This is a genomic window from Spongiivirga sp. MCCC 1A20706 (assembly GCF_046524175.1).
Lineage (GTDB): Bacteria > Bacteroidota > Bacteroidia > Flavobacteriales > Flavobacteriaceae > Spongiivirga.
This window is the reverse complement of sequence record NZ_JBEFZF010000008.1, coordinates 115,344-172,072: the sequence shown is the minus strand read 5'-3', so window position 1 is coordinate 172,072 and position 56,729 is coordinate 115,344. Positions and strand designations below refer to the sequence as shown.

The 56,729-nt window shown below is 35.9% G+C and carries 57 protein-coding genes and 1 other RNA gene (1 of these 58 only partly in view); 33 read left to right on the top strand and 25 right to left on the bottom strand.

Annotated elements, in window-relative coordinates; all coding sequences use genetic code 11:
* The first annotated feature begins 325 nt into the window (after positions 1-325).
* Positions 326-640: RNase P RNA component class A (gene rnpB / locus ABN763_RS17235), an RNA gene on the top strand.
* A 131-nt stretch (positions 641-771) separates the two neighbouring features.
* Here rnpB and rsmD read toward each other — a convergent pair.
* From rsmD to ABN763_RS17220, 3 genes are read right to left on the bottom strand one after another with little or no spacing between them, the layout of a single operon-like run.
* A complete protein-coding gene (rsmD, locus tag ABN763_RS17230; protein ID WP_410486744.1) occupies positions 772-1,308 on the bottom strand; it encodes a 16S rRNA (guanine(966)-N(2))-methyltransferase RsmD in 537 nt (178 codons plus the stop codon).
* A complete protein-coding gene (locus tag ABN763_RS17225) occupies positions 1,309-2,145 on the bottom strand; it encodes a DUF3822 family protein (RefSeq protein ID WP_410486743.1) in 837 nt (278 codons plus the stop codon).
* Positions 2,123-2,779: a hypothetical protein gene (locus ABN763_RS17220; protein ID WP_410486742.1), complete on the bottom strand. Its 657-nt coding sequence runs from the start codon at positions 2,777-2,779 to the stop codon at positions 2,123-2,125. Before ABN763_RS17220 ends, ABN763_RS17225 begins: the two co-directional genes overlap by 23 nt.
* A gap of 109 nt (positions 2,780-2,888) precedes the next feature.
* Here ABN763_RS17220 and ABN763_RS17215 point away from each other — a divergent pair, with 109 nt between their 5' ends.
* From ABN763_RS17215 to ABN763_RS17185, 7 genes are all read left to right on the top strand, one after another.
* Positions 2,889-4,316, top strand: a complete 1,428-nt coding sequence (locus tag ABN763_RS17215; protein ID WP_410486741.1) for an ATP-dependent RecD-like DNA helicase — start codon at positions 2,889-2,891, stop codon at positions 4,314-4,316.
* 61 nt (positions 4,317-4,377) lie between these two features.
* A complete protein-coding gene (locus ABN763_RS17210; protein ID WP_410486740.1) occupies positions 4,378-4,938 on the top strand; it encodes a DUF4126 domain-containing protein in 561 nt (186 codons plus the stop codon).
* Between the two features lie 45 nt (positions 4,939-4,983).
* Positions 4,984-5,709, top strand: a complete 726-nt coding sequence (kdsB, locus tag ABN763_RS17205) for a 3-deoxy-manno-octulosonate cytidylyltransferase (protein ID WP_410486739.1) — start codon at positions 4,984-4,986, stop codon at positions 5,707-5,709.
* A complete protein-coding gene (locus tag ABN763_RS17200; RefSeq protein WP_410486738.1) occupies positions 5,706-6,401 on the top strand; it encodes an HAD family hydrolase in 696 nt (231 codons plus the stop codon). The genes kdsB and ABN763_RS17200 overlap by 4 nt, the downstream gene beginning before the upstream one ends.
* Positions 6,394-7,035: a CatA-like O-acetyltransferase gene (locus tag ABN763_RS17195; RefSeq protein ID WP_410486737.1), complete on the top strand. Its 642-nt coding sequence runs from the start codon at positions 6,394-6,396 to the stop codon at positions 7,033-7,035. Before ABN763_RS17200 ends, ABN763_RS17195 begins: the two co-directional genes overlap by 8 nt.
* A 75-nt stretch (positions 7,036-7,110) precedes the next feature.
* Positions 7,111-8,169: an iron-containing alcohol dehydrogenase family protein gene (locus ABN763_RS17190; RefSeq protein ID WP_410486736.1), complete on the top strand. Its 1,059-nt coding sequence runs from the start codon at positions 7,111-7,113 to the stop codon at positions 8,167-8,169.
* 5 nt (positions 8,170-8,174) lie between these two features.
* Positions 8,175-8,711, top strand: coding sequence for a lysophospholipid acyltransferase family protein (locus ABN763_RS17185; protein ID WP_410486735.1), 537 nt, complete (start codon positions 8,175-8,177; stop codon positions 8,709-8,711).
* A gap of 1 nt (position 8,712) precedes the next feature.
* On the opposite strand, the gene ABN763_RS17180 is transcribed toward ABN763_RS17185, so the two are convergent.
* Both ABN763_RS17180 and rlmH read right to left on the bottom strand, forming a co-directional pair.
* Positions 8,713-9,303 (bottom strand): non-canonical purine NTP diphosphatase, encoded by a 591-nt coding sequence (locus ABN763_RS17180; protein WP_410486734.1) that lies wholly within the window; start codon positions 9,301-9,303, stop codon positions 8,713-8,715.
* A 2-nt stretch (positions 9,304-9,305) separates the two neighbouring features.
* Positions 9,306-9,779, bottom strand: a complete 474-nt coding sequence (rlmH, locus tag ABN763_RS17175) for a 23S rRNA (pseudouridine(1915)-N(3))-methyltransferase RlmH (RefSeq protein ID WP_410486733.1) — start codon at positions 9,777-9,779, stop codon at positions 9,306-9,308.
* Positions 9,780-9,847: 68 nt separating this feature from the next.
* Here rlmH and nadC point away from each other — a divergent pair, with 68 nt between their 5' ends.
* The 6 genes from nadC to ligA all read left to right on the top strand — a co-directional run bounded on the left by nadC (position 9,848) and on the right by ligA (position 15,677).
* Positions 9,848-10,705, top strand: a complete 858-nt coding sequence (gene nadC, locus ABN763_RS17170) for a carboxylating nicotinate-nucleotide diphosphorylase (protein WP_410486732.1) — start codon at positions 9,848-9,850, stop codon at positions 10,703-10,705.
* Positions 10,706-10,708: 3 nt separating this feature from the next.
* The gene (locus ABN763_RS17165; protein WP_410486731.1) at positions 10,709-11,716 is read left to right on the top strand and encodes a YihY/virulence factor BrkB family protein; all 1,008 of its coding nucleotides are present in this window, start codon (positions 10,709-10,711) and stop codon (positions 11,714-11,716) included.
* A 28-nt stretch (positions 11,717-11,744) separates the two neighbouring features.
* Positions 11,745-12,170, top strand: coding sequence for a DUF2147 domain-containing protein (locus ABN763_RS17160; RefSeq protein ID WP_410486730.1), 426 nt, complete (start codon positions 11,745-11,747; stop codon positions 12,168-12,170).
* Between the two features lie 9 nt (positions 12,171-12,179).
* Positions 12,180-13,025 carry a peptide chain release factor N(5)-glutamine methyltransferase gene (gene prmC, locus ABN763_RS17155; RefSeq protein WP_410486729.1) on the top strand — a complete coding sequence of 282 codons (846 nt, stop codon included), beginning with the start codon at positions 12,180-12,182 and terminating at the stop codon, positions 13,023-13,025.
* A complete protein-coding gene (locus ABN763_RS17150; protein ID WP_410486728.1) occupies positions 13,025-13,606 on the top strand; it encodes a TIGR00730 family Rossman fold protein in 582 nt (193 codons plus the stop codon). Before prmC ends, ABN763_RS17150 begins: the two co-directional genes overlap by 1 nt.
* A 79-nt stretch (positions 13,607-13,685) precedes the next feature.
* Positions 13,686-15,677: an NAD-dependent DNA ligase LigA gene (ligA, locus tag ABN763_RS17145; RefSeq protein WP_410486727.1), complete on the top strand. Its 1,992-nt coding sequence runs from the start codon at positions 13,686-13,688 to the stop codon at positions 15,675-15,677.
* 50 nt (positions 15,678-15,727) lie between these two features.
* On the opposite strand, the gene ABN763_RS17140 is transcribed toward ligA, so the two are convergent.
* The 3 genes from ABN763_RS17140 to ABN763_RS17130 form a co-directional block, all read right to left on the bottom strand.
* Positions 15,728-16,114 carry a DoxX family membrane protein gene (locus ABN763_RS17140; protein WP_410486726.1) on the bottom strand — a complete coding sequence of 129 codons (387 nt, stop codon included), beginning with the start codon at positions 16,112-16,114 and terminating at the stop codon, positions 15,728-15,730.
* Between the two features lie 145 nt (positions 16,115-16,259).
* Positions 16,260-17,174: a bifunctional metallophosphatase/5'-nucleotidase gene (locus ABN763_RS17135; RefSeq protein ID WP_410486725.1), complete on the bottom strand. Its 915-nt coding sequence runs from the start codon at positions 17,172-17,174 to the stop codon at positions 16,260-16,262.
* Positions 17,171-17,929, bottom strand: a complete 759-nt coding sequence (locus ABN763_RS17130) for a 5'-nucleotidase C-terminal domain-containing protein (RefSeq protein WP_410486724.1) — start codon at positions 17,927-17,929, stop codon at positions 17,171-17,173. Before ABN763_RS17130 ends, ABN763_RS17135 begins: the two co-directional genes overlap by 4 nt.
* A 60-nt stretch (positions 17,930-17,989) precedes the next feature.
* Between ABN763_RS17130 and ABN763_RS17125 the strand changes: the two genes are divergently transcribed.
* The gene (locus ABN763_RS17125) at positions 17,990-18,517 is read left to right on the top strand and encodes a DUF6913 domain-containing protein (RefSeq protein ID WP_410486723.1); all 528 of its coding nucleotides are present in this window, start codon (positions 17,990-17,992) and stop codon (positions 18,515-18,517) included.
* 4 nt (positions 18,518-18,521) lie between these two features.
* Positions 18,522-19,397, top strand: coding sequence for a 4-hydroxy-tetrahydrodipicolinate synthase (gene dapA / locus ABN763_RS17120; RefSeq protein ID WP_410486722.1), 876 nt, complete (start codon positions 18,522-18,524; stop codon positions 19,395-19,397).
* An 84-nt stretch (positions 19,398-19,481) separates the two neighbouring features.
* On the opposite strand, the gene ABN763_RS17115 is transcribed toward dapA, so the two are convergent.
* Together ABN763_RS17115 and ABN763_RS17110 are read right to left on the bottom strand one after the other, a co-directional pair.
* Positions 19,482-21,599 (bottom strand): serine hydrolase, encoded by a 2,118-nt coding sequence (locus tag ABN763_RS17115; RefSeq protein WP_410486721.1) that lies wholly within the window; start codon positions 21,597-21,599, stop codon positions 19,482-19,484.
* Positions 21,600-21,676: 77 nt separating this feature from the next.
* Positions 21,677-22,561, bottom strand: coding sequence for a helix-turn-helix domain-containing protein (locus ABN763_RS17110; protein ID WP_410486720.1), 885 nt, complete (start codon positions 22,559-22,561; stop codon positions 21,677-21,679).
* Between the two features lie 644 nt (positions 22,562-23,205).
* Between ABN763_RS17110 and ABN763_RS17105 the strand changes: the two genes are divergently transcribed.
* The 11 genes from ABN763_RS17105 to ABN763_RS17055 all read left to right on the top strand — a co-directional run bounded on the left by ABN763_RS17105 (position 23,206) and on the right by ABN763_RS17055 (position 34,195).
* On the top strand, positions 23,206-24,018 hold the full coding sequence (locus tag ABN763_RS17105) for an outer membrane protein assembly factor BamD (protein ID WP_410486719.1): 813 nt from the start codon (positions 23,206-23,208) through the stop codon (positions 24,016-24,018).
* Between the two features lie 21 nt (positions 24,019-24,039).
* Positions 24,040-24,363 carry a DNA-directed RNA polymerase subunit omega gene (locus ABN763_RS17100; RefSeq protein ID WP_410486718.1) on the top strand — a complete coding sequence of 108 codons (324 nt, stop codon included), beginning with the start codon at positions 24,040-24,042 and terminating at the stop codon, positions 24,361-24,363.
* A gap of 4 nt (positions 24,364-24,367) precedes the next feature.
* Positions 24,368-25,579, top strand: coding sequence for a bifunctional phosphopantothenoylcysteine decarboxylase/phosphopantothenate--cysteine ligase CoaBC (gene coaBC, locus ABN763_RS17095; protein WP_410486717.1), 1,212 nt, complete (start codon positions 24,368-24,370; stop codon positions 25,577-25,579).
* On the top strand, positions 25,572-26,462 hold the full coding sequence (locus ABN763_RS17090; RefSeq protein WP_410486716.1) for a DUF4835 family protein: 891 nt from the start codon (positions 25,572-25,574) through the stop codon (positions 26,460-26,462). The genes coaBC and ABN763_RS17090 overlap by 8 nt, the downstream gene beginning before the upstream one ends.
* Positions 26,463-26,595: 133 nt before the next feature.
* Positions 26,596-28,248, top strand: a complete 1,653-nt coding sequence (gene recN, locus ABN763_RS17085; protein WP_410486715.1) for a DNA repair protein RecN — start codon at positions 26,596-26,598, stop codon at positions 28,246-28,248.
* A gap of 15 nt (positions 28,249-28,263) precedes the next feature.
* Positions 28,264-29,082 carry an enoyl-ACP reductase gene (locus tag ABN763_RS17080; protein WP_410486714.1) on the top strand — a complete coding sequence of 273 codons (819 nt, stop codon included), beginning with the start codon at positions 28,264-28,266 and terminating at the stop codon, positions 29,080-29,082.
* Between the two features lie 16 nt (positions 29,083-29,098).
* Entirely contained in the window at positions 29,099-30,106 is a 1,008-nt protein-coding gene (locus ABN763_RS17075) for a glycosyltransferase (RefSeq protein WP_410486713.1), read from the top strand.
* Between the two features lie 5 nt (positions 30,107-30,111).
* On the top strand, positions 30,112-31,074 hold the full coding sequence (locus tag ABN763_RS17070) for a YbbR-like domain-containing protein (protein ID WP_410486712.1): 963 nt from the start codon (positions 30,112-30,114) through the stop codon (positions 31,072-31,074).
* A gap of 148 nt (positions 31,075-31,222) precedes the next feature.
* On the top strand, positions 31,223-31,807 hold the full coding sequence (gene coaE, locus ABN763_RS17065; protein WP_410486711.1) for a dephospho-CoA kinase: 585 nt from the start codon (positions 31,223-31,225) through the stop codon (positions 31,805-31,807).
* An 81-nt stretch (positions 31,808-31,888) separates the two neighbouring features.
* On the top strand, positions 31,889-33,460 hold the full coding sequence (locus ABN763_RS17060; RefSeq protein WP_410486710.1) for a sensor histidine kinase: 1,572 nt from the start codon (positions 31,889-31,891) through the stop codon (positions 33,458-33,460).
* A gap of 18 nt (positions 33,461-33,478) precedes the next feature.
* Positions 33,479-34,195: a response regulator transcription factor gene (locus tag ABN763_RS17055; protein WP_410486709.1), complete on the top strand. Its 717-nt coding sequence runs from the start codon at positions 33,479-33,481 to the stop codon at positions 34,193-34,195.
* Between the two features lie 93 nt (positions 34,196-34,288).
* Here ABN763_RS17055 and miaA read toward each other — a convergent pair whose 3' ends face one another.
* The 7 genes from miaA to ABN763_RS17020 are packed head-to-tail and all read right to left on the bottom strand — an operon-like array spanning position 34,289 to position 41,233.
* Complete coding sequence (miaA, locus tag ABN763_RS17050; protein WP_410486708.1) at positions 34,289-35,197, bottom strand: tRNA (adenosine(37)-N6)-dimethylallyltransferase MiaA; 909 nt, start codon at positions 35,195-35,197, stop codon at positions 34,289-34,291.
* Positions 35,190-36,014: an ion transporter gene (locus ABN763_RS17045; RefSeq protein ID WP_410486707.1), complete on the bottom strand. Its 825-nt coding sequence runs from the start codon at positions 36,012-36,014 to the stop codon at positions 35,190-35,192. Before ABN763_RS17045 ends, miaA begins: the two co-directional genes overlap by 8 nt.
* A gap of 42 nt (positions 36,015-36,056) precedes the next feature.
* Positions 36,057-37,442: an exonuclease domain-containing protein gene (locus ABN763_RS17040; protein ID WP_410486706.1), complete on the bottom strand. Its 1,386-nt coding sequence runs from the start codon at positions 37,440-37,442 to the stop codon at positions 36,057-36,059.
* Between the two features lie 6 nt (positions 37,443-37,448).
* Complete coding sequence (locus tag ABN763_RS17035; RefSeq protein ID WP_410486705.1) at positions 37,449-38,132, bottom strand: YggS family pyridoxal phosphate-dependent enzyme; 684 nt, start codon at positions 38,130-38,132, stop codon at positions 37,449-37,451.
* Entirely contained in the window at positions 38,122-39,357 is a 1,236-nt protein-coding gene (locus tag ABN763_RS17030) for a DUF1015 domain-containing protein (protein WP_410486704.1), read from the bottom strand. Before ABN763_RS17030 ends, ABN763_RS17035 begins: the two co-directional genes overlap by 11 nt.
* On the bottom strand, positions 39,357-40,244 hold the full coding sequence (locus ABN763_RS17025; protein ID WP_410486703.1) for a 3-hydroxyacyl-CoA dehydrogenase family protein: 888 nt from the start codon (positions 40,242-40,244) through the stop codon (positions 39,357-39,359). The genes ABN763_RS17030 and ABN763_RS17025 overlap by 1 nt, the downstream gene beginning before the upstream one ends.
* Before the next feature lie 29 nt (positions 40,245-40,273).
* Positions 40,274-41,233, bottom strand: coding sequence for a Gfo/Idh/MocA family oxidoreductase (locus ABN763_RS17020; protein WP_410486702.1), 960 nt, complete (start codon positions 41,231-41,233; stop codon positions 40,274-40,276).
* A 629-nt stretch (positions 41,234-41,862) separates the two neighbouring features.
* On the opposite strand from ABN763_RS17020, the gene ABN763_RS17015 reads away from it, so the two are divergent.
* Positions 41,863-42,504, top strand: coding sequence for a protein-L-isoaspartate(D-aspartate) O-methyltransferase (locus ABN763_RS17015; RefSeq protein WP_410486701.1), 642 nt, complete (start codon positions 41,863-41,865; stop codon positions 42,502-42,504).
* Here ABN763_RS17015 and smpB read toward each other — a convergent pair whose 3' ends face one another.
* Entirely contained in the window at positions 42,505-42,963 is a 459-nt protein-coding gene (gene smpB / locus ABN763_RS17010) for an SsrA-binding protein SmpB (protein WP_410486700.1), read from the bottom strand.
* 127 nt (positions 42,964-43,090) lie between these two features.
* Here smpB and ABN763_RS17005 point away from each other — a divergent pair, with 127 nt between their 5' ends.
* Positions 43,091-43,852, top strand: coding sequence for a DUF6503 family protein (locus ABN763_RS17005; RefSeq protein WP_410486699.1), 762 nt, complete (start codon positions 43,091-43,093; stop codon positions 43,850-43,852).
* Positions 43,853-43,861: 9 nt separating this feature from the next.
* Here ABN763_RS17005 and ABN763_RS17000 read toward each other — a convergent pair whose 3' ends face one another.
* Positions 43,862-44,455: a TetR/AcrR family transcriptional regulator gene (locus ABN763_RS17000; protein ID WP_410486698.1), complete on the bottom strand. Its 594-nt coding sequence runs from the start codon at positions 44,453-44,455 to the stop codon at positions 43,862-43,864.
* 327 nt (positions 44,456-44,782) lie between these two features.
* On the opposite strand from ABN763_RS17000, the gene ABN763_RS16995 reads away from it, so the two are divergent.
* Entirely contained in the window at positions 44,783-46,006 is a 1,224-nt protein-coding gene (locus ABN763_RS16995) for a gliding motility-associated C-terminal domain-containing protein (protein ID WP_410486697.1), read from the top strand.
* A 114-nt stretch (positions 46,007-46,120) separates the two neighbouring features.
* On the top strand, positions 46,121-47,542 hold the full coding sequence (locus ABN763_RS16990) for a PorP/SprF family type IX secretion system membrane protein (protein WP_410486696.1): 1,422 nt from the start codon (positions 46,121-46,123) through the stop codon (positions 47,540-47,542).
* 129 nt (positions 47,543-47,671) lie between these two features.
* On the opposite strand, the gene ABN763_RS16985 is transcribed toward ABN763_RS16990, so the two are convergent.
* The 4 genes from ABN763_RS16985 to clpB all read right to left on the bottom strand — a co-directional run bounded on the left by ABN763_RS16985 (position 47,672) and on the right by clpB (position 51,918).
* A complete protein-coding gene (locus ABN763_RS16985) occupies positions 47,672-47,908 on the bottom strand; it encodes a DUF1059 domain-containing protein (RefSeq protein ID WP_410486695.1) in 237 nt (78 codons plus the stop codon).
* A 68-nt stretch (positions 47,909-47,976) separates the two neighbouring features.
* Positions 47,977-48,486, bottom strand: coding sequence for a hypothetical protein (locus tag ABN763_RS16980; protein WP_410486694.1), 510 nt, complete (start codon positions 48,484-48,486; stop codon positions 47,977-47,979).
* A gap of 18 nt (positions 48,487-48,504) precedes the next feature.
* Complete coding sequence (locus tag ABN763_RS16975) at positions 48,505-49,197, bottom strand: cyclase family protein (RefSeq protein WP_410486693.1); 693 nt, start codon at positions 49,195-49,197, stop codon at positions 48,505-48,507.
* A gap of 123 nt (positions 49,198-49,320) precedes the next feature.
* The gene (gene clpB, locus ABN763_RS16970) at positions 49,321-51,918 is read right to left on the bottom strand and encodes an ATP-dependent chaperone ClpB (protein WP_410486692.1); all 2,598 of its coding nucleotides are present in this window, start codon (positions 51,916-51,918) and stop codon (positions 49,321-49,323) included.
* A gap of 237 nt (positions 51,919-52,155) precedes the next feature.
* Here clpB and ytxJ point away from each other — a divergent pair, with 237 nt between their 5' ends.
* Positions 52,156-52,548 (top strand): bacillithiol system redox-active protein YtxJ, encoded by a 393-nt coding sequence (gene ytxJ, locus ABN763_RS16965; protein ID WP_410486691.1) that lies wholly within the window; start codon positions 52,156-52,158, stop codon positions 52,546-52,548.
* Positions 52,549-52,637: 89 nt separating this feature from the next.
* Here ytxJ and ABN763_RS16960 read toward each other — a convergent pair whose 3' ends face one another.
* Both ABN763_RS16960 and fahA read right to left on the bottom strand, forming a co-directional pair.
* Positions 52,638-53,801 (bottom strand): hypothetical protein, encoded by a 1,164-nt coding sequence (locus ABN763_RS16960; protein ID WP_410486690.1) that lies wholly within the window; start codon positions 53,799-53,801, stop codon positions 52,638-52,640.
* A gap of 94 nt (positions 53,802-53,895) precedes the next feature.
* The gene (fahA, locus tag ABN763_RS16955) at positions 53,896-55,173 is read right to left on the bottom strand and encodes a fumarylacetoacetase (protein WP_410486689.1); all 1,278 of its coding nucleotides are present in this window, start codon (positions 55,171-55,173) and stop codon (positions 53,896-53,898) included.
* Positions 55,174-55,458: 285 nt separating this feature from the next.
* Between fahA and glyA the strand changes: the two genes are divergently transcribed.
* On the top strand, positions 55,459-56,729 hold the 5' portion of the coding sequence (glyA, locus tag ABN763_RS16950) for a serine hydroxymethyltransferase (protein ID WP_410486688.1). The gene runs 19 nt beyond the window's last position; the window shows 1,271 of its 1,290 coding nt (coding positions 1-1,271); its start codon is at positions 55,459-55,461; its stop codon lies beyond the right edge, outside the window.

Here is a 56,729-nt window from a genome sequence, read left to right as displayed (position 1 = left end):
AATATATCGATGAAAAGAACATTAAATACTTAAAATAATGTTAAATAATAGATTATATAAATAATTAATCGATTAAATACATAAAAAGTAAGAAAAATCGATCAAAAATTAATAATATTCCTATTCAAAAGATCGATAAACGGTGTGTAACCAATTACAATCGTGGAAATAATTGGTAATTTGATGGATTGTGAAATAGGAATATGCTATTGGCAGCTGCTCGTGGCAAATAATTCCTAGTTTTATTTGTTAAGATTCTTTGAAAATGAATGATTCGAAGTGAAAAACGGTAAACTAAAATAAAGGGAACAATCGTATATTTGCTAAAGCAGGTCTCCTTATCGCGCTGACTTTTACCGTCAGTGAGGAAAGTCCGGACACCATAGCGCAGTATAGCGGGTAACACCCGTCATCCTGAGGGATCGGGATAGGACCAGTGCAGCAGAAAGAATGTACAGGTAAGGCTGTAGTGAAATCAGGTAAACTCTATACGGTGCAACGCCATGTAAACCGACACTTGAGAGCTGCGCGTTCGAGTCGGAGGGTAGGCGGTTAGATCATTATGGTAACGTAATGACTAGATAAATGATAAGGCTTAGTTTGACTAAGAACAGAATCCGGCTTATGACCTGCTTTTTTGATAAAAAGCAAATCTTTGATTTATTTGCGTAGTTTTATTCAGTCCGATCGTAGTATTAGCACCTTTTGAATATTAGTGTGGCGGTTAAACTAATTTCAATAACTGTTGGGATATATCTTCCTTAAGTATTATTACTTTTCAAAAAAACTAAAAACACTACCACCGTATTTACGGGTTTCCTGTAAATACTTATTTTCAGATAAGTCAGTATGCTTTGAGTGCTCAATAATTAGCACACCTTCTTCATTCAACAATTCATTATCAAATACCAAGGCGATAATTTTGTCAAACTGTTCTGTGCTAAAATCATAAGGCGGATCAGCAAAAACAAGATCATGTTTGGTATTTACTTTTTCTAGATAGGAAAAAACATCACTTTTAATTGCATTTATTGGGAGGTCTAACTCCCTGGCTACTTTATCAATATACTTCACACAACCATAGTAACGATCTACTGCAATTATATGTTCTGTACCTCGGCTAGCGAATTCGAAACTGATGTTGCCGGTTCCCGCAAATAAGTCTAAAACGCTAATTTCATTTAAATAAAACCGATTATTTATAATGTTAAATAAGGCTTCTTTGGCCATATCCGTAGTAGGTCTAACCGGTAGTTTAGATGGTGCGATCAGCCTTTTTCCTTTGTATTTTCCTGAAATAATTCGCATTCAAAACGAATTTAGTAAAACATAATCTTCGTGATCAGTGGGTGGGACCAGCTCTTCTTTAAAGCCAAAAGTTTCATTACGCTTTCCGAAATCAATATTTCTAATGTAGGTGTAGACCATTTTATAAAGTGGGCTTTCTTTATTAATTGCGCCTAATAAATAGAGTTGAAATTTATCTGGGTTTAGTTGTAACTGCTCAACCGTAAATAGAATGTAGTAAATAAAGTCTTCTTTATTAGTATAAGAAAACGAGTTGAACAATTGAAGTTTTCGTTGTTTTAATACCACAATATCAAACTGGTTTTCATGTACATGTACATACATTATGGATTGGTCGTCTGATGAAGCAGTGCTCAAAATACTATTGACAAGTAATGAGGCATAATGCTTATATTCAAAAGTACCATATTGTTCAAAAATATAATTATTGATGTTTACGTAAGGTATGTAAACGTTTACCATTTCGGTATTGCTTAATACATCGAACGTTATATAATCATTTTCAAGAACTTTTGTATTAAATTTAAGGTAGTCTCCTAGGTTTTTGTCACTAAATAGGGCTGTAGGAACAAAACTATTTAGTTCATTAACATAAACAATCTTTACCTTATTGAAAGGTTGTTGCAATGCCAGAGCACTTGCAAAAACACGCTTTACCTTTTCCAATAACTGATGTGGCGAAATGACATCATGAAAAGGGAACGATGTATAATGCGTTATGGTATTAATGGACTTGTCTAGTATACAAAAAGAAAGTCCACCCAAGCTAAGCTGAATGGACAAGTCTAGAAGCGTTTTATCTTCTATGTTTCTATTAATTATTTTGGGGGGTGTCATAAATGGTTGGCCAGTTACCATTGGTACTTACCTCTCCCAAAGAACCAACGACGATGTCGGGTCCGTTTACTTCTTCCACAGATATATGTTCTCTTTCCTGTTGTAATAAATAATCAGGTTGGTCGTGTAAAATTAGGTTTTTATCAATTCTCGCTTCAAAAACCGCAATTTTAAAACCATTTTTATCAATCATATCAGATTTCATAGTAAACTTTGAACCTGGTTTACCCGAACCCTCAGGAATTGTCTCTAGGCTTTTATAGCGATCAGAATTTTTAAATAAAGAGTCTTTTACCGGTACGAAGCCCAGAGTATCTATCACTTTAACTTCGCGAAGCATGTCAATGCGGAAATTCTCATCATATTCCATATAACTTGAATCTCTCGTTTCAGTTAGTGTGAACTGTGCTGTATCAATAAATTTGATAAGGCCGTTAAAATCACTAGCGAATTTTCCAGTTACAGTTCTATGCGCAATTTGTGCATCTCTAATATCTTTCAAACGCTCAATCACTTGAGTATAGCGCTCCTTTTTTACTTTGCCAAAACGTATTGGTGCATTAATAGAGTCATAGATAAGATATACTAGGCCAATACTTATTAACCAAAGAGCGATCTGAATGATGCGTTTCATTTGTTTGCTAAAATTTAATTAGTGTTACACGCAAATCTACAATTTTTTTTTAATCGCAAAAGTTTTTAACCAAAAAAGCATTCCTATCTTTACTAGCTAAATACACTTAATGGATAGTCGTTCTTTCAACGCCTTGCTTCAGAAAAAATTTCCACATGAACCCACCTTAAAACAGCAGGTGGTTTTAAATCAGCTATCTGAGTTTTTGCTATCGACGGAAAAAGACGCATTATTCTTACTTAAAGGATATGCCGGTACAGGAAAAACAACCATGATATCGACCATTGTTTCAAGTTTATGGAATGTTAAGTTAAAATCGGTGTTACTGGCGCCTACGGGGCGAGCGGCCAAGGTGATTACCAACTACAGTAATTCTAAAGCATTTACCATCCATAAAAAGATTTATTTTCCAAAAAAGGAAACAAATGGTGGGGTGAGCTTTCAGTTACAGCAAAACAAGCATCGAAACACTATTTTTATAGTTGATGAGGCCTCTATGATTCCTGATATTCCTGCTGATTCAAAGCTTTTTGAAAATGGGAGTTTACTTGACGATTTGATGATGTATGTGTACTCCGGACATAATTGTAAATTGTTATTGATAGGCGATACTGCACAACTTCCACCTGTCAGGCTAGAATTAAGCCCTGCTTTAGATGCCGATAAAATGTCACTTAACTTCAATAAGGAAGTCACCCAAATTGAAATGGATGAAGTAGTAAGGCAGCAACAAGATTCAGGCATTCTATATAATGCAACGTTACTTAGAGAGCAGTTGGCAAGTTCGTTTTACGATGATTTTAAGTTCAATGTTTCTTCTTTTGCTGATATTGTTCGTCTGATAGATGGTCATGAAATATTAGAAGCTATAACAGGGGCTTATGATACTAATGGAAAAGAAGATACGGCAATCATCGTGCGATCGAATAAACGTGCAAATTTGTACAATCAGCAAATACGAAGTCGCATTTTATTTAATGAACATGAAATTTCTGCAGGTGATTATTTGATGGTAGTAAAAAACAATTACTTCTGGCTAAAAGAAAGTACTGAAGCTGGATTTATTGCGAATGGGGATATCATCGAAATTCTAGAGATATTCAATATCAAAGAGTTGTATGGTTTTGAGTTTGCTGAGGTCAAGGTGCGTATGGTTGATTACCCCAATCAAAAACCCTTCGAAACGGTACTACTACTAGATACCATTAAAGCGGAATCGGCTTCATTATCTTACGAAGATTCAAACAAGTTATATCAAGCTGTGGTGGAGGATTATGCAAACGAACGATCTAAGTACCGACAATTTTTGAAAGTGAAAAAAAACAAATATTTTAACGCACTACAGGTAAAATTCTCATACGCAATTACGTGTCATAAATCGCAAGGGGGGCAATGGAGTACCGTTTTTGTAGAACAACCCTATTTACCAAATGGGGTAGATCGAGAGTACTTAAGATGGCTTTACACAGCGGTTACGCGAGCAAAAGATAAACTCTTCCTCATCGGATTTAAAAGTGAATTTTTCGAAGAGGAGTAATGAAAATGCCAAACAAAATCTAAAAACCGTATTTTTAATTTCAATCTAAATAAACAATTCAATGGATACCGTACTTAGTATCTTTTTAGGGGTTGGTCTGGCAGCCTCAGTCGGTTTTAGGGTCTTTGTTCCTTTATTTGCACTTAGTTTAGCTGCCTATTTAGGTCACATTCCATTAAACGAAAGCTGGATGTGGGTCGGTAGTCTGACAGCATTAATCGTTTTGGGAGTTGCTACTGTTGTCGAAATCTTTGCTTATTACATTCCTTGGGTAGATAATTTACTTGATACCATCGCCGTGCCTCTTGCTGCTGTTGCCGGAACTGCTGTCATGGTGGCCACAATGGCCGATCTTGATCCTGTAGTTACTTGGTCACTGGCTATTATAGCTGGTGGGGGTACTGCTACCGTAATCGCAAGTACGTCGGCTGCCACAAGATTAGCAAGTACAGCAACAACCGGTGGTTTGGGAAACTCTGGCGTATCGACTGTTGAAACAGCAACCGCTGGTATTTTGTCTATAACTTCAGTTTTCGTGCCCATAGTGGCTTTTGTTTTAACCGTAGTAATTATTCTAATCGTACGATTTTTTTACAAAAAGGTGCGTGGCAGGACGACCTGATGTTTTAATTATAACTAATTTTATGGCTTAGCATATACCCATATAATGAAAGTTATTTCAATGATTCCCGCCAGATATGCGGCATCTCGATTTCCAGGTAAACTCATGCAAGACCTCGGAGGCAAATCTGTTATTTTAACTACCTATCAAGCCACAGTAAATACGGGGCTATTTGACGATGTTTTTGTAGTTACTGATAGTGACATTATTTACAACGAGATTGTCAATAATGGAGGAAAAGCCATAATGAGCATCGCTGAGCATGATTGTGGCTCTGACAGGATTGCAGAAGCCGTTGCTGATATGGATATTGATATCGTTGTAAATGTTCAGGGTGACGAACCATTTACGGAACGCACTGCTTTAGCTAAGGTGCTTCACGTATTCCAAACTGATACCGAAAAAGAGATTGACTTGGCTTCAATAATGTCTCCGATAACCGATATTGATGAGATCAACAATCCGAATACGGTCAAGGTAATTGTTGATAAGAACGATTTCGCATTGTATTTTTCGCGTTCTCCAATACCGTATCCTCGGGATACAAATGTTGGTGCTACGTATTACAAGCATAAAGGAGTATATGCGTTCCGTAAACAAGCAATAATCGATTTTCATCGATCACCTATGTTGACGCTAGAAGCATCTGAAAAAATTGAAGCAATACGTTATTTGGAATATGGCAAGAGAATAAAAATGGTTGAAAGTGATGTTGTTGGAGTCGAGATAGATACACCAGAAGATTTAGAAAGAGCAAGAAAGTTATTATGAATTTTGATCAAGTTGAAGTAATTGGCTTTGATGCTGATGATACTTTATGGGTAAACGAAACCTATTTTCGCGAAGCAGAAGAGGCCTTTGCTACCCTTCTTTCTCAGTATGAAACCCCAAATAAGATAGATCAGGAGCTTTTTAAAATGGAAATGAAAAACCTACCATTATACGGTTATGGTGTAAAAGGTTTTATGCTTTCAATGGTCGAAATGGCCTTAGAATTATCAAACGACACCGTTTCGAATGAAACCATCGGTGCTATATTGAACATTGGTAAGGAAATGATCGAAAAACCAGTTGAATTGCTTGAAGGCGTTGAAGAAGTACTGAAAGCACTTTCTCCCAAATACAAGCTAATAGTTGCCACGAAAGGTGATTTGTTAGATCAAGAACGTAAATTGGAACGATCGGGACTACTCCAGTATTTTCATCATATAGAAGTCCTAAGCGAGAAAAAGGAAGACAACTATGCTAGCCTTCTTAATCATTTAGATATCGAACCTTCACGATTTTTGATGATAGGTAATTCGCTTAAATCAGATATTTTACCCCTGCTGAACATAGGGGCTAAAGCAGTACATGTTCCATTTCATACCACCTGGGTTCATGAACAAGTGAGCACAAATGCGAAGCAAGAAGAAAAATTTTTGACACTTAATTCAATAAAAGAACTTTTATCTCATGTCTAACAACTTTAAGCCGTTAGATATTGACTCATGGGTGCGTAAAGATCATTTTAATTTTTACAAAAATTTTGATGACCCTTTTTATGGGGTTACCACAAATGTTGACGTTACCATAGCAAAAGATTTTTGTGTTAAAAATGATATTTCTTTTTTTAGTTGGTATTTGCATAAATGCTTATGTGCCGTAAACGAGGTAGAATCCTTACGATATAGAATAAATGAAAATGGAGAAGTGTTGGTTCATAATACTATTGACGCCTCATCGACTATTAATAGGCCGGACGGTACCTTTGGGTTTTCATATATAGAATTTAACAGCAGTTTTGATGTTTTCAAAGAAAACGTACAAAAGGAAATAGATCAGGTTCAAAATAGTAAAGGTCTTATTCCTACAAATGGTAACGTAAACACTATTCATTTTTCTGCCTTACCATGGATTCACTTTACCAGTTTATCACATGCAATGCATAGTGAATTTAAAGATTCGATTCCTAAAATATCTGTGGGAAAAGTTCTGCAGCAAAACGATCAGCTAGTAATGCCAGTATCAATACATGTGCATCATGCCTTAGTTGATGGATCTGATCTGGGTAAATTTTACGATTATTTTCAAAATCATTTAAACAAAACAAATTAGTATCTGTAATTCTTTTGGTAGTTTTGCACATACCTAAATAGACCGCGAACCGATATGATGTATAAAAATTTTCCTATGGTACCTAGGGTAGTATTTGGCCGAGGAAGTTTTGATCAACTTGATCAAATACTGGCTGAAAAAAGAAGCTCTCCTAAAAGCCCTATGATATTTCTTGTTGATGATGTATTCTCTACCAATGATGTTTTTGTAAAACGTATACCTAAAAGAGATCGCGACCATATTATCTTTATAAATGCCGATAATGAACCTAAAACAATTCAGGTAGATTCACTACGTGAAACTATTTTTAGCCGGACTGCAGAGGTGCCTGAAGGGATCATTGGAATTGGTGGTGGCACAGTAATGGACCTAGCAAAGGCCGTGGCTATTATGATGACCAATCCGGGAAGTTCAGCAGACTATCAAGGTTGGGATTTAGTAAAATATCCAGCAGTATATCATGTAGGTATTCCGACAATATCAGGTACAGGGGCAGAAGTATCTCGGACCACCGTACTGACTGGACCTAAAAAGAAGCTGGGCATTAACTCTGATTATACTCCTTTTGATCAAGTAGTGCTAGACCCTGAATTAACAAAAGGTGTTGACATAAAGCAGTGGTTTTATACAGGAATGGATTGTTATATTCATTGTATAGAGTCCCTTAATGGTACTTATTTAAACGCCTTTAGTAAAAGCTATGGTGAGAAAGCCTTAGATCTTTGCCGTGAGGTTTTTAATAAGAAAGTGGTAGATGAACAAAGTCAGGATGAACTTATGATGGCTAGCTGGCATGGAGGCATGAGTATTGCCTATTCACAGGTCGGTGTTGCACACGCTATGAGCTATGGATTATCGTATTTGCTAGGGACACGTCATGGGGTTGGAAATTGCATTGTATTTGATCATCTTGAAGAATTTTATCCAGAGGGAGTAGCTGAGTTTAAGCAAATGGTTAAAAAACATGATATTTCCATACCAAAAGGTATCTGTGCAAACCTAAGCGATGAGCAGTTTGACACCATGATAGAAGTTGCAATGGGATTAGGTCCGCTTTGGGAGAATGCCGTTGGAGCTGATTGGCGTAAGAAGGTAACGCCTGAAAAACTAAGAGGCCTTTACGAAAAAATGTAAACACTATGCAGGCGATCGCCCGATTTATCTATTTTAAACTACTCGGGTGGAAACTTGAAGGGGAAGTTCCGAATATTTCTAAATGTGTTATGGTTGTTGCACCGCATACGCATTGGCTTGATTTTTTGCTGGGTCTTCTGATACGTGCTGCTCTAAAAGAAGAAATTAATTTTATCGGAAAAGAATCCTTATTCAAACCTCCTTTTGGTTGGTTCTTTAGATGGATGGGTGGTGCGCCTATTGCACGTTCTAAAAAGAAAAACCAAGTACAACAGATCGTTGAAATTTTTGAAAGCAAGTCAAAATTTAGACTGGCTTTAGCGCCCGAAGGCACCCGCAAAAAAGTAGACGAATGGAAAACAGGTTTTTACTACATAGCGAAAGCGGCTAAGGTACCTGTAATCAAAATTGCGTTTGATTTTGGAAAGAAAACCATTAAAATTGCTGATCCCGTTAAAATGACTGATAATATGGAAGCTGATATTGCTGAAATCATGAAATTTTATGAGGGGGTAAAGGGCAAAATCCCCAAGTATAGTTAGACTATTTCAGATAGTCAATTAACTGGCGCATTGCCTTACCGCGATGCCCAATATCACTTTTCTGAGTCAGAGTCATTTCGGCAAAGGTCTCTTCAAATCCATCAGGATTAAAAACGGGGTCATAGCCAAAACCTTTTTCACCACGCCGCTCGTGGGTAATTTGTCCATTCGCCTCGCCAATAAATAAAGTTTTTTCGCTGCCAATAGCTAAGGCAATTACTGTTTTAAAGCACGCATTCCTATCGCCTACGTCTTTCATTGCAAGTAATAGTTTGTCGATATTTTCGTCTGCGGTAGCTGCTTCGCCCGCGTATCTTTTTGAGTGTACTCCAGGAGCCCCTTCTAAAGCGACCACTTCTAGTCCGGTATCGTCTGCAAAACAATCTTTTTTATAGTGCTCTTTTACATAATCAGCTTTTAAAATGGCATTTTCCTCAATAGTATCACCTGTTTCAGGTATATCTTCAATACATCCAATATCTTCTAGACTTAATAGTTTTATATAGTTTGGTAACTGTGCCGAAACTTCAATAAACTTATTTTCGTTGTGTGTAGCAAATACAAGTTCTAATTCTTCGATGGGTTCTTCCATAACTATCGGTGATGATAAGGTTCGTTTTTGATGATGGTAAATGCTCGATAAAGCTGTTCGACCATAAATAGTCGTATCATTTGATGCGAAAATGTCATTTTTGACAATGATAGTTTTTCATTCGCCCTAGCATATACGGAAGGTGAAAATCCATATGGCCCTCCAATTACAAAGATAATCTGTTTTAATCCAATATTCATTTTTTTTTGTAGCTGTTCAGAGAACTCTACAGAGTTGAACATTTTCCCTTTCTCATCTAATAAAATTAAATGATCACTGTTTTTTATTCTTTTTAAAATAAGCTCTCCCTCTTTTTCTTTTTGTTGCGCTTCATTGAGGTTTTTTGTATTCTTTAAATCAGGGATCACATCAAAAGTAAAATTGACATAATGCCCTAATCGCTTGGTGTAATCATCAGTTAAGGAAGAAAGAGTGGCTTTATCTGTTTTTCCAATAGCAAGCAGCGAAATATTCATAGTATAAAATTAGCATTATTCTTACGGTTGTGCTACATTAGAACTCAATTAAATCAATCATTCTAACCATGATCAGTAAAAGACATCTCAATCAAGAAATCGATTTAATAATTCATAATGCAATTCGCGAGGATGTAGGACCTGGTGATTATAGCAGTCTGGCTTGTATTCCTTTGGAACAAGAAGGTAAAGCAAAATTACTGGTTAAAGATGAGGGTATTATTGCTGGAGTTAAATTGGCAAGAATGATTTTTGCTCATGTTGACCCACATTTAAAGGTAGAGGTATTGATTGAAGATGGACAAGCAGTAAAGCATGGAGATATTGCTTTCTATGTAGAAGGTAGTTCGCAATCAATTTTACAAGCTGAGCGTTTGGTGCTAAACTCAATGCAACGTATGAGTGCCATTGCAACTAAAACGCACCAATATGTTGTGTTATTAAAAGGAACAAAAACTAAAATATTAGATACTAGAAAAACCACTCCTGGCTTTAGAGCATTAGAAAAATGGGCCGTTACTATTGGAGGAGGTGTAAATCACCGTTTTGGGTTATATGATATGATCATGTTAAAAGATAACCATGTTGATTATGCAGGTGGAATCGCTAATGCTATTTCCAAAACAAAATCTTATTTGGCGGATAATAAATTAGATTTACAAATAATAGTGGAGGCTCGAAATTTGAGCGAAGTACAACAGATTCTTGATGCCGGACCGGTATATAGAATTTTATTGGACAATTTCGGTTATGATGATACCAGAGCTGCAGTAGAATTAATAGGAGATCGTTGTTTGACCGAGTCATCAGGCGGAATTACCGAGGATACTATTCGTAATTATGCTGAATGTGGTGTTGATTTTATTTCTTCAGGTGCCTTAACACATTCGGTAAACAATATGGATTTAAGTTTAAAGGCAGTATAAACAATGTCGGAAAAGGTAGAAGAAAGACTGGAACGTATTCCGATCATTAATTGGATCGTTCGTTTTTTTAAAAAGATCAAAATACCGGGTTTCGAAGGACTTTCATTGTATTATTTATTAGAGATGTATGTGCTAGGCGTGGTGAAAGGAGCTTTTTCAGCACGCGCCAGTGCAATTGCCTTTAGCCTATTTATGGCTTTATTTCCCTTGGTCATTTTCTTAGTGAATTTAGTGCCTTTTGCCGCACCTTATGTCAATTTACCAGGCACTCATACAGAATTCGACATCGAGTTCTTAGCATTTTTAGAGTCCATTCTCCCAAAAGCAACAAGTGACTATTTTAGTGAGATATACTATCAGATAAAAGAACAAAAACATGGAGGTTTACTTTCATCAGCTTTTGTACTTTCCATCTTTTTAATTGCAAACGGCATAAATGCTATTTTTAGCAGTTTTGAAAACTCATATCATGTTGAGCTAACCAGAAATTTCATCAAACAATATGCATATGCGCTAGTGGTTGGTTTGATCATTTCTATCCTATTAGTAATAGGGGTCATTGGCTTGATTTACTTTGAGTTTTATGTAGTAGAATATTTAAGTGAATATGCAGGTAGAGAATATGGTACCAATGTGGCTAAAAGCGACGACATTGGTGTTAAGGTAGCCCAAATTAGCTTTTTTATTATGCTGGCATACCTTATAACAGCTACCTTATTTTATTTTGGTACATCAGAAGGACGATCGATCAAGTTCTTTTCGGTGGGAGCCTTACTAACCACCTTGTTATTTATTCTTACATCATACCTTTTTGGCATATATGTTGATAAATTTGCTAGGTATAATGAGCTGTATGGTGCCTTGGGAGGTCTTTTGATACTTATGGTCTATATTTGGCTCAATTGTAATATTTTATTGCTTGGGTTCGAGTTAAATGCCACACTTAGTCGACTTAAAAGAAGTCATAGACAAGAAGAAGAAAAACCTGAAGCATATGCAAGTATTGATTAAAACGTACAAATCTTAAAAATTAAAACCTATGAAAAAGTTATTGGTATTACTGTTATTAATTGCTTCATCAGCTACCGTATCTGCTCAAAGCGTCACGGGAAAATGGAAAAGTATTGATGATGAAACAGGAGAAGCAAAGTCTGTAGTTGAAATCTATGATGATAATGGTAAGATATACGGAAAAATTGTTGAGATTTTAAATCCTGATAGAAAAGATGCGCTTTGTGAAAAATGCGAGGGAGCTGATAAGAATAAGCCTATCTTAGGGTTAACGATTATTAAGGATCTTGAAAAAAAGGGTAATGAGTACAAGGGCGGCACGATTTTCGACCCTCAAAAAGGAAAGGAATACAAATGCAAAATATGGGTGGACGAAGATGATGAAAACAAGCTGAATGTTCGTGGGTATATTGCATTTTTATATAGAACACAAAATTGGTTTAGAGTACAATAGCATAATTAATTGGAGTTAAAAGAAATACAAGGAATTTTTCATAAAGAACTCGACAACCAATTCGGAAAAGAAGAGGTGTCGAGTTTCTTTTTTATGCTTACTGAACACTTTTTTGGAGTCTCTAGGTTAACATTAGCGCTAAAGACCAGTATACAGCTTACTAAAAGCGAGCAATCAATTATTTATGACGCGCTATCTCGTTTGAAAGCAAATAAGCCCATTCAATATATCATAGGTAAAACCCATTTTTACGGTTTAGACTTTAAGGTAAATGAACATACGTTAATTCCTCGACCCGAAACAGAGGAACTTGTGCAATGGATATTAGACGATTATAGCAAGGTTGATGATAAACTTTCGGTATTAGATATTGGTACTGGTACAGGCTGCATTGCTATTTCGCTAGCTAAAAATTTAGCTAGTGCAATGGTAGATGCTATTGATGTTGATGAAAACACATTGAAGGTTGCCCATCAAAATGCCATCAGTAATGAAGTAAAGGTGAACTTTATACTTCAGGACATTCTAGCAGTTACGGACTTAAAAAACTATAATATCATCGTGTCTAATCCGCCTTATGTACGCGATCTTGAAAAAGAACAGATGCAGCAAAATGTGCTTGACCATGAGCCGGAAAAAGCGTTGTTCGTTTCTGATGATAACCCACTAATTTTTTACGAAAAGATCGCCAAATTAGCATTTACCTGCCTTTCAGACAACAGTGCACTTTATTTTGAAATCAATGAATACCTGTCAGATGAAACAAAAGAACTTTGTGAGGCCTGTGGTTTTAAAAAAGTAACTGTTAAAAACGATATCTTTGGGAAACCAAGAATGATAAAAGCCAAAATGTAATGAAAAGTTGTGTTGTTTTTTGCGGAAGTAGTGAAGGGAATGATGTCGATGTAATCGATCAAGGATATCAATTAGGTTCTTATTTAGCAACCAATGGTATCGATCTTATTTATGGCGCAGGTAAGATTGGTATTATGGGAAAAGTAGCGCAAGGCGCTCTTGAAAATAAAGGGACGGTGATAGGTGTAATTCCGGAATTTTTAAAACTGAAAGAGGTTGTACATTTAGGCCTGACAGAACTGCATGTCACTAAGAATATGCACGAAAGGAAGTTGTTAATGCATGACTTATCAGACGCTATCATTACCTTACCAGGGGGCTATGGCACTTTAGAAGAGCTATTTGAAATGGTAACTTGGGGTCAGCTAGGCTTACATCAAAAGCCAATAGGTATTTTAAACACGAATGGGTTTTATGATGACTTGCTGGCACTACTAGAAAATATGGTAAGAAAAGGATTTCTGAAAATGGATAATTATGAAATGCTCATTGTTGATAATCACATTGAACGATTAATTGAAAAAATGAAAAATTACAAGCCCGTTCCCGTACCAAAATGGATCAAAAAAGAACTAACCTAAATCAATTTATTCTAATCAAAAGCATAGTTAAAAGCTTTTTTTAGCCATTTTTCAAAGTTTTATTTAGTGACATTAATATATGAATACCGAACAACAAATTAACCAACTGCGGGAAGATTTAAGGCAGCATAACCACAATTATTACGTACTAGATAAACCAACCATAAGTGATTACGAGTTTGATTTGCTTTTAAAAAAACTTCAAGAGCTTGAAGCAAAACATCCTGAGTATTACGATCCGAATTCACCAACCTTAAGAGTGGGTGGGGCGGTAACCAAGAATTTTGAAACGATCAAGCACGAACATCGAATGTACTCACTTGATAATTCATATTCTAAAGAAGATCTTGAAGATTGGGAAAAGCGCATCAAAAAGCTGGTTGACGGAGAAGTACAATATACTTGTGAGTTAAAATATGACGGTGCTTCAATAAGTCTAACCTATGAAAATGGAGTTTTAGTGAAAGCAGTTACAAGAGGTGATGGATTTCAAGGAGATAATGTAACCACAAATATCAGAACCATTAAGTCAGTGCCTTTAAAATTAAAAGGTAATTTTCCACAGAAATTTGATATAAGAGGGGAGATCATTTTGCCCTTAGACGGATTTGCAAAAATGAATGAAGAGCGCATTGAAAACGGAGAAGATCCTTATATGAATCCTCGTAATACGGCTTCTGGAAGTTTGAAATTGCAAGATAGTAGCGAGGTCGCTAAACGCCCTTTAGAATGTTTGTTATATAATTTAACCGGTAATAACTTAGGTGTAGAAACCCAGTTTGAAAGCCTGGATAAGGCGCGTCAATGGGGTTTTAAAGTGCCTGAAGTAGCCAAACTGGCGAATAGTATTGATGAGGTTTTAGAATTTGTAGCCTATTGGGATGTGCATCGTCATGATTTACCTTACGAAATAGACGGAGTAGTAATTAAAGTTAATGGTTTGTACCAACAAGAAGAGCTAGGTTATACGGCCAAAGCACCGCGTTGGGCAATGGCATATAAGTTCAAGGCAGAGCGTGTAAGTACGGTGTTAAATGAGATAAGTTACCAGGTAGGAAGAACAGGAGCTATTACTCCAGTAGCTAATTTACAGCCGGTTTTATTGGGAGGTACCACAGTGAAGCGTGCAAGTTTACACAATGCTGATCAGATTGCGAAGTTGGATATTCGAGAAGGTGATACCGTTTTTGTTGAAAAAGGAGGAGAAATCATTCCTAAGGTGATTGAAGTCGATTTAAGTAAACGACCTGAAAATTCTACTGCAACCGTGTACAGAAGTACCTGTCCAGAGTGTGAAACCATTCTAATTAGAAAAGAAGGGGAGGCACAGCATTATTGCCCGAATGAGATGGGGTGCCCTCCTCAAATAATTGGTCGTATTCAACACTTTATTTCACGTAAAGCAATGGACATAGAAGGTTTAGGAGGAGAAACCGTAGCCCTTCTGGTAAAAGAAAACTTAATTGGCAACTATGCTGATTTATATACGCTCACTAAAGAACAGGTGATGCCACTAGAGCGTATGGCGGAAAAATCCGCCGAGAATTTGGTGTCAGGTGTCGAAAAATCAAAAGAAATCCCTTTTGAGCGAGTGCTTTTTGCTTTGGGAATTCGATATGTTGGCGAGACTGTTGCCAAAAAATTAGCCAAGCACTATAAAAGTATTGAAAACTTAGCTGCAGCGCCGGAAGAAGATCTTATTAGTGTTGACGAAATAGGGGGTAGAATTGCCGAAAGTGTAGTCGACTTCTTTTCTAATGAAAAAAATCAAATGTTGGTTCAACGTTTAGAGGAATATGGTGTCCAACTAAAAATTTCAGATGAGGTCCTGCAGAATCAATCCGATATTTTGGTAGGAAAGACTTTTGTAGTATCAGGAGTTTTTGAAAAAGTATCCCGCAATGAACTCAAAAAATTGATTGAGGATAATGGGGGTAAAGTGGGTTCGTCGATTTCTTCAAAGACAACTTATGTAGTTGCCGGAGACAAAATGGGACCAAGTAAGAAAACAAAGGCAGAAAACTTAGGAGTACCCTTAATTTCTGAAGATGATTTTTTAGCAATGATTTAAGTTTATCGAGCTCACTGACTTATTCTATCAGCATGCCAGCTAACCATTAGCTAGCTTATTTTACTTCCCAGAATCGGAATTTGTTTCCTATACATCCATAATATCGTTAAGGCAAGCAGAAACGTTGCGATCGCTGTATAAAACAATACCCCACTGTCACCATTAATTTCAACCCCCAGTTTCGTTAAATGCATAAAAATGGCACCTGCAATAACACCAACGGTAAGTGAGGCACCCATCCAAACTGTTTTTGGGATTAGCAATAAAATACCCGCAATTAATTCGACAACTCCAATACCTATTCTACCAATTGGTTCGAGTCCAACCTTTGTAAAAATGTATACGCTATCTGGATGAGCAGTAAATTTAAATCGAAGAGTTTGTATTAAAATGATCGCAACAATGATGCGCAAAGCTAAAGGAAGAATTTTTTTCATTATGGTTGTATTAGTTGAGTTATGTTGATTAACAAATGCTTAGACTAATAATAATGAATTTCCTTACTAATTAATCTCAATTTTAATCAGAGCAAAGTTGAAGCTAATTGCACATTGTTCTTTAAAATACCAATTAAGGTAGGTTTTATACAATTATCGAAGTCCCTTCTGCAGAGCTATTCTTATGGGAGTCGAAATAAAAATCAACTCGACCTAAATTAATTCCCCAGCAACCAACTTGATTGACAAGTACTTTTTTACCTTCTAGATTGTCGACTATGGTTGGTTTTTCTAGAAAAGTGTGGGTGTGGCCACCAATAATCAAATCGATGTTTTTTGTCGCAGCCGCTACGGTTAGATCTGAAGGCATATTAGGATTGTTTCGATATTCATACCCCAAATGTGACAAGCAAATTATAAGATCACAGTGCTCCTCTTCTTTTAGAATACGTGACATATCGGTAGCAACTTCAATAGGGTCAAGAAATTTTGTTTCCTTATACATTTTTTGCGTTACGAGTCCGTTTAATTCTATGCCTAATCCGAATATGCCTATTCGTATTCCATCTTTAATGTATACTTTATAGGGTTTGGTGTGCGAATTCATTACAGTGTTGGTAAAATCATAGTTCGCAATTAAAAAATCGAATTTGGCATGTGGTAACTGCGCGTATAAACCGTCAATCCCATTATCAAAATCGTGATTGCCAAGAGTGGCTGCATCATATTTAAGATGGCTCATTAACTTGAATTCTAATTCACCTCCATAAAAATTAAAATACGCAGTGCCTTGAAAAATGTCACCGGCATCTAACAGTAAGGTATTGACATTTTCTTGTCGTATTTTTTCAACCAATTGTGCTCTTCTTGCAACTCCACCGGCATTGGCATGTCTAGGGTGTGAAGCCTCAATCGCATCAATATGACTATGGGTATCATTCGTGTGTAGAATGGTAATGTGTTTTTTAGAAGCAAGATTACAAGATTGCAATAATCCGCTTCCAACTGCTAAATATGCGGCTCCTCCGGCCGTATTGGCTATGAATTGTCTTCTTTTCATCGTATTTGAATAAAGCGATTATCCAATGAAACATCAATGGTGTCTATCTTTTTTAAATAATCAATCATTGCATTTCTTATTTTATAATCAAGCTCATAATAATTTACCGGATTAGCCAAAAAATGCATATTGTCACCGCCTTGGTATAGAAAGTTTGAAGTGGCAATTAGGTAATTTTTATTTTTGTTGATCGTCTTTCCACCTATAGTAGTCTCAACGATATTCTCATTCTTATCAATTTTAAGTGTCATACCCGCAATGGGGTGGGCGCGCTTAGCTTTGCTTAAATAATTGAGCATTTGCTGTAATTTTTGAGTAGTGAGTTCAACCACAACAATGGTGTTGTCAAAGGGCATTACATCATACATCGCTTTAAGAGGGATAGTACCTTCTCCCAGAGCAGAGCGTATACCTCCGTGATTCATTAAAAAAACATCGACTTTCTTTCCTTCCCTCTTTTCAAATACAGCATTCGATCTTTCTAACAACAAATCAGCCATAAAATTACCAATGGTACTTTCATAAACACCATCGTTCTTATGCATATCTCGAACATTATAGCTTAGCACACTATTGAGTTCTTTTTTTACATGGATTCGGTAAGGTTGAATAATACTGTCAACGATTAGATCGTTTTTAATACTATTATTAATGGGAATTTGTTTGGCTTGGATGGTTGTGAGTTCAGTTGATGTGTTTTTACATCCAGACAGAAAACAAAAAGTTACAAATAAAACAATTTGTTGTATTTTCATAATTTGATTTTGTAAATAAACGGGCTTTTTATATACATTTGCAGCACACCTTAAAGATACATGTTTTTACAGGCACTAAAGAAAAAGACTAGTCAAAATTTTTTGAATAGAGCATTATCTAAGTACGATGCGAAACCTTCTTATGAATCAAATGGAATTCATAAGGTAGGATGTATTGTTGATGCTGAATCGTTCACAGATTTTGACGCTTTTTCAAATCTCGCAAACTCGATTGATCTTCCTAACTTCAATTTAAACCTTATCTGTTATCACTCAGATCCTAAATCTCATGGCAATTTTAATAAGACTATGTTTTCTGATTCCGATATTGGTTGGGGAGGTCGTTTAAAACATTTTGCTTTACAGCATTTCACTGAAACACCTATGGATTTGTTAATCAATTACTTTGATAATGCAGATCATTTGGCACCGCAAATAGTGGCGGCTCAAAGCAAAGCAGCATTTCGAGTTGGTTTTGAAGGAATTGATAAGCGCTTAAATGATTTGGTAATTGCAACCGACATTAAGAATTACGATTCATTTGAGTCAGAGCTGCTCAAGTATCTTACCATATTAAAGATTATATAAAACAATGAACAAATTTAAAGGAACAGGAGTAGCTTTAGTTACCCCGTTTAATAACGATTTTTCTGTAGACACCGCCGCACTGATTGATTTAGTTAATTTTGTGATCAAAGGAGGCGTTAATTATCTAGTTGTATTAGGAACCACAGGCGAAGGTGCTACTTTAACAAAGGTTGAACAACAATTAGTAATAGACACCATAACCACTGCTAACAATAAACGCCTACCAATGGTTTTGGGTATTGGAGGGAACAATACCGCCCAGGTGTGTGATACCATTAAGAATACTGATTTAACTAATTTTGATGCAGTTTTGTCAGTCTCGCCTTATTATAATAAACCCAATCAGGAGGGATTGTATCGTCATTTTGAACAAATCGCTTTAGCATCTCCTAAGCCAATTATTTTATATAATGTACCTGGACGCACCTCAATGAATATGCTACCGGAAACTGTAGTTCGTTTAGCGAATGATTTTTCAAATATTATTGGGGTAAAAGAAGCTGGGAACAATATTATGCAGGGTATGCAATTGGTTAAAGACGCTCCGAAAGACTTTTTGGTAATATCTGGGGACGATGATTTGGCGTTGAGTCTTACCCTCTCTGGAGGTGATGGTGTGATCTCGGTCATGGGTCAAGGTACACCTGTTGAGTTCTCCAAAATGATTCAGCTTGGTCTTGAAGGAAAGAGCAAAGAAGCGTTTGAACTTTACTATCGTCAAATGGAAGGAATCAAGATGATCTTTGAAGATGGAAATCCCGCTGGTATTAAATCTATTTTAGCACATAGAGGGATCATTAAAAATGTGGTGCGTTTGCCCTTAGTGAAAGCAAATCAAGATTTAATAAGAAGACTGGAAGCTTTTGTAGACAACTTGTAGTATCAATCTTAACGGAAAACACTTCTCAAGTGTTTTCTTTTGGAAAAAATAGCGGTTTGATATTTTTCAAACCGCTACTTATTTCTATTCTGGTGTGATTTCTTCTAAAATAGTATTTGATAATTCTTCACCATTGTTATCAATAGCCACATACCAAACATTTGTAGTACAATCTCTATTTACAATATCAGAGTTTGAAGAGCATTTTTGAATAGTTCCTTTAATCAAATATCCAGCAGTAGTTTTCTCTGCAGAGTATCCATATTCGTTATAAAAATCACCATAAGTACGTTGCCATACTTTATTTCCTTTTTTATCAGTTTTCACTACAAACATGTCGTAATTACCTTTTCCATAAGAACTTGTTGAACCTATGATCAAATATCCGTCTTCAGTAGCTATAATAGAATTTGCTTTGTCATAGCTTTTCCCGCCAAATTGTTTAGACCAAATCTCATTGCCATTGGCATAATTCTTAGTTAATAAAATCTGGGAAGACTCTCCATTTCTTGAACCAATTGTAGTGACATTGATCGAACCTTGGTCGACTTGAATTTTTGGTTGAAATTTCAATTCAGTTTTCTTTAAAAATTTATTGTTTAATACTCGATTAGTAGTTAAAAGTATCGCGACTACCCGGTCAAACCGGTCTCTTTTGACTTTTAGAATATAATCAAAAACCAACAACTCGTTTCGGTTTAAAACCTCAAGTTCATGTTCATTATCCCAGCCGCTTAGTGAAATACTTAGCTTGTTTTTATCGTATTTTATTGTAAAATCAACATTGAGTTCTTCACTATAATATTGTCCCGCATAACTCTCCAAATCAGAAAGGGTGATACTCTCCTGTAACATCTTTTTATAGACTCTGGTCTTACCATTCTGATAAAACAATATCATTTTATCTTTAAAGAATCCTACTTTTAGTTTTTGATTTTGTGCTATTTCATAAAGGTTTTTTTGCTTTTCTTGAAGCTCAATTGGATTATTGTTGCCGTTTCTCCAGACTAATTTGCCACCCTTTTCTTCTATTCGAATTAAATAGTCTCCAGGAGAAAGATATTGACCTATAAGTTGTGATTTTGGAATATTATTAGAAATAGACCGAATGCGATTATCATAGTTGTCTTTAATTTCTTTTACCGGAAGAAGTATTTTGGCAATCTCATCTGCAATAGCGCCACTCCAAAGTCTGCTATTGTTACTCATGACAAATACACTTAATTTTTCATTTGGAAACCTAACGGTCTGAGAGTGGTAGGAACCTGTACCACCTGAATGATGAATAGCTTTACGACCTAGTCGGTTTTCGAGCTCCAGGCCAAAACCGTATGTAGTAATCTCACTATTTGGTATTGGTTCTTGACTTTTTATTAGCAGCACATTATTGTTGTGAAAGGCATTTTGCAGAGACTTTTCAAACCTAAGTTGATCTTTTAGTGTTGTAAATAAAAACCCATCTCCATAAAGATTTGTAACCATAGGGTATTGCTGCCAAATTCCGTCACCCCAATCAGAATAAGGTAAAGCTTGATTAGGAATTACATACATGTAGTTCTTAAGAAAAGAAGTATTTTTCAAACCAATATTTTTAAAAAAGCGCTCAGAGTATTTATGAAAATCTTGTTCTGAAACGACGCTAATAATTTTGGTAAGTAGGGTATAGCCAGAATTACTATACATGTATCTCGAGCCAGGAGTAAAAGCTAAATCCTGTTGTTTTTGAAGAAGCTCAATGACATCGTTATTATCCAAACCTTCTTTTCTCCACCAAGGATCTTGTTGTATACTCATCAAGTCATAAAAATCTCGTATGCCACTCGTATGATTTAACAGATGCCTGATTTTAATCTTAGTTTGCACTTTTGGATAAAGCTTTGGAAGATACTTTCTTATATCATCTTCTAAATTTAATTTTTCTTCCAATGCTAAATTCAAAATCATCAAAGCGGTAAACTGTTTTGCTGTAGAAGCGATGTTTGATCTGGAGTTTTCAGAAATTTTAACCTTATGTTGCAAACTGGCCAATCCTTGGTAACTTTCGTATAGAATTTCACCGTCTTTAACGATGCCAACAAATAAACCGGGTTCGTTTGATGATACTTTTGATTTTACAATAGAATCTATTTTAGCGATCGCTGGTTTTTGTGCCGATAGATTGGCTGCAATGCTCAGCATTAAAATAGGGAATAGTTTTTTCATGATGATTGTTATTTTGAAGCAAAAATGAATCAGATAGTTAAATGAAACGCTTCAAATCAAGATTTGAGTCCTATTTTTCACGAGATTTTTTTAAGATAGTCTTTGGGTGAAAGCGAAGTACTTTTTTTAAATGCCCGGTTGAAGGTAGCTTTACTATTAAAGCCACAATCAAATGCTATTCCTAACAGTGTAGTAGTATTTTGCTCGCCGGTATCTAACTTCTTCTTTATAGCCTCAATTCTGTAGTGGTTTATGAAGTCATTAAAATTCATTTTGAAGCCATAGTTAATAACTGTAGAAATAGTTTTCGTATTTGTATCAAGTAATTGGGCAACATCAGAAAGTTTTAATTTAGGGTTTTGGTAAATCCTTTTTCCGTGTATCAATTGAAGTGTTTTTTCTTTCCAAAGTTCAATATCTTTTTCAACGGAAGATCCTGAACCTTGTTTTTCTTCCTCTTCTTCTAATGAATCAAACGTAATAGAATCAGCACTAACATCATTCATGAAATCCATTTTTACAGCATTCGCATATCCATTTAAAGAAATATAGAATATCACTAAGGAGAAAGCGATATAATGCCAGAATTGACTGCCAAATTCGCCCCATTCAGGATTTAATATGAAAAATAAAACTCTCAAAACCAGTATTCCTAAAAAGGCAATCATAAAGGTTCTTATCCATTTAAATAGAATAGTTTCAGCATAACTGACATTGTTGAAAACAAATGCCTTATAATTCTGGTAGTTTATTAAACTGCCAATTAAATATATGGTCATTGATATTAACCCTAATACCTGGTACCAAGTAGCAAGGTCTTTATCGCGACCATCTGCATAGAAGTAGAACTTTTCTAAAATAACTTTATCAGTAATAAAAATGATCAAGCTATATATCATATATAAGCCAGAAGGAATAAAGTGAAACCAATCAGTTTTAGATAATTCAAACCTATTGTTCAATAGACTTTTGGTGTAAAAAAACACAACAGGCCCTATCAGTAAAACCTGCATAAAAGGCACAAAAAATAATATCTCTCGTGTGGTTTTAGTTGCGTACCAATTTGCATATCCCAGCATATACGGAGTTATGTACATGGCACATAAGAATAGCAAAAGACTGAGCCATTTACTCGAGTTTTGGTTGTAAATAAGGCCTCTTCTTAATAAAAGAAACGAAAAAACCATCCCATGAAAAAAAAAGATGAGAAGTAGAGAGCTTTTTTGCCCAAAACTAAAGGGGAAATCTGTTAAAAAATTAATGAGTAAAAGTTTTTCAAGTTAAAAATAAGAATAATTTCAGTCCGCTTGGTGCTCGAATTGTTTGTTACTAACATATAAAGAATACTTGACAATTTTACTCCTAATAACTGGACTTAATCAAGATATGATTGGTCAAGATTATCGTATAACGTGATATGGAGTTTGAATTTTCCTATTCAAATAAAACATGGGTCGACAATGTTTAGTATAACGTTAAACTATTTCTAAATATAGTTTCTATTTTGATTTTGCGATTAATTTAGGCCCTGGAAACGGAATAATGTATGTGCTAACTTCATGCATTAAATCCTTTTAAATACCGTATAATTTTCTAATTTTGCACGATGTTTCAAAAAGTAGTACATTTTCTTTTAATAATTGTTGGTTTAGCGGCTCTTGGTTCGTGTAGTGAGTATCAAAAAGCATTAAAATCTGAAGATACAAAGGTAAAGTATGATTTAGCTCAACAATATTATGACGCTGGTGATTTTAAAAGAGCTAATAGATTGTATGAGCAGATTATTCCTAAATTTCGCGGGAAACCTCAGGCTGAACGTATTGTATTCTTTTATGCTAATAGCTACTACCAAACAAAAGATTACTACCTAGCGAGCTACCAGTTTGATCGCTTTATCAAATCGTTTCCAAAAAGCGAAAAAGTACAAGAAGCAGCTTTTTTAGGTGCTAAAAGTTACTACATGCAATCACCAAAGTTTAGTATAGATCAAACAGAAACCTATAAGGCAATTGAAAAGCTTCAAGCTTTTATCAATATTTATCCGGGTGCGAAAGAGATTCCGGAAGCCAATGAAATGGTAAAGAATCTTAGGTTAAAGTTAGATAAGAAAGCATTTGAGATCGCAAGACAATATAATACAATACGAGACTATCGCTCATCAATTACTGCGATTGACAATTTCATAATCGATCATCCGGGTACGCCATATAAAGAAGAGGCATTATATGTGAAGTTTGATTCAGCATATCGTCGTGCAATGAATACGTTTGAATATCTTAAGAAAACAAGGCTTACCGAGGCAAAAGAAGCATATAACGATCTGAAGAAATTTCGACCTGAAGGGGAGTTTATTAAAAAGGCTGATGAGTTGATAACCGATATAGACGAAGAGTTAGTTAACTATCAGGAAACAGAATAAGAAAAGTTAGTAATAGCAGATATGGATTTAAAGAAAACAGATGCACCAGTAAATACGGTTACCGTAAATCGTAACGAGTTCGATCAACCTACGGACAACATTTATGAAGCCATTTCAATTGTTGCAAAAAGAGCAATTCAAATAAACTCTGAAATCAAAAAAGAGTTAATCGAAAAGCTAGAAGAGTTTGCTACATATAATGATAGTTTAGAAGAGGTCTTTGAAAACAAAGAGCAGATTGAAGTTTCTAAGTTTTACGAAAAGCTTCCAAAACCACATGCTTTGGCATTACAGGAGTGGTTAGAAACTAAGATTTATCACCGCAATACGGAAAAAGACGCTTAATTACATGTCTGTCTTACGAGCTAAAAAGGTATTGCTTGGCGTTACAGCAGGCATAGCCGCATACAAGACAGCTTCGTTAGTAAGGCTTTTTATAAAATCGGGTGCTGAGGTAAGAGTTGTTATGACTCCCACAGCATCCGATTTTGTTACACCGCTTACACTCTCCACACTTTCTAAAAATCCCGTTATTTCCTCATTTACAGATGAGGAAAACGAAGGTGCAGTATGGAATAATCATGTTGAACTTGGGTTGTGGGCCGACCTTTTTATTATCGCACCTGCAACGGCGAATACACTTGCCAAAATGGCGTCTGGTGCAAGTGATAATATTTTATTGGCTACCTATTTATCAGCAAAATGCCCCATTTATTTTGCTCCGGCGATGGATCTTGATATGTACAAGCACCCTAGTACCGCTGAATCGTTTGACAAATTACAATCTTTTGGAAATGTGATGATTCCCGCAACAAGCGGCGAATTAGCTAGCGGTCTATCCGGTCAAGGTAGAATGGCTGAACCTGAAGATATTGTGGCTTTCATTGAAGCTGACATATTGAGTAAACTACCACTTCGCGGTAAAAAAATACTAATGACGGCTGGCCCAACATACGAAGCTATAGACCCTGTACGTTTTATAGGTAATCATAGTAGTGGTAAAATGGGATTTGAGCTCGCAAAAGTGGCTGCAAATCTTGGTGCGGAGGTTCATTTAGTAACCGGACCAACAAACCAAAGTGTGGTGCATTCTTTGATTAATGTTATTAAGGTAGCAAGTGCCGAAGAGATGTATCAGGCTTGCCACGAACTGTATGATGAAGTTGATATCGCTATTTGTGCGGCAGCTGTAGCTGATTATAGGCCAAAAAATGTTGCAACACAAAAATTAAAAAAGAAAGATGTTCAACTTAATATCGAGTTAGAACCAACAAAAGACATATTAGCATCGTTGGGGGAAATTAAAGGGAATCAGTTTTTAGTGGGTTTTGCACTTGAAACTGAAAATGAAGAAAGCAACGCCAAAGGAAAGCTAGAACGTAAGAATTTAGATATGATTGTTCTAAATTCATTAAATGATAAGGGTGCTGGATTTAAACAACCTACTAATAAAATCACTATTATTGATAAAGAATTGAATAGCTATCGTTACGAATTGAAATCGAAAAGTGAAGTAGCGGCTGATATTTTTAATGTCATTTTAAAGAAAACCAATGCGTAAATTTTTGTTTGTATTGTTTTGCGTTTCGGTGCTGTTTTCAACAGCACAAGAACTTAATTGCAAGATAACTGTGAATTCTGATAAGATAGGACAGACCAATCAACAAATATTTAAAACACTAGAACGCTCATTAAATGACTTTGTTAATAAAACGAAATGGACGAATAAGCAGTTTGCCAGACAGGAGAAAATTAATGCAAACATGCTAATCAATCTTTCGCAGTTTGACGGTAGTAGCAATTTTCAGGCAAGCATTCAGCTTCAGGTATCACGACCTGTATACAATTCAACTTATTTGACCCCCATATTCTTTCACAAGGATAATGATTTTGCATTTCAGTATATCGAATTTCAACCTTTAGTATTTAATCCCAACAATTTTGAGTCTAACCTTGTTTCAGTAATAAGCTACTACGTTTATATTGTTTTAGGCATGGATGCTGATACTTTTGCACCAAATGGCGGTAGGCAATACTATGCCCTTGCTCAAAATATCCTAAATCAAGCACAGCAAAGCGGTTTTAAAGGATGGAACCAGGCTGACGGACGTCGCAATAGGTTTTGGTTAAGTGATAATTTGCAGTCCAATACATTTAAAGAATTTCATCAAGTAATGTACCAATATCACCGACAAGGTTTAGATATTATGCATGAAGATCCGAAAAAGGCGAAAGTGAAGATATCAAATACTTTTAATATTCTTAGTTTGATGAATAAGCGGCGCCCTAATTCATTCTTAATGCAATTGTTTTTTGACACCAAGAGCGATGAAATATTAGGGATTTTTTCTGATGGTCCTCAGGTGAGTATTACCCGAACTGTTGAAACCTTAAATAAGATTGCCCCATTTTATGCTTCTAAATGGGAAGATATTAAGTTTTAGTGTTAAGATTTGATACAAGACTTTAAACTAAAAAATCATCAATTGTATTTCGAAAAACGTAAGTTGTAATTCCCAGCTAAACGGTATATTTGCTATTTAAATAAGGCGAAATCATGCCTAAAACTTAACGTACTTGCTTTCATCACTTTCCATAAAAAATTATGCTTTAATCGATTCATTAGAAGTGCAATTCTCTGATGGGTTGATTATTATAACAGGAGAGACTGGTGCTGGGAAATCAATATTATTGGGTGGTTTGGCATTGGTTTTAGGCAAGCGAGCGGACCTATCTTCCCTAAAGAATCAAGACAAAAAGTGTATTATTGAGGCTTCCTTTTTAATTGAAGGGTATCAGTTACGTGATTTTTTTGAGGATCATGATCTTGATTATGAAGTAGAAACAATTATTCGTCGGGAAATTTTACCTTCAGGAAAGTCGAGGGCATTCGTAAACGATTCCCCCGTTAACTTACACGTACTATCAAGTTTAGGCAGTTATCTAATTGATGTACATTCACAACATCAAACGCTGCAATTAACGGAAAACGCATTCCAGTTTAAGGTAATTGATGCGTTGGCTGATACTGCTGAAGACCTTATTCGGTACGAAGAAGGTTACAAGAAATATAATGCCGCCCAAAAGGACTTAGAAGCACTTATCGAATTCGAGCAAAACGCATCTAAAGAACAAGATTATAACGAGTTCTTATTAAACGAATTGAACGAAGCCAATTTGGTTAGCGGCGAGTTGGAAAGCTTGGAAGCAACCTATGAAACACTCAATAATGTAGAGGAAATTAAGCTAAATTTAGCTACGGCTAATCAGGTTCTAAATGATGATCAAATAGGAATTCTAAATAGTATTGCTCAATTGAGAAATAGTCTTGAGCACGCTAGTCAGCTTTCTTCAGAATATCAATCGATAAAAGAACGGGTGCATAGTATCATGATCGAGCTTGATGATGTTTCTTCTGCTATTGAAGATGCGCATGATAATTTAGAAGCTGATCCGCAAAAATTAAATCAAATAAATGATAAGCTGCAAGCAATTTACGATCTTCAAAAAAAGCATGGCGTGTTGGCTATAGAAGATCTTATTGAAATTCAAGAAGCGCTTGAAAAAAAGGTCAGCGCTGTTCAAAATATTGAAGCAGAAATTGAAGCTAAAAGAAATGCTGTTGCTGAAGCGGAAAACTCATTGAATCAAATTGCAAATACCATTCATCATAAACGTAAACAAGCCATTCCTTCATTAAATGATCAATTAACAGGAATTCTAGCTGATTTGGGTATGGTCAATGCTCGTTTTGATATTACAACTAGTTTAACAGACGCGTTTTTCACCAACGGAAAGGAACGTTTGCAGTTTCATTTTGCAGCCAATAAAGGTACTAATTTCGGAGAGCTTAAAAAGGTAGCAAGTGGTGGTGAATTATCCAGGATTATGCTAGCTATAAAAGCAATTTTGTCTAAATATATGCGCTTACCTACTATTATGTTTGATGAGATAGATACTGGAGTTTCGGGTGAAGTTTCGAATAAAATAGGGTCTATCATGCAGCAAATGAGTCGAAGTATGCAGGTATTCACCATTACGCATTTGCCTCAAATTGCTGCAAAAGGGAATAGTCATTACAAAGTATTTAAAGAAGATATTAATGAGGTAACCACAACGAGCCTTAAAAAATTAAATAACGATGATCGTATTATCGAGATCGCTAAGATGCTGGGCGGTAAAGATATATCTTCGTCAGCGATGGCACATGCCAAACAATTATTAAATTAGAAAAACCAAAAACCAATGTCTTATAATTTATTAAAAGGAAAAAGAGGAATCATTTTTGGAGCGTTAGATGAAAATTCTATTGCCTGGAAAACGGCTGAACGCGTTCATGAAGAAGGAGGGAAGTTTGTTCTTACCAACGCTCCTGTTGCCATGCGTATGGGTGCAATTAATGAACTGGCTGAAAAAACAGGCTCCGAAATTATTCCTGCCGATGCTACTTCTTTTGAAGATTTACAAAATTTGGTCGATAAATCGGTTGAGATTCTAGGCGGTAAACTTGATTTCGTTTTGCATTCAATAGGGATGTCAGTAAACGTTAGAAAAGGAAGACACTATACCGATCTTAAACCGGAATGGACGGCTAAAGGGTGGGATGTATCTGCGGTTTCTTTTCATAAAGTAATGCAAACCCTCTACAAGAGTGATGCAATGAATGAATGGGGAAGCATCGTAGCACTAACGTACATGGCTGCACAACGTGTTTTTCCAGATTATAATGATATGGCTGATAATAAGGCATATTTAGAGTCAATTGCAAGAAGTTTTGGTTATTTTTTTGGTCGTGATAAGAATGTGCGCGTAAATACCATTTCGCAGTCGCCAACTCCGACCACTGCGGGTCAAGGAGTAAAGGGCTTTAGCGGATTCATAAAATATGCTGAAGAAATGTCACCTTTAGGTAATGCAACTGCTGACGATTGCGCGAATTATACCGTAACCTTATTTTCTGATTTGACTAAGCGTGTTACACTACAAAACTTATACAATGACGGTGGTTTCTCTAATATGGGAGTAAGCGAGGCGGTCATGAGCCGGTTCGAAGACGAAGAATAGCTGCTTTTGTTGCTAGATGAAAAGATTATTCTCTTTTATTATTCCAGTTTACAATCGGCCTGAAGAGGTTGATGAGTTGTTGGGCAGCATGAAAAGCTTGGATTTTGAGGATGATTTTGAAATAGTCATTGTAGAAGATGGCTCGCAGCATACTGCCAAGGAAGTTGTTGAATCGTATAGAAATGTACTTCGGATAACTTATTTTCAGAAAGAAAATACCGGACCAGGAGATAGTCGAAATTTTGGTATGCAAAAAGCCAAAGGCAACTATTTCCTGATACTTGATTCGGACTGTCTTTTGCCAAAACAGTATTTAAAAGAAGTAACGATAGAACTTAATAATCAGTTTGTGCATTGTTTTGGAGGTCCTGATGCTGCACACAATTCATTTTCTTCTTTACAAAAAGCCATTAATTATACAATGACCTCTTTTTTTACCACTGGTGGTATACGCGGTAAAGGCAAAGCCGTTACTAAATTCGAACCACGTAGTTTTAATATGGGATTATCAAAAGAAGCCTTTGAAAAAACAGGTGGTTTTGGAAGAATACACCCGGGAGAGGATCCTGACTTAGCCATACGTATTTGGAAAGTTGGTTACGAAACAAGATTGTTTGAGAAGGCATTTGTCTTTCATAAAAGGCGCATTTCCTTTTCTAAATTTTACCAACAGGTTCGTAAATTTGGTTTAGTAAGACCTATTTTAAATAAATGGCACCCGGAAACAGCCAAACTTGTTTTTTGGTTTCCTTTTCTTTTCTGTGTGTCGCTAATTGTAGCTTTACTAGCTTCATTATTCGGATATTATTTTGGGTTAATCCCTTTCGGCTTTTATTTTTTAATCTTAATTTTAGATAGCGCTGTTAAAAACAGGAGTTTGTTGGTTGGCCTTATGAGTTTTCCGGCTGTGATTATTCAGTTTTTCGGCTATGGGTTGGGTTTTATTCGTACCTCAATGCAGGTTAGTGTATTGGGTAAAGACCCAGAAAACGCCTATCCAGAATTGTTCTTCAAAAAAGAATAGATCAAATGGACTTAATAAAAGCCTTTGTAAATCAATTTAAAAAACAGGGAAAACTCAATATCTTTTCCTTGTTTTTGCTTATCTCTTTTTTGTTATGGTCGTTAATTAAATTATCTCAGCAGTATGAGACAAATATTGAGTTTAATTTACGGTATCAAAATGTACCTGAGAAGAATACTTTAATTGGAGACATACCCGAAAAAGTAAACGTACAATTGAAAAGTAATGGTTTTCGCTTGCTTAAATATGGTTTTTTTAAACCCTATTTAAGTGTTGATCTTGCTGATGCAAATGCACTAAGAGGAAATCGATATTTTTTAAGACTCAATGAAAATGTGCCGAAACTACAAAGGCAATTCCCCAATGAAATTAAGATTGAGGAGTTAAGACCGGATTCCGTAATTGTACAATACGGTACTAATAAATCGAAAACTATCAATTTAAATCCTAAGGTTAACCTTGAATTTAAAGCAGGATATAATTTGACTGATAAATTACAAATTGAGCCAAAAAATATAGAGATTAGTGGAAGAGAAGATCTTGTTGACAGCATCACTTCCTTAGAAACTGAAGCACTTACGTTAAAGAACTTAGATAGTGATTTTGAAGAGGAGTTAAAGATTATAATTCCCGACCGCATAAGATCATTAAGCTATTCTGCGACGAAAATCACCGTTAGTGGTAAAATTGAAAAGTTCACTGAAGGCCAGATCGAAGTGCCTATAACAGTATTGAATGTTCCCGACGGAATTAATGTCAAGTTATTTCCTGAAGGTTTAAAGGTTTCTTATAATGTTAGTCTCAAAAACTATAAAGATATTACCGCTGATAGTTTTGTAATTAGTTGTGACTATAATGATATCAAAGAAGAAGGAGCTGTGCTAATCCCAAAACTTAAAGCAACTACGGAGAAAGTTACTAACTATAGGTTGCTAAATAGTACTGTTGATTATTTAATTAAAAAATAAACTCATTTCATGAAACGAACATTAAGAAATTTAAAAATTATTTAATTAAAGGGAATGTTTAAAATTCTTAATGTGAGAACGCAGTGGTTACACATGTTCTCAATTTTATATTTAGTTTATTACATGGTAATTAATAAAATTTAAACGTGTGAAAATAGGCGGATTAACCGGAGGAATGGGAAGTGGAAAGACCACGGTCGCAAAAATGTTTAATGCCTTAGGAGTTCCCGTTTATATAGCTGATGTAGAGGCAAAACGGTTAATGCATGAATCAGATGAAGTGGTTAAAAGTGTAAAGGAACTTTTTGGTGAAGACGCATATGAGAACGGCAAATTGAATAGGACATTGATTGCAAATGCAGTTTTTGGAAATAAGGAAAAATTAGAAGCATTAAATACCATTGTACATCCGGCTGTTTACAGTGATTTTAAAAAGTGGGTGTCCCAACAGAAGACACCATACGTGTTAAAAGAAGCAGCCATCATCTTTGAAAACGGCGGAGAAAAACAGTTAGATTTCACCATCTTGGTTACGGCACCTAAAGAGGTTCGAATTCAAAGAGTGTTGAACCGTGATAACATGGATAGAGCAGCCGTAATTAGCCGTATGAATCATCAATGGAGTGATGAACGAAAGAAAGCGTTGGCCACCTTTTGTATTGAAAATACTGATCTTGCAGACACTGAAGCTCATGTGAAATACCTTCATAATCAGCTGATAAAGTCAATATAGTAAAGCTGTAATTTTAACATTTTTGTTAATTATAGGTTAAACACAATTCGCTCTACTACCCAAAACGTTAATTTTGAATGAATGAATAAAAGACTATTCGTTGTATTAGTGATCTTGATGAGCCTTTCGCTAATTGGGATTATTTTCGTTCAGGGCTATTGGATATGGACTTCGGTTGATGATAAGGAAGAGCAATTTTCGATGAATGTCAACCAAACACTGGTCAATGTCAGCAGGCAAATTGAAGAAAATGACTTTGAACGTTTTATGGACCGTGTTTTTGCAGGCGTTGATACGGTGAATCCCGTTGGGGTAAACGAACGTTTTCGCCTCATTTATCAAAGCGAAAATCCGCGAACCAACGAAACTTTTATTTATGAACACGGAATTTTAGAGGAGAACTACGGTTTTTCTTCATCGATCTTTGAAACAGGCATGGATAGCATGCAGCTGAAAAGTTATATAAGCAGGGAATATGGAATATTGTTGAAAGATGATCCTGATAACTTTAAAAAGTTAAGTCAAGAAGAGTGGATTAATAAAGTTAATAAGCTAGATAGAGCTTCGAGGGCTTTGTACTCTAAAACTTATAACAATGTTAGTTGGCAACAACCAGTTCATAAGCGCGTTTCTAAAAAAGAACTAGAACTTGCTTTAAATAACGAGTTGTTAAAAAACGATATTGATATCGACTTTGAATACGCCATTTATGGTGGAGGCTTACCTACAAAAGTACGATCTGATGGTTTTAAGTTAGAGCAGGAGAATATCAGGCATTATTTTACGGAGTTTTTTCCAAATAGTAAGGGTAAAAGTAGCTTTCAACTATTAGTCAATTTTCCAAAAAAGAAAGGTTATATATTGAGTTCTATTTTGGGAATGGCAACCTTATCGATTGTTTTTACGGTAATCATTATTGTTGCTTATTCTAGTGCTTTATATCAACTAATTAAGCAGAAGCAGATATCAGAAATCAAAACAGATTTCATCAATAATATGACGCACGAGTTTAAAACACCAATAGCAACAATAAACTTAGCGTTAGATGCGATTAAAAATCCGAAAACGATGGAGGATCAAGATCGGGTGAAGATGTATTTGAAAATGATAAAGGACGAGAACAAGAGAATGCATGCTCAGGTTGAAAATGTGTTACGTATTTCTCGACTTGAGAAAAATCAGTTAGACATCAGTAAGGATAGGGTGAGTTTGCACGACCTAGTGGAGGAAGCCGTTACTCATGTGTCGCTGATTGTGGAGGATAGAGGAGGATTTATCAATACGCATCTAGATGCTGCTAGAGATGATGTTCTAGCAAGCCAAATGCATTTTACCAATGTACTGGTCAATATGTTAGATAATGCCATAAAGTATTCTCCTGAAGCACCTAAAATTGATGTTTTTACTGAAAATGCTGGTAACAATGTTATAGTAAAAATTCAAGATCAAGGAATGGGAATGAGTAAGGCGGTGTTAAAAAGGATATTTGAAAAGTTTTACCGCGAAACAAGTGGTAACATACACAATGTAAAAGGGCATGGCTTGGGTCTTGCCTACGTTAAAAAAATAGTAGATGACCATCAAGGCGAAGTATACGCTGAGAGTGAAAAAGATAAAGGGAGTACGTTTTATATCAAACTTCCGTTAATTTAAAAAGATCAACAGATCCTTATGGAAACAGTAGAAAAGAAAATATTATTGGTAGAGGACGATCCGAATTTCGGAATTGTCTTAAAAGATTATTTAACCTTAAATGATTTTGATGTAACCCTTGCCAAAAATGGAATGGAAGGGTTTGAAAAGTTCAAAAGAGATGATTTTGATCTTTGTATTCTTGATGTAATGATGCCTTATAAAGATGGCTTTACATTAGCAAAAGAGATCAGAGAGAAAAATGCAGACGTGCCTATAATCTTCTTAACAGCAAAAACGATGAAAGAAGATGTTTTAAAGGGTTACAAGGCTGGTGCTGACGACTATTTGAACAAACCTTTTGATTCTGAGGTACTGTTGTACAAGATTCGCGCAATTATGCAGCGAAAAGCTACAGAGTCTGTTGCTGATAGCAAGCAATTTGAGTTTACCATAGGTAATTTCCATTTAAACTCTAAGCTGCGTTTTCTTACCTACAAAGACGAAGAGCCCATTAAGCTTTCGCCTAAAGAAAATGAATTACTTCGTTTGCTAGCATTACATGAAAACGATCTGATGCCACGTGAATTGGCGCTAACTAAAATATGGCGTGACGACAATTACTTTACTTCCCGTAGTATGGATGTATATATTGCTAAGTTGCGTAAGTATTTAAGAAGAGATGATGAAGTGGAAATTTTAAATATCCACGGAGAAGGGTTCCGTTTGGTTATAAAAACTGATGTAGAGCGCTAACGTTCTTTAAATAATATGTCGAAAATGCCTCAAGATTCTTGAGGCATTTTTTTTGAACTTTGGTTAGGCGCTTTTTTGAAACCTAAGTCTCACTTAATCTAAAACACTTTCAATTTTTTCTAAAATCGTATCGATGTGTTGCTCATAATCGAACCATAAAATCGCCTCATCTTTCTTGAACCAGGTAAATTGACGTTTGGCGAAACGTCTGGTATTTTTTTTAATCTCAGAAATGGCAAAGTCCTTATCCCATTTTCCTTCAAAAAAATTGAATAGCTCTTTGTAACCTACTGTTTGTAATGCGTTAAGCTCTTTATGTTTATGAAGTGTTTCTGCTTCTTCTATTAATCCTTCCCCAATCATAATATCGACACGCTGGTTAATCCGATCGTAAACGATTTCCCTATCAGCGGTCAAACCAACTTTAATAGTTTTGAAGGGTCTTTTTTTCTTTGGATTATCTAAAAATGAAGAGTACGGAATGCCACTACCTATACAAATTTCTAGAGCTCTGATTAACCTATGAGGATTCTCTAAATCGACCTTGCTGGCGTAATCGGGATCCAATTCCTTTAATTTATCTTGAAGGGCGGAGATACCTTCTTTCTCTAATGTTTGGTTGAGTTGAAGACGAATCGTAGCATCTATTTTCGGAAACTCATCGAGGCCTTTTACAACAGCATCAACGTATAGACCAGATCCACCTACCATAATGACGACATCGTTTTTTTCGAATAATTCTTCTAGTTTTTTGAGTGCATCTTTTTCAAAATTCCCCACACTATAATTTTCAAATATCGATTTATGTTGAATAAAGTGATGTGGCGCTGCAGCTAATTCTTCTTTCGATGGGACAGCGGTGCCAATTGACATTTCTTTATAAAACTGTCTGGAATCTGCCGAAATGATTTCAGTTTTAAAGTAAGAAGCAAGTTTGATGGACAAGGTGGTTTTGCCAATTGCTGTAGGTCCAATAATAGTAATCAGGTAGTTGCTATTCATTTAAACGATCACCACAATTATGGCAAAAAATTGCATTATTTACATGATTTCCTTCCATGCAGTTTGGACACATTTGGGTATTCATTTTTTCCTCTCTACTTATCGCTGTCAATTCTGATGTTACAATACCAGTTGGAACTGCAATAATACCGTAACCCATAATCATTACCAATGTGGCAATAAATTGCCCTTGTGCTGTTTGCGGGGCTATATCACCATAACCTACCGTAGTTAAAGTCACAATAGTCCAATAAACACTACGTGGAATGCTAGTAAAGCCATTTTCAGGGCCTTCAACTAAGTACATAATTGTACCCAGAATTACAGAAAGTATGACTACTGAAAAAATAAAAACGAAGATCTTATGTTTACTTGCCTTTAGCGCTTTACTTAGCATAGCAGCTTCCCCAATATATCTCACAAGCTTTAAGATTCTAAAAACCCGAAGCAGGCGCAATGCGCGAACCGCAACCAAAAACTGAGACCCGCCCAGTATTAAAGACAAGTATTTTGGTATGGTCGATAGCAGGTCTACAATACCGAAAAAGCTAAAAATGTATTTTGTAGGCTTTTTAACAACTACAATTCGGGCGATATATTCGAGGCTGAAAAGAATCGTTATGATCCATTCTGCAATATCTAATTGGTCATGATATTTAGCGTCAAAGCTGGGAACACTTTCAAGCATTACCAAAATAATACTTAAAATGATAACCCATAGTAGTATAATATCGAAAGTCTTACCTACTTTGGTATCAGCTTCATATATTATTTCGTGAAGTCTATGTCGCCAAGATGCTTTGGATTTTTCGCTCAACTGTTAAGGAAGATTTTAGTAAAAATAAGAAATCTTGAAAATCTATTGATCATGCAAATTCTCTTGTACCCCATAAGGAGTGAACTTTAACCCCTTTTTCTTGCGAATATAAGACCGAATTAAATGTCTTTTTTCTAAACTATCTTTTGTAGGGGTTATTATAGTTTTAAGTACTTCGAGTTTGTTTAGTTGAAAGTTAAGGTTGTAATATCCGTAACCTGCATATTTCCCATTTTCGATAAGAATAACCGATCGTTCATCAACTTCTCGACCACGGTCAATTATAGCCATAGTGGGATGCTCAAACTGCTGATGCTTTATTAATGCTGAAACCCTGTTGTTGTAACTATCAGGAGCTTCTTTATGTTCACATGTGCCCTGGCAGTATTCAACATTGAGCTCGATACACACCTTATCTCTGGGTATTAGTCGATTAATGCTGGCGCATAATTCAAATTTCTCTGACAACTTTATGAGTACTGCTCTGGCTTGGGCATAATTAGTGAAGGTACAAACCGGAATTTTACGTTTGTCTGGCTTATCTATCGATAGTTGAATATAGCCTTGATCGTTTGTTTTTTGATATAACCCCACTTTAAAAACAGGTTTGTTCTTTTTATTAAGTGCAGGTTTGTTAATTGTTATTTCTTCATGTGCTTTTAGTTGTGCTATGAGTTCATTACCAGTAAGAGAAAATGTAACACTTGCCACATGCTTTTGTATTCGTTTTGACACCTCTTTTTGGCCGGTAAAGTGCTGATTCACTTTCCGTTTTAAATTTCTACTATGTTCTATATAGATAATATCACCTTTGGTATTATGAATATATAGAATACCGGTTTCCGAAGGAATATCTTCAACAATATCGAGCAGTTTACTTGGTAAAACCGTGGTGATTCCAGACTGAATGGATTGTTGAATGATATTTTTTTCAACATCTTTTTCAAGTAGTAACTTAAATAGTTTAACGGTGGCCAAAGCATCTCCCGATGCCCTGTGCCGATCACTCATGGGAATGCCTAAGGTGCGAACCAGCTTACCCAAACTATATGATGGTTGATCTGGAATCAGATGTTGCGACAATTCGACGGTGCAAAGTGTTTTTCTACTAAATTCAAAACCAAGTTGGTTAAACTCGTTACGTAGCACTCGATAATCAAACTCTGCATTATGGGCTACAAGAACACAGTTTTCTGTTATCTCGACAATGCGCTTGGCAACTTCGTAGAATTTAGGTGCTGATCTCAACATATTGTTGTTAATGCCAGTAAGATTTACTACGAAGGGTTGTATTTCTTTTTCAGGATTAACCAAACTAATAAATTGATCGACTACTTTATGACCATCATAGCGATAAATAGCCACTTCGGTTATCCCTTCCTCATTAAACTTACCACCTGTGGTTTCTATATCAAGTATTGCGTACAATGTATTTTATGAATAGTTGCGAGCACCAAATATACTACTTCCTATTCGCACCATATTGCTACCGCAGTCTATGGCTAATTGGTAGTCACCACTCATACCCATAGACAGGATATGAGGTTTAAAGTTTGGTGTTTCCGGTGTATCCTTTAGTGCTGTAAATAAGTTGTTTAGTGATTCAAACTCAGCTCTTACTTGTTCCTGGTCATGGGTAAAAGTGGCCATACCCATCAAGCCCTGTATTACAATATTGCTTAGTCCTGAGAGTTCGTCAGACTCCATTAAGGCGCGTATTTCGCTATGATCGAAGCCAAATTTGGTGCTTTCTTGTGCTATATGTACTTGCAGTAAGCAGTTGATGATTCGATTATTTTTATTGGCTTGTTTGTCTATTTCTTTCAGTAGCTTTAAACTATCGACGCCGTGAATTAAACTAACAAAAGGCGCCATGTACTTTACCTTATTCCGTTGAACATGTCCTATCATATGCCATTCAATATCCTTTGGTAAAACTTCCCATTTGGCCACCATATCCTGAATTTTATTCTCGCCAAAAACCCGCTGTCCTGCATTATAGGCTTCCATGATTGCTTCGTTTGGTTTGGTCTTTGAAACCGCAACCAAGGTTACCTTTCTGGGTAGTTCTTCTTTATACTTAAGAATGGCTGTTGATATGGTAGTCTCAGAATTCATAAATGGTTAGTCCGCTTCTTAATTTAGGTTCAATATAAGTACTTTTTGGTGGCATGGTTAATCCGTTGTCCGCTATACCCTTCATTTCATCAACAGTTACCGGTATTAAACTAAAACCTACTGCGTACTCTCCAGTATCGATAAGGTTTTTCATTTTAATGACATTGTGCTTGCCGTAACCATATTCAATACGACGATCGTTTCTCAAATCAGTGATTCCTAAAATAGGTTCTAATACCGTTTTATATAGAATTTGAGTATCCAAACTACTTAGGGCATCGGTAAATTCATAGACTGATTTGCGAAGATATAGCGAGTAAAACTCTCCATCTAAGTACATGCCAAAATGGTGTTTTTTTGAGGGTTTGTATAATTCCACTCCACGATTTTCGATTCGAAACCATCGATCGAGCTTCATTAAAAATGAGTCTTTATCTAGCCCATTAAGATCTTTAACCAATCGATTGAATTCATAAATTTTCAAATCAGATTCGGGAATAAGATAACTCATGAAGTAGTTATAAGCTTCCGTTCCGTTATGTGATGTATTTTCAGCGGACATCTGATCTGTCAATAAATTGGAAGATGATGAACGATGATGACCATCTGCAATGTAGACCGATCCCAGAGCGTCGAACAGCTGCTTTATTTGTGAGATGTGGTGTTCTTTATCAATTACCCATAAAAAGTGGGCAACCCGATCGGTAGTTGTGAATTCATATTCCGGATATTGCTGCATAATCGACATAAACAGCTGTTCTAATTGATCATTGTCAGGATAGGTTAATAAAACCGGCTCCGCATTAAAGCCAACAGTCTTAAGGTATTGTGTAAAAAGTTGCTCACGTTTTTCTAAGGTGTCTTCATGCTTTTTGATTAGATCGTTTTTATAGTCGGCTGCGCTGGTTCCTGCAATCAGTCCGCAAAACCTATTGTTTCTGGTTTCCATTTTGTATAAATAGAAGCAAGCTTTTTCATCTTGAACCAGTACCTGTTCTTCTTTAAACTCTAAATACCGATTTTTAACCAGTTGAAAGCGTTCTTCACCACTGACGTGTTTATGAAACCGATATCCAGGATTAATGATTTGTAAAAATGTAAACGGATTGTATGCAAGTTGTGCTTCAAGATCTTGTTCGTCATATTCTTCATACGATCTTGAAGGTACCAAATTGACCTTCTGTTTAGGCGCTCTAACCGCCTTAAAGGGTACTATACTTGCCATTAACTAAATTGTGCTGAAACAACTTCGGCTTTTCTGGAGTTTGCATAGTCGTAGAAGCCTTCACCAGACTTCACACCGAATTTACCTGCTTGGACCATATTTACTAATAAGGGACACGGGGCGTATTTGGGATTTTTGAATCCGTCGTACATAACATGTAAGATAGACAGGCATACATCGAGGCCAATAAAATCAGCTAATTGAAGAGGGCCCATCGGATGTGCCATTCCCAGTTTCATAACGGTATCGATCTCAACAACGCCGGCAACACCATTATATAAGGTTTCAATGGCTTCATTGATCATTGGCATTAAAATGCGATTGGCAACAAAACCCGGATAATCATTAACCTCTGTGGGGGTTTTACCCAATTGTTTTGAAAGCTCCATAACTGTATTGGTCACATCATCAGATGTATTATACCCTCTTATCACTTCTACCAATTTCATGATCGGGACAGGATTCATAAAATGCATTCCGATGACAGCTTCAGGTCTTTCAGTGGCTGCGGCAATCTTGGTGATGGAGATTGAAGACGTATTTGTTGCTAAAATGGCATTTTTAGGGCTAGATTCATCCAGTTGCTTGAATATCTTCAGCTTAAGGTCAATGTTTTCTGTGGCTGCCTCAACTACCAAATCTGCATTGGACACACCTTTAGCTAAGTCGGTTATTTTAGAGATGTTATGTAAAGTAGCCTCTTTGTCAGCTGCTGTAATTTTTTCTTTGGCTACCATGCGATCAAGGTTTTTCGCAATGGTGTTTACTCCTTTTTCAAGAGCCGCTTCGGAAATATCGATAAGATTTACTTTAAATCCTTTTTGAGCGAATGTGTGTGCGATACCGTTTCCCATGGTACCTGCTCCTATAACCGCAATATGTTTCATTATATGATGTTTTTTAGGTGTGTTATATGTTAGAAGCACTGAATGATCTGTTTTGCCACCTTAAGTGCTTCCATTCCCTGTGATAAACTTACAATCGGAGTTGTTTTATTTTTTATTGCTGTAGCAAAAGTTTCTAACTCGTCAAGTATAGCATTATTTGCTTCAATATCTGGATTTTCAAAGTAGATTTGCTTCTTGATTCCTTCAGCATTTTGTAATATCATATCGAAGTCTCCTGGAACCTCCGGAGCATCTTTCATTTTGACCACTTCGCATTTTTTTTCAAGAAAGTCAACCGAGATATAAGCATCTTTCTGAAAGAATCGCGACTTGCGCATATTTTTAAGCGAAATCCTACTTGAAGTTAAGTTGGCAACACAACCATTCTCAAATTCAATTCTTGCATTGGCAATATCAGGAGTGTCGCTTATGACTGAAACACCACTGGCACTTATGTTTTTTACTGGAGATTTAACTACGCTTAGAATAACGTCAATATCGTGGATCATTAAATCTAAAACAACTGGGACATCAGTACCACGAGGATTAAATTCTGCCAATCGGTGTGTTTCAATAAACATTGGTTCTGCTATAATGTCTTTCACAGCGGTAAAAGCAGGATTAAAACGCTCTACATGCCCTACTTGGCCTTGTACTCCATGTTTATAGGCTAAAGCAACCATAGCTTCAGCTTCAGCTACAGTGTTTGATATTGGTTTTTCAATAAATATGTGTTTACCAGATTCAATACACTGCTTTGCACAATCAAAATGAGATAAAGTTGGAGTAACGATATCGACAACATCAACCGCTTCTACAAGTTCAGTAATAGTACTGAAAACACGATATCCAAACTCTTCTGATACGCGTTTAGCGTTTTCTTGATCGGGATCATAAAACCCGACTAACTCATAATGTTCTGATTGGTTGAGTAGGCGCAAATGAATTTTTCCTAAATGTCCTGCGCCAAGTACCCCTGCTTTGAGCATATGCTTGATTTTACTGCAAAAGTACCATTACCGCTTGTTTTGGGCAAAAAAAAATAGGGGAAAGCAATTTGGGCTAACTAGCTGATTTTGTTAAGGTTTATCTGATTTTCAGTTGAATTGTTATGATAATTTTAATATTTGTTATAAACAAAATTTGTTAATAACAAATATTTGATTACATTTGAATCATCGTTAAGGCGGTATTTGTTTTTTGAATTAGTGAAATGATATATGAAGGAGAGAATACAGGCTTTGTTTTGAATAAGAAACTATTCTAACCTGCTCATAATGTTATATGCTGCGAGGATTTCCCCAACGATCCTCGTGGCAAAAAAGTTTAACTAAAACTACGGTGCTATGGTATTTATTGAAAGGTTATTTCTGGTGCTCCTTTCGGTAGTAGTTTTGACTATGATCTTTATGATCGCCTTTTATGCAGGTAAGATCATTCAAACCAGAATTAAAAAAATTAGTGACTTTATACCATTCGTGAAATAGTATATTGGGTTAATCAATGTTGTGCACGAAGGACAAGGCGTTTAGGTGAGCCTTGTCCTTCTTTTTTTTCTCAAATTTGAGATATTTAACTTCAGAATTGTTTATTTGTAAAAACTAAACCCGACCCACTCTTGAAAGACACTTTTAAGCATCAAGGAATGCGAAAGCAGTTAGCGGCTATTCTCAGAAAAAAGGAGATAACCGACAATGCTGTTTTAAAAGCAATAGAGGTAATTCCAAGGCACTTGTATTTAGATTCTAGCTTTGAATCGCATGCATATCAGGATAAAGCGTTTCCAATAGCGGCCAATCAAACTATTTCACAGCCCTATACGGTAGCCTTTCAATCACAATTGTTAGGAGTTTCACCAGGGGATAAAATACTTGAAATCGGTACCGGGTCGGGATATCAGACTGCGGTCTTGTTGGAGATGGGGGCTAAGGTGTATAGTATTGAACGTCAACAAGAGTTATATAAAAAAACGAAACTGTTGCTATCGAAACTTGGTTATCGTCCTAAGCAACTCATTTTTGGAGATGGTTATAAAGGGTTGGAAGAACAAGCCCCATTTGATGGTATTATTGTTACAGCCGGAGCACCCTTTGTGCCAAAACCGTTGATGAGTCAGCTAAAAGTAGGAGGTAAGTTGGTGATTCCGGTAGGTGACGATCCGCAAGTAATGACCTTATTTACTAGAAAATCTGAAAAAGAATTTGCTAAAGAAGAATTTGGAGAATTTCGGTTCGTTCCGCTTCTTGAGGATAAAAATTAGCTAGTTATTGTAGTTTTTCTTAATCCTATCCAGGTTTTTCTTGTTGTCCCTGTCTTTTATTGTGTTTCGTTTGTCGTGAAGTTTCTTTCCGCGACCCAATGCAATTTCTATTTTAGCCAAACCTCGATCATTCAAGAACAGTTTTAGGGGGATGATGGTGAGTCCACTATGCTTTACTTCTCGTTCAAGCTTTTTTAGTTCGCGACGATTTAACAGTAGTTTGCGTGCTGTTTTTGGTTTATGGTTGAAATAGGTTGCATGACTATATGGATCGATATTCATATTGATAACAAATAACTCTCCGTTGTTAAACTCGCAAAAACTGTCAGCTATATTAGCTTTCCCCTCCCTTATCGACTTAATTTCGGTTCCTGCCAATACAATACCAGCGACATAAGTGTCTAGAATTTCGTATTCAAATCGAGCCCGTTTGTTTTTTATGTTGATATTCTTCTGCAAGATGAATCTTTATGACTGCCAAAAGTACTAACATTTGATGAAATCATCACTCAATCTTAATTACTGTTAATACTTTCTTTCAACATTACATTATATGTACTTTTGTATATATACTATTAATTAATCTATGCGAAACTTTCTTTCACTTATTGCTTTGACTTTCTTTTTTGGGAGTTGTCAAAAACAGCAATCATCTACTAATGTGCAACAAATTGTGGATGATGCTATCGCTGCATCAGGAGGTGATACCTATAGCAACTCTGTTGTATCCTTTAGGTTTCGTGATAAAAAATATAAGGCTATACGACATAATAGTCGATTTATTCTAAATAGATTTTTTGAAGATAGTTTAGGGGGTTTTTGCGATGAATTAACCAACGACGATTTTGCTCGTTACCTAGATAAGGAATATTATCCCTTGGCTGATTCTCTTTCAGATAAATACCGGCAATCAGTTAATTCGGTTCATTATTTTGCGATGTTACCATACGGCTTAAATGATGGGGCAGTGATTAAGGAATACCTGGGGGGTACCACCATTAATAATGCAGAATACGATAAAGTAAAAGTGCGATTTAATGCCAAAGGCGGTGGCGATGATTTTGAAGATATCTTTATTTATTGGATTAATAAAGAAAGTGCCTTTGTAGACTATCTGGCGTATGAATACCATACTGATGGGGGCGGAAGTCGTTTTAGAGAGGCCTATAACCCGCGTATTGTTAATGGAATCCGTTTTGTTGACTATAAAAATCTAAAGCCTGAAAATAAGAAAAGGCCACTTGATAGTTTGGAAGTAGATTTTAAGAATGGGAAATTAAAACTATTGTCGAAAATTGAATTAAAAGAAATAGAGGTTATTCCCTTGAATGATTGTTCGAGTTGTTAATAGTTATTGCTATGCCAATAATTCGTCATGGATCAATTTGTCAACAACTTTGGTTGCATTGGCTAGATAGCTTCGGTCATTCATAATAGTGCTAATTGCGATACCGCCTTCTAAAATGATAAACATTCGTTTTGCAAATGCAAAAGAATTTGTATGCGCCTTAATGTTTCCGATTTTAATTCCCTGATCTATTAATTCCGAAACTTCGTTTTGCCATTTTAAGACAATTTCTCTTACTCGTTGAGATAATTGCAGATTTTGATTATTGGCATCAATTCCTATATTTATAAGAGGACATCCTCCGATGGCAAGGGTGTAATCATAATATTCTCCATAGAATTCAGTAATCTTAAATAGTTTTTGAAGTGGTTTTTTTCCTATGGAAATTCGGCTTTCTAGTCCTTTTAAAATATATTTAAGGGCAGTATTAAAAGCTGCGAGTGCTAAATCTTCTTTACCTTTAAAGTTGCCATAAATAGCTCCTTTTGTTAAGCCAGTTGCATTTGTAATGTCTTTCATACTGGTGCCATAAAAACCCTTTTTATTAAAGATTGGAGTTACTTTTTCGATGATAAATTCAGTAGTATGAAGCGCTTTGGACATCTTTTGCTGATTTTTTTACTAAAATATTAAAAATATACCTTTCGGTATATTTTTTTAAGTATTTTATCGATCTTGTACTGATTTAGTAACGGTTTTAAGTGAATTTCAATTCAGAATGAAACGATTCAATTTCATAAATATTGTGCATTTCATCGAATAATTTTGCATTTAAACTTAAAAATGTAGAATATTGATCTGTGATTGAGAGGAGGCAATAAGTTCTCAGTCATCAACCAAACCAAAAGACCAATGTATAATCCCAACCAAAAAACCGATGAAATGAATTAAATTAAAGATTAAGTTTAACCCTCACCTAAATCAAACATCATGGAAAAATTACCTACTCTTAGCGGCATAACTGCTCAAGTAAAGACTGCTTTTGTAAATGTCTTTATTGTATCTATTTTTACGGTCAGTTTTACAAATGCCCAATCTATCCTATCACCAAAAACATTATTTGAATATGCATGTCCGCAAGATAGCTTCAATAAATTTGAAGTTGCAGTTGAAATAGAACCAGCGGATTTTGCGAATGATAATAACTTTTTTATTGAGTTATCAGATAAAAATGGGGATTTTAAAAACCCTACAATTCTTACTGTTTCTGAAAATAGTAATGATGCAACCTTTTTTTATGCAGAATTTGCATTCCCAGATAATGTATATGGAGAGAATTACAGAATAAGAGCACGTTCTACTTCTCCTGAATTTATAAGTGAGGCTTCTACACCTTTCGCAGCTCATTATATAAATAATTTATACCTGACGCTAAATAATTACGAAGATGTTACGCTTTGTAGCGAAGAAAGTGAAACGCAGATTGCAATTAATTCAGCAGGAGATTACACGTACCACTGGTTTAAAGATGGAGAATTTTACGTAGCTGCTGGAGCCGAGATTACTGTTAATGAACCTGGCCTCTATTATGCGGAAACATTTTTAGGAAGTTGTACAGGGCTTGCTTACTCAAATGTAATTTCTGTTACCGAAGGTGAAGACGAAACCCAAGTTGAAGTATTTCCTGGTCTTGAAGTTCAACTTAGAGCAGGTGACATTCAGGAATTTACCGCAACTGGTTCAGACACTTACAAGTGGATGAATGAAATAGGAGAAATAATCAGTGATAAAAGTATTGCGAATATTGACGAAGCTGGTATCTATACAATAGAGGCAACTTCTGGAAATTGCAAAGTAACTAAGAACATTGTTGTTACTCTGATTGAGGATGACGCCTTAGATATCACAGAAAATGATGAAGAGATAAATGCGTTAAAAGCTGATACAAAACAAATTCCTAGTTTTATTAGTCCAAATGGTGATAATGTAAATGATAAATGGGTATTGCCTGAAAGCCTTTCAAGTGATTCAAATGTTGAAGTGATGATTTTTACTGCAAACGGGACACCAATTTTCGAAACAAACAACTATCAAAACAACTGGCCGAATGAAAGTATTGCCAGTAATACCAATGCCGCTACGAACATCGTTTATTACATGATTAAGAAAGAAGGAGAAGCAATAGGAAAAGGTTCGATTACAGTTGTACAATAGTAGATTGCTTAACAAGTATATACACCAATAACCTTCTTAGTATTTTTATTTAAATTAAGAGCCGTTGAGCCCCAAAACAACGGCTCTTAAAAAAAAGTAAACAACGCCCTCAACATGACTAAAACTGCAAGATTAATCATCTCAATTATTTGGCTTATTCCCTTATTTTCCTTAATACAAGCACAAAACTCAGAACAAGTTGAAGTTAGATCACAACTAATTGACATTTCAAGTCAAAATTTATTAAAATTCAATCGATCCCTTTTTCACCCGGCTTTTTCATATGTGTGGCAAGAAACCCAAGATTTAAGTATTTATAGCCGGATACAATGGGTGGAGATCGATAACTCACCAAAATCCTACTTTTTTAATTATACTGGAGTAGTCAGCGAACAAGTGGGAACTAGTCTTAGTCTGTTTCAACAAAATGTGGGGATATTAACAAATTTTGGAGTTATTGTTAATGGTGCATATAGCATACCGTTAGCAGATAATGTATCGCTTACAATGGGTGTTAACATCCCGATTTTTAGAACAGCATTGATCAACTCTTTTGAGGTAAGTAATGATCCGACCTTGGCTAATTTTGAAGAGTCAGTTGTAGTAATAGCTCAACCAGGTATTAACCTTTCAATAGGCCGTTTTGACATAGGAATTTATGGTCAGAATTTGGTTGATTACAACCTTAAAACTTCTGAATCATTAACATCTTTTGACGAAAAGACGTTCTCAGCTCATTTTATTTATTCCCATCCAATTAATAGCGGAGTACGTTTTTTAGATCAAGGAACCCTTCGTATTGCAGCTACTGGGCTAATTGAAGGATCAAATGCTTCGCAATTAGGTACAACGGTCTTGTTAGATCTTCCTGATTATGGGTGGTTTCAAGCTGGTTACAATGGTTTTTCAGGCTTTCGAAATGAGTTTAAAGGATATTCCGTTGGAGCAGGATTTAAGATAAGTTCTGAAATTTCGGCAGGAATGGTATATGAAAAAGGAACGAATGTTAGTAGTTTATTGGGACCTACCTATGAAATAACAGTAAGCTATTCTTTCGTTTCTAAAAAACAAAGAAATAGGGGTAATAATCGCAAAAAGAAGACAAAGTATCGGTCTAAATCAGCGAAAACCAGCAACAATGCTAAGTCAAAAATACCCGCCCAAGGAACGACTGAAGGGACTAAAAAAGAAGATACCAATACAAAGGTTAATACAATAGACGATTTTAAAAATAGTCTTAAAACAAAGTACGAAAACACAGAAACCTTGCAGCTTCGTGCTGTCGACGGGGTAAAAGAAGGGTTTTATGTAGTGGCCAATGTTTTTGCCAACAAAAGTAATTTTAACAGATTCATGGTAAATCTGGCTAAGAAAAGACTTTCGCCTAAATATTTTTATGATAGTGATCGCAAGTATTACTACGCGTATTTGGGTCGTTATGATAGCGAAGACGAAGCTGAAAAAGCAAGAGCTTCTCAATTTGATGGACGCTATCAGGGAGAACTTTGGGTGTTGGGAGTGACTAATAAAAAATAATGCTGTCTAAAACGAATTATGAAATAATATAGAGTAGATTATTATATAGAGTGAGGACCAAAAAGGGAGGGGTGATAGGACCCCTTTCTTTTTATTTTTATATACTTTCTTAAGTGAGTATGGTTCTAATTAATCTAAAGGTAATTCATTAAACTCTTTGCGTTTGTTTTGAAACCAATCTTGCATCGCTTGAGGAGACCGCATAAGCATTTGCATTTCCTTCATTGCTTCTAAATGAACAGGATCTTGTTTTTCAAACATTTCCATCCCGTGTTTCTTACTCATTTCGGCGATCTGTTCGAATGTTTCTGCTTGAAACTTCATATCACATGCGCCACCAAGTTGCCTACAAGTCATTGTCTTCATAGTCATTCACTTTACCTAGCTTAATCTAAAAATAATATTTTCTTTTAATATAATGGACCCGATTTGTGTCAAAACCTCAATGGTTCATTTACTTGAAAGTCTTGTGCGTTTATTTTTTTGCCATTAATATGGTCGCTATCCCAATCTTGAGTAATTCTCCATGATCTACCTATTTTTTGCAGTACAATATGAAATTGGCCATAACTATATTGAATGTTTTTATTTGCTATTGTCGTTATTCTGAAAAATCCTACCTCATAAGAAGTATTTTCATTAGTATGCCTGCTATCAAACCAAAAATCTAAGGTTATCATGAGCCCCTCTTTTTTGTACTGTTTAAATCGTTCAATGTTTTTATACTTGAATATTTGTTTGGTATCAACACCTTCCGGTGTAACCCGTAATACTTTTTTAGCATAAATGGCATTCAAGGTTTCAGCATCTAAACTTTCGAAAGCGTTTTTGAAAGGCTTCCAAACGGTTTGATCAATTTCATTTTGAATGATTTCAGTATTGCTTTGCGCAATTATGTTAGTTGAAGCAACAAATACTAATAAAACAATAATAAAATACTTCATAATGTTATGCTTTAACTTTTATTCAAACACCGCAACCGCTCTAACCGGAGAGCCTGTGCCTCCTTTTATTTTTAAGGGAAGTGCAATAAAACGGAACCGCCCTCGACCTATTAGTGTATGTAGATTAATCATATTCTCATAATGTGTAAAACCCATTTCACCACATATATAATGTATTTCTTTGTTCGAAATTTTTGGGACTCCAGGCGACATGGTTTCTACACCAAATGCTGCAATTTTCTGTTCGCCTAACCATCTGGCTGCTTCTGCAGTAAGTCCTGGGCCATGGCCCCAATGTTCAGTGTTGAAGTGTTTGCGATAATGATCCGTATGGATTAATACTGTGTCACCATTTTTTATACTTAAACCCGCTGTATCACATGCTTTTTTTATTTCTTCACTATATATGAGTTCTTTTAAACCTTTATCGGAAAAATCGAGACAAATTCCTTCCGTATAGAACATTGATAGTGGCATAGTGTCAATAGATTGCCCTTCGTATTGCTTTGCCATATGGTTTATGGCATCTACATGGGTGCCGGTATGTTCGCCAAGTACTAACTTATGAACAGCAGCTGTTTTGGTGGTTGGATTTTTTATTCCATCCCATTCTTCATGCGAGTTGTGAATGCTCATTTCTACTTGCGGAAGGTCTTTGTAAACTGGCATTCCAGCATAAATGTCTTGACTGAGATCTATAATTTCTGGCATTGTACGTTTCTATGGTTCAAAATGTGTTATTCAATTCATAGATGAAGATGTAAAACTACTATAAAAAAGAAAAGCAAGCTTGTTAGATCACAAGCTTGCTTTTCTTTTTTAGCAGCGGCCAATTTATGAAACTAAAGATGATTGATTTCTAAATACTAGTTCGTCATCGAACGCATCAAGCAATATGACGCTATCGGTGGTTATTTTTCCCGATAATATCTCTTTAGAAAGGCTATTCAACACTTGCTTTTGAATAACTCTTTTTACTGGTCGAGCTCCAAATTGAGGATCAAATCCTAATTCAGCCAGCTTATCCACAGCCTCATCGGTAGCATCCAAAGTAATATCTTGCTTTGCTACCATTTTTATGACCTGCTGTAATTGTAATTTTACGATATCTGTAATATTTTCCTTTGTTAAAGGAGTGAATAACACAATATCATCAATTCTATTAATAAATTCAGGTCTAACGGATTGCTTTAGCAATCCTAGCACTTCAACTTTAGCAGCTTCAGTTGCCTTTTCCATATCAGGAATGGTCTCAAACTTATCTTGAATCACATGACTGCCTAAATTAGAGGTCATAATGATAATTGTATTTTTGAAATCAGCTACTCGACCTTTATTATCAGTCAATCTACCTTCATCTAATACCTGAAGTAAAATATTAAATGTATCAGGGTGTGCCTTTTCAATCTCATCTAAGAGCACAACACTATAAGGCCTTCTTCGCACCGCTTCGGTTAGCTGTCCACCTTCGTCATAACCTACATAACCTGGAGGCGCTCCAATTAACCTGCTCACTGAATGTCGCTCTTGGTATTCACTCATATCGATGCGAGTCATTGCATTTTCATCGTCAAACAGGTAGGAGGCAAGCGCTTTGGCCAACTCTGTTTTACCAATACCGGTAGTACCTAAAAACAAGAAAGAGCCTATTGGTTTTTTTGTGTCTTGCAATCCCGCACGGGATCTTCTTACTGCATCACTGACAGCCTCAATAGCTTCATTTTGACCTACAACCCTTTTGTGAAGCTCATCTTCTAGTGTTAGCAACTTATCGCGTTCGCTTTGTAACATTTTTGTTACGGGAATACCGGTCCATTTTGCAACGACTTCAGCTATATCCTCATTGGTTACCTCTTCTTTTATTAAGGAGTTTTCTTGATTTTGAGCTAATTCCGCTTGTAGTTTTTCTAACGCTTCCTGCGTTTCTTTAATCTTGCCATACCGAATTTCAGCCACTTTGCCATAATCACCATTACGTTCTGCACGTTCCGCTTCTAGTTTATAGTTCTCAATAGCAGTTTTTGCTTTTTGTACGTTGTCGACCAGTTCTTTTTCACTGATCCATTTTGCATTAATCTCGTTACGGTCTTCTTTTAGGTTAGCAAGATCAGCATGTAGTGATTTTAACTTGACTTCATCTTTTTCCCGTTTAATTGCCTCGATCTCAATTTCTAATTGCATGATCTTTCTATCAAGAGCGTCTAACTCCTCTGGTTTTGAGTTGATCTCCATTCGCAATTTAGAAGCCGCTTCATCCATAAGGTCGATGGCTTTGTCTGGTAGAAAACGGTTGCTAATGTATCGCTGTGATAGCTCAACGGCCGCAATAATAGCCTCGTCCTTGATACGCACCTTATGATGGGTTTCATATTTGTCTTTTATACCTCTTAAAATAGAAATGGCACTTTCTGTATCGGGTTCATCTACATGTACTTTTTGAAAACGACGCTCTAAGGCTTTATCTTTCTCAAAGTATTTTTGATATTCATCAAGAGTTGTGGCACCTATTGCTCTTAATTCACCTCGAGCTAGAGCAGGTTTTAAAATATTAGCTGCATCCATTGCGCCTTCGCCTCCACCAGCACCAACGAGTGTGTGTATCTCATCAATAAATAATACAATGTCACCATCGCTTCTGGTAACTTCTTTAATTACTGATTTTAGACGCTCTTCAAATTCACCTTTGTACTTGGCGCCAGCTATCAATGCACCCATATCTAGCGCAAAAATTTGCTTTTCTTTTAAATTTTCAGGAATATCTCCTTGAATAATTCGATGCGCTAGTCCTTCGGCAATGGCCGTTTTACCGGTACCCGGTTCTCCAACTAAAATAGGGTTGTTCTTTGTTCTTCTTGAAAGAATTTGCAAAATTCTGCGAATTTCCTCGTCTCTACCTATTACGGGGTCTAGCTTACCATCATTGGCAAGTTGATTTAAGTTTTTGGCATATTTGTTAAGAGAATTATAGGTGTCCTCTGCGCTTTGAGAGCTAACTTTTTCACCTTGCCTTAACTCGTCTATAGCTGCTTTCAATGTTTTTTCGGTTACCGCCTGGTCCTTTAGTATTTGCGAAATCTTGCTTTTCGATTTAAAAATCGCTAGTATTAGATGTTCTATCGATACGTACTCATCACCTTGTTTTTTAGCTACAAGCATAGCATAATTAATAGTTTTACCTGCATCAGGCGAGAACATCAACTGACCTCCGCTAACTTTCGAAAATCGATCTAATTCTTTATCTACAATTTGAGAAACTATTGAAGGATTAACGTTGAGTTTTTTTAAGAGAAAAGGCAGCACATTCTCATCGATCTCTGTAATGGCTTTGTAAATATGCTCGTTTTCTATTTGTTGATGACCATATCCTTGCGCAATAAGCTGCGCCTGTTGTATAGCCTCTTGAGATTTTATGGTGAAATTATTTAAGTTCATAGTATTCGTTACTTTAATATGTTAATCAAAATGTCAATCTTTGTACCAATACATCTTAGCCGACAAAATGACTGAAAAACCAAGTTTTATAATGACTTTTTGTCGCAGTGTAAGTTCTATTTAATAACGAAGACTATAAGGCTGATTAATATTTAAGTATAATCGGTTTGAAATAAGGAATTAGTGGGCTTTTCTTAATTGAGAAGCCTATTGATTTGTAATACAAAAAATACTGTAATGGGAATATTCAACAAGTTGTTTAAATCAGAAGATAATGGTAATCGAAATGCAAAAAATATTTCTTGGATACCCTTGACTGCTGTAAATCAATTAGATGAAATAGTGGAAGCTTCCAAAACAAAAACAGTTGCTATCTTTAAACATTCTACACGATGTGGTATCAGTAGCATGGTGATCCGCCAGTTTGAAGGAAGTTATGATGTACCACAAGATGTAGCGGATGTTTACTATTTGGATTTACTTCAATTTAGGTCAATATCAAATGAAATTGCTAGTCGTTTTGAAGTATTTCATCAATCTCCACAGTTGATTATTTTTAGAAATGGAGAAGTGGTGTTTCACACTTCTCATGGAGATATTAATTCGCAACAAGTTGCTGAACGAGTATAGTTGATTGGAGTGAAAAATATAAAAAGTAAGGTTAAGCATGGTACAATGCTAGGCTCAACCTTACTTCTAATACCTAAAGTTAGTATTCTTTAGATTGGGTTTTTACCCAAAATATTTTTCAATTTTGCTTTCAAATCCTCCCCAGTGTCATATACCATTTGCTCATTGCTGGGAAACGGAACTGATCTTGCATTTAGATAATTGAGCAGTTCAGTAGCTAAGGCTCTTTTGTCTCCCTGATAATTTGCATATATATGTTGGAAAACAAATTCACTTGAAATAGGGAAACTCTCAATTAACTGATTATTTCTAAGATCAGTAAAATTAACGTTCGCTGTAACCTGCGATGATTTAAACTGGGTAAATTCATAATATTGGCAAGTAACTTTAACAAACTTATCAACTTTTATATCGTTACCTAAACTATCTTTTTTAACATTACCATTCGAATCTAGCTCGTATTCAAACCCGTCTTGCACTAATTTTTCTTGAACCAATTGTCTTTCCTTCACCTGCTCCGGACTTATATTGATATTTCTAAAAGCCAACTCCATTTGGTAATCATAATTTAGATCTTTCAACTTTTCTGTATGATACTCGCTCCAAAGGTCATTTAAACCGTAAGTATCAATATTCATCAACTCGTCTTCAAGTCTTGTAGGAATAACGACTTCAGTATCATTAGTCATTTTAATTAGTACATAATCTCGACCTCTCAATAAGGCTTCCTTCATAAGTTCCCTAGTATTTTTATACCCCGGATTAATCTTATTTAAATATTCAAAATCCTCATATGCTTGTCTATAGTCCAACTTATCATTGCTTTGCATTAATTCATTGGCGTTTCCATATAAAAATGAAGAAAGAGATTCTTTGGTATTTAGAATATCATTAGTGTAGTTATTCATATTGAAACTAGCACCCGCCAACGGTAAAATTGGTCTAATTCTATCCTGTCTTCTTTGTAACCTTAAATAGGTGTTATACAACTCTTCCAACTTTGCAGGATTGTTCTCCTGTTTTAAAAAGCCGACTCGATCTAAATCCCTAGCTGTTGCTTTTGCATAGGCATCTTCAAGCAAAACAATATAAGGTTGCTTTCTTTTTTTGTCTTTGTTAGTTCTTAAATTTCTTAAAGCCGTCTCGATTGCTTGGTCATAGTTACCAGTTGCAACCGCCTTTTCGGTTTTTTTAACACTACTGCATGCAGTTATAAGGCTAGCAGTTACGAAAAGGAGTAATAGTTGTTTCATCCTTTTTTGTTTTAAGTTATTCAGTGATCTTTTCAAATAGGATGCCAAACTCAAAAAATATTTTTAATGAATTGATAATCAAAAATTTAAAATGTTATTCAAATGGTGGCAAAAGTTTGGTGCTTACTTCCCCAAAACCTATTCTTACATGTTCATTTTGGCAATATCCTTTAATAATTACGGTATCTCCATCTTCAATAAAGGTTCGTTCCGTACCATCATCCAAAACAACTTTATTTTTACCACCCCAACTTAATTCTAGCATAGACCCGTATGAATCTGGTGTTGGACCTGAAATGGTCCCTGATCCCATCATATCACCGGAGTTAACCGGGCAACCATTTACCGTATGATGCGCTAGTTGTTGGCTCATATTCCAGTACATGTATTTAAAGTTAGATTTTGAAACTGTTGTTTCTTTCGCACCTTCGGGTTGTAAAGCTACTTCGAGTTCTATATCATAACTTTTCTTTCCTGAAAATTGTAGATACTCAAGTGGTGCGGGGTCTTGTTCCGGTGTATCTGTTCTAAATGGTTCAAGCGCGTCCAAAGTAACGATCCATGGGGAGATGGATGAGGCAAAATTCTTTGCCAAGAAAGGCCCCAATGGTAAATATTCCCATTTCTGAATATCTCTTGCGCTCCAATCGTTAAAAAGTACAACCCCAAAAATATAATCTTCAGCTTCGTTAACAGGAATAGGTTCTCCTAAATTATTTGCGTCGGTAGTAATAAATGCCATTTCCAATTCAAAATCTACTCTTTTGGAGGGGCCAAAAACGGGTTTGTCAGCTCCCGGAGGCATCGTCTGCCCCTGTGGTCTATGAATTGGAATTCCTGAGGGAATTATGGAGGAGCTGCGACCGTGATATGCTACTGGCAAATGTTTCCAGTTAGGTAAAAGTGCATTTTCAGGATCTCTAAACATCATCCCGACGTTAGTAGCGTGCTCTTTGCTACTATAAAAATCAGTATAATCGCCAATTTGTACAGGAAGTTGCATCTCTATCTCATCCATTCTGAAAATAATGATGTCTTTATGTACTTTATTGTCTCTTAACACGGGATTATCAATGTCAAAAATGTCGCCAATTCTGTTTCTTACAAGTCGCCATGTTTTTTTTCCATCAGAAATAAAGTCGTTTAAGGTATCTTGAAGAAAAATATCATCTGTTAACGGTATTTCATCAAAATACCCCAGTTGATGTAGCGCACCTAAATCGATAGCATGGTTACCTATTCTGCTACCTATGGTGATAATATCGTCAGGGGTTAAAAACACCCCAAACGGAATGTTTTGTATAGGAAAGTCTGAGTTAGCAGGAACGTCTAACCACGACTTTCTGTTTGGATTGTTTGTTGTATCTGGCATGTTAGTGTTGTATAAGGTCTTTCTATATAGCTGAAAAATAATGATTTAACATAATGAAGATGCATTTAACCTCTCCAATATTCTACAAACAATATTATGAAAAAATAGCAACAACAATGGCTTAATTTGTTAGTTTTTGAATGAGTTCTTTTAGGAATACATTCATTTTTAACTAACAGTCATTAATTGTGCAAAAACTGTTAGCATGTTTAGAAGCAAATGGTCTTTTAATGGACTGTTTTTACTAAATTTACTGGCTTAAAATCACATTAATAATTGCTATTTATGGAACGGGACGAACAGATATTTGAGCTTATACAAGCGGAAAAAGAGCGACAACTTAATGGTATCGAGCTCATTGCTTCAGAAAACTTTGTTAGCGAGCAAGTAATGGAAGCTGCAGGGTCTGTGCTTACTAACAAGTACGCTGAAGGATATCCTGGTAAGCGTTACTATGGAGGCTGTGAGGTTGTAGATGAAGTAGAACAAATAGCAATTGACCGTGCTAAAGCTTTATTTGGTGCAGCATACGTTAATGTGCAGCCCCATTCAGGTTCGCAAGCAAATACGGCAGTGTACCACGCCTTTTTAAAGCCTGGAGATACTATTTTGGGTTTTGATCTTTCTCATGGTGGGCATCTTACTCATGGCTCTCCTGTTAACTTTTCAGGTAGACTGTACAATCCGGTTTTTTATGGAGTAGAGCAAGAAACGGGTGTTTTAGATTATAATAAAATTGAAGCGATAGCTAAAAAGGAAAAGCCACAAATGATCATTGCAGGCGCTTCGGCTTATTCACGGGATATCGATTTTAAACGATTTAGAGAAATTGCTGATGCCGTTGGAGCATTTTTACTTGCTGATATTTCACATCCTTCCGGATTAATAGCAAAAGGAGTTTTAAACGATCCATTACCGCATTGTCATGTTGTTACCACTACAACACATAAAACATTACGTGGGCCACGTGGCGGTATGATCATGATGGGGCAAGATTTTGAAAATCCATTTGGAATTACATTAAAAAGTGGAAAAAAACGCATGATGTCCTCATTATTAGATGGTGCCGTTTTCCCTGGAAATCAAGGCGGACCCTTAGAGCATATCATTGCAGCAAAAGCAATTGCTTTTCAGGAAGCCTTATCTGATGAGTACTTAAGCTATATTTTGCAGGTAAAGAAAAATGCTTCAGCAATGGCAGAAGCATTTGTGCAAAGGGGATATCATCTTATTTCGGGCGGAACAGATAATCATATGATGTTGATTGATCTTAGAAATAAGAATATCAATGGTAAACAGGCCGAACATGCTTTGGTAAAAGCAGATATAACGGTAAATAAAAATATGGTACCTTTTGATGATAAGAGTCCGTTTGTGACTAGCGGGATTAGAGTTGGTACAGCTGCAATTACAACCAGAGGGTTGGTTGAAAGTGATATGGAATCAATTGTTGAGTTAATTGATGAAGTAATAACTAATTTTGAAAACGAAGAGGTTTTAGAAGCCGTTGCTGAAAAAGTAAATGCTATGATGGCAGATAGACCATTGTTTGCTTC

Bases quoted from the DNA above. Each gene is read 5' to 3' on its own strand.
- rsmD (WP_410486744.1), bottom strand. From the start codon at position 1,308: ATGCGAATTATTTCAGGAAAATACAAAGGAAAAAGGCTGATCGCACCA.
- ABN763_RS17225 (WP_410486743.1), bottom strand. From the start codon at position 2,145: ATGACACCCCCCAAAATAATTAATAGAAACATAGAAGATAAAACGCTT.
- ABN763_RS17220 (WP_410486742.1), bottom strand. From the start codon at position 2,779: ATGAAACGCATCATTCAGATCGCTCTTTGGTTAATAAGTATTGGCCTA.
- ABN763_RS17215 (WP_410486741.1), top strand. From the start codon at position 2,889: ATGGATAGTCGTTCTTTCAACGCCTTGCTTCAGAAAAAATTTCCACAT.
- ABN763_RS17210 (WP_410486740.1), top strand. From the start codon at position 4,378: ATGGATACCGTACTTAGTATCTTTTTAGGGGTTGGTCTGGCAGCCTCA.
- kdsB (WP_410486739.1), top strand. From the start codon at position 4,984: ATGAAAGTTATTTCAATGATTCCCGCCAGATATGCGGCATCTCGATTT.
- ABN763_RS17200 (WP_410486738.1), top strand. From the start codon at position 5,706: ATGAATTTTGATCAAGTTGAAGTAATTGGCTTTGATGCTGATGATACT.
- ABN763_RS17195 (WP_410486737.1), top strand. From the start codon at position 6,394: ATGTCTAACAACTTTAAGCCGTTAGATATTGACTCATGGGTGCGTAAA.
- ABN763_RS17190 (WP_410486736.1), top strand. From the start codon at position 7,111: ATGGTACCTAGGGTAGTATTTGGCCGAGGAAGTTTTGATCAACTTGAT.
- ABN763_RS17185 (WP_410486735.1), top strand. From the start codon at position 8,175: ATGCAGGCGATCGCCCGATTTATCTATTTTAAACTACTCGGGTGGAAA.
- ABN763_RS17180 (WP_410486734.1), bottom strand. From the start codon at position 9,303: ATGGAAGAACCCATCGAAGAATTAGAACTTGTATTTGCTACACACAAC.
- rlmH (WP_410486733.1), bottom strand. From the start codon at position 9,779: ATGAATATTTCGCTGCTTGCTATTGGAAAAACAGATAAAGCCACTCTT.
- nadC (WP_410486732.1), top strand. From the start codon at position 9,848: ATGATCAGTAAAAGACATCTCAATCAAGAAATCGATTTAATAATTCAT.
- ABN763_RS17165 (WP_410486731.1), top strand. From the start codon at position 10,709: ATGTCGGAAAAGGTAGAAGAAAGACTGGAACGTATTCCGATCATTAAT.
- ABN763_RS17160 (WP_410486730.1), top strand. From the start codon at position 11,745: ATGAAAAAGTTATTGGTATTACTGTTATTAATTGCTTCATCAGCTACC.
- ABN763_RS17150 (WP_410486728.1), top strand. From the start codon at position 13,025: ATGAAAAGTTGTGTTGTTTTTTGCGGAAGTAGTGAAGGGAATGATGTC.
- ligA (WP_410486727.1), top strand. From the start codon at position 13,686: ATGAATACCGAACAACAAATTAACCAACTGCGGGAAGATTTAAGGCAG.
- ABN763_RS17140 (WP_410486726.1), bottom strand. From the start codon at position 16,114: ATGAAAAAAATTCTTCCTTTAGCTTTGCGCATCATTGTTGCGATCATT.
- ABN763_RS17135 (WP_410486725.1), bottom strand. From the start codon at position 17,174: ATGAAAAGAAGACAATTCATAGCCAATACGGCCGGAGGAGCCGCATAT.
- ABN763_RS17130 (WP_410486724.1), bottom strand. From the start codon at position 17,929: ATGAAAATACAACAAATTGTTTTATTTGTAACTTTTTGTTTTCTGTCT.
- ABN763_RS17125 (WP_410486723.1), top strand. From the start codon at position 17,990: ATGTTTTTACAGGCACTAAAGAAAAAGACTAGTCAAAATTTTTTGAAT.
- dapA (WP_410486722.1), top strand. From the start codon at position 18,522: ATGAACAAATTTAAAGGAACAGGAGTAGCTTTAGTTACCCCGTTTAAT.
- ABN763_RS17115 (WP_410486721.1), bottom strand. From the start codon at position 21,599: ATGAAAAAACTATTCCCTATTTTAATGCTGAGCATTGCAGCCAATCTA.
- ABN763_RS17105 (WP_410486719.1), top strand. From the start codon at position 23,206: ATGTTTCAAAAAGTAGTACATTTTCTTTTAATAATTGTTGGTTTAGCG.
- ABN763_RS17100 (WP_410486718.1), top strand. From the start codon at position 24,040: ATGGATTTAAAGAAAACAGATGCACCAGTAAATACGGTTACCGTAAAT.
- coaBC (WP_410486717.1), top strand. From the start codon at position 24,368: ATGTCTGTCTTACGAGCTAAAAAGGTATTGCTTGGCGTTACAGCAGGC.
- ABN763_RS17090 (WP_410486716.1), top strand. From the start codon at position 25,572: ATGCGTAAATTTTTGTTTGTATTGTTTTGCGTTTCGGTGCTGTTTTCA.
- ABN763_RS17080 (WP_410486714.1), top strand. From the start codon at position 28,264: ATGTCTTATAATTTATTAAAAGGAAAAAGAGGAATCATTTTTGGAGCG.
- ABN763_RS17075 (WP_410486713.1), top strand. From the start codon at position 29,099: ATGAAAAGATTATTCTCTTTTATTATTCCAGTTTACAATCGGCCTGAA.
- ABN763_RS17070 (WP_410486712.1), top strand. From the start codon at position 30,112: ATGGACTTAATAAAAGCCTTTGTAAATCAATTTAAAAAACAGGGAAAA.
- ABN763_RS17060 (WP_410486710.1), top strand. From the start codon at position 31,889: ATGAATAAAAGACTATTCGTTGTATTAGTGATCTTGATGAGCCTTTCG.
- ABN763_RS17055 (WP_410486709.1), top strand. From the start codon at position 33,479: ATGGAAACAGTAGAAAAGAAAATATTATTGGTAGAGGACGATCCGAAT.
- miaA (WP_410486708.1), bottom strand. From the start codon at position 35,197: ATGAATAGCAACTACCTGATTACTATTATTGGACCTACAGCAATTGGC.
- ABN763_RS17035 (WP_410486705.1), bottom strand. From the start codon at position 38,132: ATGAATTCTGAGACTACCATATCAACAGCCATTCTTAAGTATAAAGAA.
- ABN763_RS17030 (WP_410486704.1), bottom strand. From the start codon at position 39,357: ATGGCAAGTATAGTACCCTTTAAGGCGGTTAGAGCGCCTAAACAGAAG.
- ABN763_RS17025 (WP_410486703.1), bottom strand. From the start codon at position 40,244: ATGAAACATATTGCGGTTATAGGAGCAGGTACCATGGGAAACGGTATC.
- ABN763_RS17020 (WP_410486702.1), bottom strand. From the start codon at position 41,233: ATGCTCAAAGCAGGGGTACTTGGCGCAGGACATTTAGGAAAAATTCAT.
- ABN763_RS17005 (WP_410486699.1), top strand. From the start codon at position 43,091: ATGCGAAACTTTCTTTCACTTATTGCTTTGACTTTCTTTTTTGGGAGT.
- ABN763_RS17000 (WP_410486698.1), bottom strand. From the start codon at position 44,455: ATGTCCAAAGCGCTTCATACTACTGAATTTATCATCGAAAAAGTAACT.
- ABN763_RS16995 (WP_410486697.1), top strand. From the start codon at position 44,783: ATGGAAAAATTACCTACTCTTAGCGGCATAACTGCTCAAGTAAAGACT.
- ABN763_RS16990 (WP_410486696.1), top strand. From the start codon at position 46,121: ATGACTAAAACTGCAAGATTAATCATCTCAATTATTTGGCTTATTCCC.
- ABN763_RS16985 (WP_410486695.1), bottom strand. From the start codon at position 47,908: ATGAAGACAATGACTTGTAGGCAACTTGGTGGCGCATGTGATATGAAG.
- ABN763_RS16980 (WP_410486694.1), bottom strand. From the start codon at position 48,486: ATGAAGTATTTTATTATTGTTTTATTAGTATTTGTTGCTTCAACTAAC.
- ABN763_RS16975 (WP_410486693.1), bottom strand. From the start codon at position 49,197: ATGCCAGAAATTATAGATCTCAGTCAAGACATTTATGCTGGAATGCCA.
- clpB (WP_410486692.1), bottom strand. From the start codon at position 51,918: ATGAACTTAAATAATTTCACCATAAAATCTCAAGAGGCTATACAACAG.
- ytxJ (WP_410486691.1), top strand. From the start codon at position 52,156: ATGGGAATATTCAACAAGTTGTTTAAATCAGAAGATAATGGTAATCGA.
- ABN763_RS16960 (WP_410486690.1), bottom strand. From the start codon at position 53,801: ATGAAACAACTATTACTCCTTTTCGTAACTGCTAGCCTTATAACTGCA.
- fahA (WP_410486689.1), bottom strand. From the start codon at position 55,173: ATGCCAGATACAACAAACAATCCAAACAGAAAGTCGTGGTTAGACGTT.